This window comes from Gordonia westfalica, assembly GCF_900105725.1.
GTDB classification, from domain to species: Bacteria; Actinomycetota; Actinomycetes; order Mycobacteriales; family Mycobacteriaceae; genus Gordonia; species Gordonia westfalica.
Genome location: NZ_FNLM01000027.1, coordinates 1 through 41,774, shown reverse-complemented (window position 1 = coordinate 41,774; position 41,774 = coordinate 1). Strand labels below are relative to the sequence as shown.

Annotated in this window: 72 protein-coding genes; 4 read left to right on the top strand and 68 right to left on the bottom strand. The window is 63.0% G+C overall.

Features of this window, described 5'->3' with window-relative positions; genetic code table 11:
• From BLU62_RS04035 to BLU62_RS34835, 8 genes are all read right to left on the bottom strand, one after another.
• The coding region (locus BLU62_RS04035; protein WP_483099059.1) for a Gp37-like protein at positions 1-277 on the bottom strand (277 nt) is incomplete at its 3' end.
• On the bottom strand, positions 274-531 hold the full coding sequence (locus BLU62_RS04030) for a hypothetical protein (protein WP_074848335.1): 258 nt from the start codon (positions 529-531) through the stop codon (positions 274-276). The genes BLU62_RS04030 and BLU62_RS04035, both read right to left, overlap by 4 nt.
• Positions 528-1,448, bottom strand: coding sequence for a hypothetical protein (locus tag BLU62_RS04025; RefSeq protein WP_139179915.1), 921 nt, complete (start codon positions 1,446-1,448; stop codon positions 528-530). Before BLU62_RS04025 ends, BLU62_RS04030 begins: the two co-directional genes overlap by 4 nt.
• A gap of 6 nt (positions 1,449-1,454) precedes the next feature.
• Positions 1,455-1,799, bottom strand: coding sequence for a hypothetical protein (locus tag BLU62_RS04020; RefSeq protein WP_074848333.1), 345 nt, complete (start codon positions 1,797-1,799; stop codon positions 1,455-1,457).
• The gene (locus BLU62_RS04015) at positions 1,772-4,153 is read right to left on the bottom strand and encodes a lysozyme family protein (RefSeq protein ID WP_074848331.1); all 2,382 of its coding nucleotides are present in this window, start codon (positions 4,151-4,153) and stop codon (positions 1,772-1,774) included. Before BLU62_RS04015 ends, BLU62_RS04020 begins: the two co-directional genes overlap by 28 nt.
• Positions 4,153-5,073, bottom strand: coding sequence for a hypothetical protein (locus BLU62_RS04010; protein ID WP_159441535.1), 921 nt, complete (start codon positions 5,071-5,073; stop codon positions 4,153-4,155). The genes BLU62_RS04015 and BLU62_RS04010 overlap by 1 nt, the downstream gene beginning before the upstream one ends.
• A 139-nt stretch (positions 5,074-5,212) precedes the next feature.
• Positions 5,213-6,697: a tape measure protein gene (locus BLU62_RS04005; RefSeq protein WP_159441534.1), complete on the bottom strand. Its 1,485-nt coding sequence runs from the start codon at positions 6,695-6,697 to the stop codon at positions 5,213-5,215.
• Between the two features lie 227 nt (positions 6,698-6,924).
• The gene (locus BLU62_RS34835; protein ID WP_074848309.1) at positions 6,925-7,140 is read right to left on the bottom strand and encodes an endonuclease domain-containing protein; all 216 of its coding nucleotides are present in this window, start codon (positions 7,138-7,140) and stop codon (positions 6,925-6,927) included.
• Between the two features lie 881 nt (positions 7,141-8,021).
• Between BLU62_RS34835 and BLU62_RS03995 the strand changes: the two genes are divergently transcribed.
• The gene (locus BLU62_RS03995) at positions 8,022-8,222 is read left to right on the top strand and encodes a hypothetical protein (RefSeq protein ID WP_074847866.1); all 201 of its coding nucleotides are present in this window, start codon (positions 8,022-8,024) and stop codon (positions 8,220-8,222) included.
• 376 nt (positions 8,223-8,598) lie between these two features.
• On the opposite strand, the gene BLU62_RS03985 is transcribed toward BLU62_RS03995, so the two are convergent.
• The 59 genes from BLU62_RS03985 to BLU62_RS03710 all read right to left on the bottom strand — a co-directional run bounded on the left by BLU62_RS03985 (position 8,599) and on the right by BLU62_RS03710 (position 38,601).
• Positions 8,599-8,931: a hypothetical protein gene (locus tag BLU62_RS03985; protein ID WP_139179982.1), complete on the bottom strand. Its 333-nt coding sequence runs from the start codon at positions 8,929-8,931 to the stop codon at positions 8,599-8,601.
• Between the two features lie 259 nt (positions 8,932-9,190).
• Positions 9,191-9,784 carry a hypothetical protein gene (locus tag BLU62_RS03980; protein WP_139179902.1) on the bottom strand — a complete coding sequence of 198 codons (594 nt, stop codon included), beginning with the start codon at positions 9,782-9,784 and terminating at the stop codon, positions 9,191-9,193.
• 62 nt (positions 9,785-9,846) lie between these two features.
• On the bottom strand, positions 9,847-10,230 hold the full coding sequence (locus tag BLU62_RS32410; RefSeq protein ID WP_139179903.1) for a hypothetical protein: 384 nt from the start codon (positions 10,228-10,230) through the stop codon (positions 9,847-9,849).
• A 3-nt stretch (positions 10,231-10,233) separates the two neighbouring features.
• Positions 10,234-10,491 carry a hypothetical protein gene (locus tag BLU62_RS03975; RefSeq protein ID WP_074847893.1) on the bottom strand — a complete coding sequence of 86 codons (258 nt, stop codon included), beginning with the start codon at positions 10,489-10,491 and terminating at the stop codon, positions 10,234-10,236.
• Complete coding sequence (locus tag BLU62_RS03970; protein WP_074848204.1) at positions 10,488-10,850, bottom strand: hypothetical protein; 363 nt, start codon at positions 10,848-10,850, stop codon at positions 10,488-10,490. Before BLU62_RS03970 ends, BLU62_RS03975 begins: the two co-directional genes overlap by 4 nt.
• Positions 10,834-11,403: a hypothetical protein gene (locus BLU62_RS03965; RefSeq protein WP_139179952.1), complete on the bottom strand. Its 570-nt coding sequence runs from the start codon at positions 11,401-11,403 to the stop codon at positions 10,834-10,836. Before BLU62_RS03965 ends, BLU62_RS03970 begins: the two co-directional genes overlap by 17 nt.
• A 5-nt stretch (positions 11,404-11,408) precedes the next feature.
• Positions 11,409-12,233 carry a phage major capsid protein gene (locus BLU62_RS03960; protein ID WP_074848177.1) on the bottom strand — a complete coding sequence of 275 codons (825 nt, stop codon included), beginning with the start codon at positions 12,231-12,233 and terminating at the stop codon, positions 11,409-11,411.
• A gap of 9 nt (positions 12,234-12,242) precedes the next feature.
• Entirely contained in the window at positions 12,243-12,824 is a 582-nt protein-coding gene (locus BLU62_RS03955) for a hypothetical protein (protein WP_074847885.1), read from the bottom strand.
• Positions 12,825-12,899: 75 nt separating this feature from the next.
• The gene (locus BLU62_RS03950; protein WP_074847889.1) at positions 12,900-13,664 is read right to left on the bottom strand and encodes a hypothetical protein; all 765 of its coding nucleotides are present in this window, start codon (positions 13,662-13,664) and stop codon (positions 12,900-12,902) included.
• Complete coding sequence (locus tag BLU62_RS03945; protein ID WP_074848175.1) at positions 13,651-15,009, bottom strand: phage portal protein; 1,359 nt, start codon at positions 15,007-15,009, stop codon at positions 13,651-13,653. Before BLU62_RS03945 ends, BLU62_RS03950 begins: the two co-directional genes overlap by 14 nt.
• 12 nt (positions 15,010-15,021) lie before the next feature.
• Positions 15,022-16,437, bottom strand: coding sequence for a large terminase (locus BLU62_RS03940; protein ID WP_244278031.1), 1,416 nt, complete (start codon positions 16,435-16,437; stop codon positions 15,022-15,024).
• Positions 16,438-16,677: 240 nt separating this feature from the next.
• Positions 16,678-17,289, bottom strand: a complete 612-nt coding sequence (locus BLU62_RS03935; RefSeq protein WP_139179951.1) for a hypothetical protein — start codon at positions 17,287-17,289, stop codon at positions 16,678-16,680.
• A gap of 194 nt (positions 17,290-17,483) precedes the next feature.
• On the bottom strand, positions 17,484-17,813 hold the full coding sequence (locus tag BLU62_RS34830; protein ID WP_074848198.1) for an HNH endonuclease: 330 nt from the start codon (positions 17,811-17,813) through the stop codon (positions 17,484-17,486).
• The gene (locus BLU62_RS03925) at positions 17,813-18,412 is read right to left on the bottom strand and encodes a hypothetical protein (RefSeq protein WP_074848196.1); all 600 of its coding nucleotides are present in this window, start codon (positions 18,410-18,412) and stop codon (positions 17,813-17,815) included. Before BLU62_RS03925 ends, BLU62_RS34830 begins: the two co-directional genes overlap by 1 nt.
• The gene (locus BLU62_RS03920; protein WP_074848193.1) at positions 18,412-18,618 is read right to left on the bottom strand and encodes a hypothetical protein; all 207 of its coding nucleotides are present in this window, start codon (positions 18,616-18,618) and stop codon (positions 18,412-18,414) included. Before BLU62_RS03920 ends, BLU62_RS03925 begins: the two co-directional genes overlap by 1 nt.
• Positions 18,618-19,202, bottom strand: coding sequence for a hypothetical protein (locus BLU62_RS03915; protein WP_074848191.1), 585 nt, complete (start codon positions 19,200-19,202; stop codon positions 18,618-18,620). The genes BLU62_RS03920 and BLU62_RS03915 overlap by 1 nt, the downstream gene beginning before the upstream one ends.
• Before the next feature lie 47 nt (positions 19,203-19,249).
• Positions 19,250-19,582 (bottom strand): HNH endonuclease signature motif containing protein, encoded by a 333-nt coding sequence (locus BLU62_RS34825; protein WP_074848189.1) that lies wholly within the window; start codon positions 19,580-19,582, stop codon positions 19,250-19,252.
• Between the two features lie 301 nt (positions 19,583-19,883).
• On the bottom strand, positions 19,884-20,561 hold the full coding sequence (locus BLU62_RS03905; protein ID WP_074848325.1) for a hypothetical protein: 678 nt from the start codon (positions 20,559-20,561) through the stop codon (positions 19,884-19,886).
• Positions 20,558-20,764, bottom strand: coding sequence for a hypothetical protein (locus BLU62_RS03900; RefSeq protein ID WP_074848323.1), 207 nt, complete (start codon positions 20,762-20,764; stop codon positions 20,558-20,560). The genes BLU62_RS03905 and BLU62_RS03900 overlap by 4 nt, the downstream gene beginning before the upstream one ends.
• Positions 20,745-20,948 (bottom strand): hypothetical protein, encoded by a 204-nt coding sequence (locus tag BLU62_RS03895; RefSeq protein WP_139179981.1) that lies wholly within the window; start codon positions 20,946-20,948, stop codon positions 20,745-20,747. Before BLU62_RS03895 ends, BLU62_RS03900 begins: the two co-directional genes overlap by 20 nt.
• A gap of 556 nt (positions 20,949-21,504) precedes the next feature.
• On the bottom strand, positions 21,505-22,263 hold the full coding sequence (locus BLU62_RS33640; protein WP_244278057.1) for a hypothetical protein: 759 nt from the start codon (positions 22,261-22,263) through the stop codon (positions 21,505-21,507).
• A complete protein-coding gene (locus BLU62_RS03885) occupies positions 22,260-22,460 on the bottom strand; it encodes a hypothetical protein (protein WP_074848254.1) in 201 nt (66 codons plus the stop codon). Before BLU62_RS03885 ends, BLU62_RS33640 begins: the two co-directional genes overlap by 4 nt.
• Positions 22,457-22,633 carry a hypothetical protein gene (locus tag BLU62_RS32820; RefSeq protein ID WP_159441522.1) on the bottom strand — a complete coding sequence of 59 codons (177 nt, stop codon included), beginning with the start codon at positions 22,631-22,633 and terminating at the stop codon, positions 22,457-22,459. Before BLU62_RS32820 ends, BLU62_RS03885 begins: the two co-directional genes overlap by 4 nt.
• Complete coding sequence (locus BLU62_RS03880; RefSeq protein WP_074848251.1) at positions 22,630-22,815, bottom strand: hypothetical protein; 186 nt, start codon at positions 22,813-22,815, stop codon at positions 22,630-22,632. Before BLU62_RS03880 ends, BLU62_RS32820 begins: the two co-directional genes overlap by 4 nt.
• Positions 22,812-23,033, bottom strand: coding sequence for a hypothetical protein (locus BLU62_RS32405; RefSeq protein WP_139179930.1), 222 nt, complete (start codon positions 23,031-23,033; stop codon positions 22,812-22,814). Before BLU62_RS32405 ends, BLU62_RS03880 begins: the two co-directional genes overlap by 4 nt.
• Positions 23,034-23,139: 106 nt before the next feature.
• On the bottom strand, positions 23,140-23,361 hold the full coding sequence (locus BLU62_RS33635) for a RusA family crossover junction endodeoxyribonuclease (RefSeq protein WP_244278017.1): 222 nt from the start codon (positions 23,359-23,361) through the stop codon (positions 23,140-23,142).
• A 149-nt stretch (positions 23,362-23,510) separates the two neighbouring features.
• The gene (locus BLU62_RS03870; RefSeq protein ID WP_074848055.1) at positions 23,511-23,897 is read right to left on the bottom strand and encodes a hypothetical protein; all 387 of its coding nucleotides are present in this window, start codon (positions 23,895-23,897) and stop codon (positions 23,511-23,513) included.
• Complete coding sequence (locus BLU62_RS03865) at positions 23,894-24,763, bottom strand: hypothetical protein (protein ID WP_074848061.1); 870 nt, start codon at positions 24,761-24,763, stop codon at positions 23,894-23,896. Before BLU62_RS03865 ends, BLU62_RS03870 begins: the two co-directional genes overlap by 4 nt.
• Entirely contained in the window at positions 24,764-24,967 is a 204-nt protein-coding gene (locus BLU62_RS03860) for a hypothetical protein (RefSeq protein WP_074848037.1), read from the bottom strand.
• Positions 24,964-25,257, bottom strand: a complete 294-nt coding sequence (locus tag BLU62_RS03855) for a hypothetical protein (protein ID WP_074848039.1) — start codon at positions 25,255-25,257, stop codon at positions 24,964-24,966. The genes BLU62_RS03860 and BLU62_RS03855 overlap by 4 nt, the downstream gene beginning before the upstream one ends.
• Positions 25,257-26,012 (bottom strand): RING finger protein, encoded by a 756-nt coding sequence (locus BLU62_RS03850; RefSeq protein ID WP_139179928.1) that lies wholly within the window; start codon positions 26,010-26,012, stop codon positions 25,257-25,259. Before BLU62_RS03850 ends, BLU62_RS03855 begins: the two co-directional genes overlap by 1 nt.
• Before the next feature lie 196 nt (positions 26,013-26,208).
• Complete coding sequence (locus BLU62_RS03845) at positions 26,209-26,457, bottom strand: helix-turn-helix domain-containing protein (protein WP_074848042.1); 249 nt, start codon at positions 26,455-26,457, stop codon at positions 26,209-26,211.
• A complete protein-coding gene (locus tag BLU62_RS03840) occupies positions 26,454-26,861 on the bottom strand; it encodes a hypothetical protein (RefSeq protein WP_074848052.1) in 408 nt (135 codons plus the stop codon). The genes BLU62_RS03845 and BLU62_RS03840 overlap by 4 nt, the downstream gene beginning before the upstream one ends.
• Positions 26,858-27,583: a hypothetical protein gene (locus BLU62_RS03835; protein ID WP_074848050.1), complete on the bottom strand. Its 726-nt coding sequence runs from the start codon at positions 27,581-27,583 to the stop codon at positions 26,858-26,860. Before BLU62_RS03835 ends, BLU62_RS03840 begins: the two co-directional genes overlap by 4 nt.
• Positions 27,576-27,770 carry a hypothetical protein gene (locus tag BLU62_RS03830; protein WP_074847821.1) on the bottom strand — a complete coding sequence of 65 codons (195 nt, stop codon included), beginning with the start codon at positions 27,768-27,770 and terminating at the stop codon, positions 27,576-27,578. Before BLU62_RS03830 ends, BLU62_RS03835 begins: the two co-directional genes overlap by 8 nt.
• Positions 27,767-28,036: a hypothetical protein gene (locus BLU62_RS03825; RefSeq protein WP_074847819.1), complete on the bottom strand. Its 270-nt coding sequence runs from the start codon at positions 28,034-28,036 to the stop codon at positions 27,767-27,769. Before BLU62_RS03825 ends, BLU62_RS03830 begins: the two co-directional genes overlap by 4 nt.
• Positions 28,037-28,401: 365 nt before the next feature.
• Positions 28,402-28,836, bottom strand: coding sequence for a hypothetical protein (locus tag BLU62_RS03815; RefSeq protein WP_139179898.1), 435 nt, complete (start codon positions 28,834-28,836; stop codon positions 28,402-28,404).
• Positions 28,833-29,051 (bottom strand): hypothetical protein, encoded by a 219-nt coding sequence (locus tag BLU62_RS03810; protein WP_074847813.1) that lies wholly within the window; start codon positions 29,049-29,051, stop codon positions 28,833-28,835. Before BLU62_RS03810 ends, BLU62_RS03815 begins: the two co-directional genes overlap by 4 nt.
• Positions 29,051-29,410, bottom strand: a complete 360-nt coding sequence (locus tag BLU62_RS03805; RefSeq protein ID WP_074847811.1) for a YegP family protein — start codon at positions 29,408-29,410, stop codon at positions 29,051-29,053. The genes BLU62_RS03810 and BLU62_RS03805 overlap by 1 nt, the downstream gene beginning before the upstream one ends.
• Positions 29,407-29,709, bottom strand: coding sequence for a hypothetical protein (locus tag BLU62_RS03800; protein ID WP_074847809.1), 303 nt, complete (start codon positions 29,707-29,709; stop codon positions 29,407-29,409). Before BLU62_RS03800 ends, BLU62_RS03805 begins: the two co-directional genes overlap by 4 nt.
• A gap of 156 nt (positions 29,710-29,865) precedes the next feature.
• On the bottom strand, positions 29,866-30,213 hold the full coding sequence (locus BLU62_RS32400) for a hypothetical protein (protein ID WP_074847827.1): 348 nt from the start codon (positions 30,211-30,213) through the stop codon (positions 29,866-29,868).
• On the bottom strand, positions 30,210-31,040 hold the full coding sequence (locus BLU62_RS03790; RefSeq protein WP_074848069.1) for a hypothetical protein: 831 nt from the start codon (positions 31,038-31,040) through the stop codon (positions 30,210-30,212). Before BLU62_RS03790 ends, BLU62_RS32400 begins: the two co-directional genes overlap by 4 nt.
• The gene (locus BLU62_RS03785; RefSeq protein WP_244277997.1) at positions 31,037-31,423 is read right to left on the bottom strand and encodes a WhiB family transcriptional regulator; all 387 of its coding nucleotides are present in this window, start codon (positions 31,421-31,423) and stop codon (positions 31,037-31,039) included. Before BLU62_RS03785 ends, BLU62_RS03790 begins: the two co-directional genes overlap by 4 nt.
• 147 nt (positions 31,424-31,570) lie before the next feature.
• Entirely contained in the window at positions 31,571-32,113 is a 543-nt protein-coding gene (locus tag BLU62_RS03780) for a DNA N-6-adenine-methyltransferase (RefSeq protein ID WP_244277996.1), read from the bottom strand.
• Positions 32,110-32,703: a metallophosphoesterase family protein gene (locus BLU62_RS03775; RefSeq protein ID WP_074847833.1), complete on the bottom strand. Its 594-nt coding sequence runs from the start codon at positions 32,701-32,703 to the stop codon at positions 32,110-32,112. Before BLU62_RS03775 ends, BLU62_RS03780 begins: the two co-directional genes overlap by 4 nt.
• Positions 32,703-32,921: a hypothetical protein gene (locus BLU62_RS03770; RefSeq protein ID WP_074847835.1), complete on the bottom strand. Its 219-nt coding sequence runs from the start codon at positions 32,919-32,921 to the stop codon at positions 32,703-32,705. Before BLU62_RS03770 ends, BLU62_RS03775 begins: the two co-directional genes overlap by 1 nt.
• Complete coding sequence (locus tag BLU62_RS03765; protein WP_074847837.1) at positions 32,918-33,355, bottom strand: hypothetical protein; 438 nt, start codon at positions 33,353-33,355, stop codon at positions 32,918-32,920. Before BLU62_RS03765 ends, BLU62_RS03770 begins: the two co-directional genes overlap by 4 nt.
• 166 nt (positions 33,356-33,521) lie before the next feature.
• Positions 33,522-33,731: a hypothetical protein gene (locus BLU62_RS03760; RefSeq protein ID WP_074847839.1), complete on the bottom strand. Its 210-nt coding sequence runs from the start codon at positions 33,729-33,731 to the stop codon at positions 33,522-33,524.
• On the bottom strand, positions 33,728-34,444 hold the full coding sequence (locus tag BLU62_RS03755; RefSeq protein ID WP_074847841.1) for a DNA-methyltransferase: 717 nt from the start codon (positions 34,442-34,444) through the stop codon (positions 33,728-33,730). The genes BLU62_RS03760 and BLU62_RS03755 overlap by 4 nt, the downstream gene beginning before the upstream one ends.
• The gene (locus BLU62_RS03750) at positions 34,441-34,686 is read right to left on the bottom strand and encodes a hypothetical protein (protein ID WP_074847843.1); all 246 of its coding nucleotides are present in this window, start codon (positions 34,684-34,686) and stop codon (positions 34,441-34,443) included. Before BLU62_RS03750 ends, BLU62_RS03755 begins: the two co-directional genes overlap by 4 nt.
• The gene (locus BLU62_RS32395; protein ID WP_139179899.1) at positions 34,673-34,855 is read right to left on the bottom strand and encodes a hypothetical protein; all 183 of its coding nucleotides are present in this window, start codon (positions 34,853-34,855) and stop codon (positions 34,673-34,675) included. Before BLU62_RS32395 ends, BLU62_RS03750 begins: the two co-directional genes overlap by 14 nt.
• Positions 34,852-35,100 (bottom strand): hypothetical protein, encoded by a 249-nt coding sequence (locus BLU62_RS03745; RefSeq protein WP_074847845.1) that lies wholly within the window; start codon positions 35,098-35,100, stop codon positions 34,852-34,854. Before BLU62_RS03745 ends, BLU62_RS32395 begins: the two co-directional genes overlap by 4 nt.
• Positions 35,101-35,259: 159 nt before the next feature.
• Positions 35,260-35,481: a helix-turn-helix domain-containing protein gene (locus BLU62_RS03740; RefSeq protein WP_074847852.1), complete on the bottom strand. Its 222-nt coding sequence runs from the start codon at positions 35,479-35,481 to the stop codon at positions 35,260-35,262.
• A complete protein-coding gene (locus BLU62_RS03735) occupies positions 35,478-35,660 on the bottom strand; it encodes a hypothetical protein (RefSeq protein WP_074848319.1) in 183 nt (60 codons plus the stop codon). Before BLU62_RS03735 ends, BLU62_RS03740 begins: the two co-directional genes overlap by 4 nt.
• A gap of 43 nt (positions 35,661-35,703) precedes the next feature.
• Positions 35,704-35,931 (bottom strand): hypothetical protein, encoded by a 228-nt coding sequence (locus BLU62_RS03730; protein WP_074847847.1) that lies wholly within the window; start codon positions 35,929-35,931, stop codon positions 35,704-35,706.
• Positions 35,897-36,472, bottom strand: a complete 576-nt coding sequence (locus tag BLU62_RS34820) for a DUF7304 family protein (protein ID WP_425284532.1) — start codon at positions 36,470-36,472, stop codon at positions 35,897-35,899. The genes BLU62_RS03730 and BLU62_RS34820 overlap by 35 nt, the downstream gene beginning before the upstream one ends.
• A 3-nt stretch (positions 36,473-36,475) precedes the next feature.
• Positions 36,476-37,387: a hypothetical protein gene (locus BLU62_RS03720; RefSeq protein ID WP_244278006.1), complete on the bottom strand. Its 912-nt coding sequence runs from the start codon at positions 37,385-37,387 to the stop codon at positions 36,476-36,478.
• A gap of 801 nt (positions 37,388-38,188) precedes the next feature.
• Complete coding sequence (locus BLU62_RS34815) at positions 38,189-38,350, bottom strand: DUF7324 family protein (RefSeq protein WP_425284522.1); 162 nt, start codon at positions 38,348-38,350, stop codon at positions 38,189-38,191.
• Positions 38,347-38,601 (bottom strand): helix-turn-helix domain-containing protein, encoded by a 255-nt coding sequence (locus tag BLU62_RS03710; protein ID WP_074847921.1) that lies wholly within the window; start codon positions 38,599-38,601, stop codon positions 38,347-38,349. Before BLU62_RS03710 ends, BLU62_RS34815 begins: the two co-directional genes overlap by 4 nt.
• Before the next feature lie 269 nt (positions 38,602-38,870).
• Between BLU62_RS03710 and BLU62_RS34290 the strand changes: the two genes are divergently transcribed.
• The 3 genes from BLU62_RS34290 to BLU62_RS03700 all read left to right on the top strand — a co-directional run bounded on the left by BLU62_RS34290 (position 38,871) and on the right by BLU62_RS03700 (position 40,281).
• Entirely contained in the window at positions 38,871-38,993 is a 123-nt protein-coding gene (locus BLU62_RS34290) for a hypothetical protein (RefSeq protein WP_280141512.1), read from the top strand.
• Between the two features lie 866 nt (positions 38,994-39,859).
• Positions 39,860-40,096 (top strand): hypothetical protein, encoded by a 237-nt coding sequence (locus BLU62_RS03705; protein WP_244278056.1) that lies wholly within the window; start codon positions 39,860-39,862, stop codon positions 40,094-40,096.
• Complete coding sequence (locus BLU62_RS03700; protein ID WP_074847949.1) at positions 40,093-40,281, top strand: DUF3263 domain-containing protein; 189 nt, start codon at positions 40,093-40,095, stop codon at positions 40,279-40,281. The genes BLU62_RS03705 and BLU62_RS03700 overlap by 4 nt, the downstream gene beginning before the upstream one ends.
• A gap of 1,048 nt (positions 40,282-41,329) precedes the next feature.
• Here BLU62_RS03700 and BLU62_RS34810 read toward each other — a convergent pair.
• Entirely contained in the window at positions 41,330-41,668 is a 339-nt protein-coding gene (locus BLU62_RS34810) for a tyrosine-type recombinase/integrase (protein ID WP_074848315.1), read from the bottom strand.
• Between the last annotated feature and the right edge of the window lie 106 nt (positions 41,669-41,774).

The following is a 41,774-nucleotide window of genomic DNA, read 5'->3' as shown; positions in this document are numbered from 1 at the left end:
GGAGCGCTGTTTTCAGCACCCAGATGGAGGGTCCGGCCAACAGGAAGATGCGGGGGAACTGGAAGATGGCGGGCAGGAACGGATTCGACCAGACGTCGATCCACTTCAGGTTTTCGTAGTCGGTGAGGAATGTGACGTGCAGCATCCGCTGCCCCATCCCATCCTTCTTCACCGTCTTCTCGTCATAGCGGCCCGTGACACGGATACCGTTGTGTTCCACATCGATGTGGAAGAACTCGCCCTCACCACGCTTGATGCGGCCGATGTCGTCGTTCATCCACTGCGCCACCGGATGCTCGAATGGATCGACAGGGTGATGGAGCCGGTGTCGTTTTCCTTGTCCTCCACCGCCAGGTCAGCAACCTCCAATAGGAGGTGCTGTAGCCGTTGGTGGCCGTCGAAAATGAACACCCCCGGCTGGGTGCGTTGCATCTTCGCCAGACGGCGTTCCTCCGCCGCCGTAACCTCCCAGATCGCTTCACACTTCTCCTGAAGCGTCAGGGTGTCGTAGTCGATTACAGGTGCAGTCATGACAGTCCCGGCATCTCAAGTCCGACAGGGCGAGTCCACAGACGCGGCTGATGCAGCTCAGCCCGGGCACCACCCGCAGGGGCGTTGGTGTAGGAGATCGGCAACAAGGTGGGCGGCGTGTATGGGGGGATGTCGTGAATGATCCACTGCCCGTTCATCCGCCCGAGGAAGTTGGAGCCGGTGAACGTCATCGCATGCAGCTTGCGGCGTTCCCGGGTGATCCGCACACCCTGATCGCTCGATGTGATCTCGGGTAGGGCGACCGTCCGCGCCGCGTACGGACCTGACGGGGCGCGCTGCCCCCGCTTGCCACGCCACGACGGATCAGGCAACGTCCACTTCCCGCGCGTCAACACCCACGTCTGCCGCAACGGAGTGTCCGTCGGATTCGACACCAGAATCGTCCCCGACCCCGACGTCCCCGAACCCTCAAACACCGTCACCTCTTTGCCGGAATCCCACAACGGCATCGGCGCCCGCAACTCATACGTGATGTCATAAAACTGCTGCGTGTACGGGTCACGCTGGGTCTTCAACTCGGGAGCTTCCCGAAGCTGCATCGTCAAACGACGCTCACCCGACAGATCCGACCCCACCTCAACCTGAGTGTGCTGAAAGTTGGCATCCCACTCATCCGGCTGGGCTGCGAAATCCATACGGAAATCAGACTCAAGACGCCCGATCTCCGTCTCATCCGACAACGCATCCGACACATAGAAACCGAGGGTCATGTCGCGGGGCAGATACCGCACCCCACCGAACACGACACCCATCTCCGTGTCCTCCACCCACTGCGTTTCCACGGGAGAATCGATGAGACCTTCCACCCCACCCTCACTGAGGGTGAGGCCGGCATGCCGTTCGATGCCGTGGACAGGCCACCGCATCCCCGACGTACCGATAAGGGTGATCTGCATCCCCATCTAGCGGCCTCCGCTCATAGCCTTGTGCCGTGCCCGCTGCTGGCGGCGTTCCCGCTCGTAGTAGGCGCGTTCGTCTCGCAGGGTGACGTTCGTTGTCCCGCCGTCCATTGCGGAGATCACGGAGATGAGTTGGTCCAGCTTCTCAACGAGGACAGCCGGGGCCGCCCCGCCACGGTCGAGTGAGGCTTTCAGATCCCGCGGATCGAACGGCAGCGCAGTTTCCTTGTGCCCCAGCCCGTTGAGCATGATGTTCGCACCCTCGTGGATGACACCACCCCGCTCGTACCAGCCGGCGTTGACGTGGTGATCCTTCGCCTTCAGCGGGTCGCCGTAACGGTCACCCACATATCGGTCATAGGCTTCGCCCTGCACCGCGGATCGGGTGACGAATCCGGCAGATACTGGTCCTTCGTCGATCCCAAGAACTGGGGCAGACCGAACGCCCCCGACGACGGATTTGTGGCGGTCGGATTCCAGCTGGACTCTTTGTTGATGATCCAGTCGGTGGCCTCCCACGGAGGACCCTGACGCCACGCCTCACGCAAACCGGACCGGAACGCGTCCTTGATCGCATTCCCCGTCGGCGCACCACCAGCAGCCGTGCCGCCGAGGTCTTCGCCAGGACGAGGCTTCACCGTCCCCGGATCAGTCACACCCGGGCGGGCACCCACCGACGGAGCCGACTGGGCAGAACGCTCAAACTCCTGCTTCTTCGCCAACTCCGCCGACTCATAGCGGGCCTTCATCCCCGCCATATCCGAGTCGTACTGGGCCTTCAACTCATCCGAACGTCGCTTGTTCAGATCCTTGTCGAGCTTCTGCGCCTGCAGAGCCTTCTTATCGGCCTCGTACCGTTCCTTACGGGCAGCCTTCTCCTGGTCGTACTGCTGCTTCCGTGCGAGCTTCTCGTCCTCGTACTTCTGCTTCAACCCCAGAGCAGCCGACGGATCAGACCCCGCCTCACCCGGCTTCGGTGTCTTGCCCGTCGCAGAGTCATACTTCGACTTGGCCTCCGCCACACGGGAGTCGTACTCCTGCTTCTTCGCCAGCTCGTCGTTCTCAAACTTGTGCTTGAGATCGTTCAGCTGACGTTCGTAGGTGGCGCGATCGATCTTCTTGAGCGTGAACTGGTTCTCGAGATCTTGCTTCTTGCGGTCGTAGTCCTGCTTCCGAGTCAGCTTCGCGTTCTCATAGTCGGACTTGAGGGAGTCCTTCGCCGCGTCATACTCGGCCTTCGCCCGCTCACGCTCCTCCGGCGACACCTTCGTCCCCGAACCCGATTGCTGCTGCGAGTTCTCGTATTCAGCGAGGGCGCCCAGGATGCCGGGGGTGTCGTTGATGGAGAACACCTTGAGCATGTCCGCGATCTGCTCGGACACGAACGTGTTCGCCACGGCACCGAGGCGGCCCGAAATGCTCTTATCCCCAGTGCTACTGCCCGAGGTGCCTGAACCGCCTGTGGCGTCGTATCCGCCCGGGCCGGTCTGCACCCACGTCCCATCCGGACGCTGCACCCAACCACCCGAATCAGAACCCGGATCAGTCCACGACGGATCAACCTTGATGAACGCATGCTCAGAAAACTGCGGATCATCAGCCCCCACAGAGCCGCCCAGCATGCCGCCACCGTTCTGGCCGCCCATCTCAACGTTCGTCCCATCCGGGAGAGTGCCGGCAGTATGCCCACCCCCGGCGCCGCCGTTGTACCAGCCGAACCGCATATCCCCAGACGACCCGCGACCCAACTGGCCACCCATCTGCTGAATCTGCGCACCCATCGTGGCAGTGGTGAAACGCCCACCGAACGGGTCCAAACCGGCAGCCTTACGGGCGAACGCACTCATGGCACCAGAGCAGTCGCCCCAGTTCACGCCACCCCACACATACGGGGAGCCCGTCAGCGGGCCGGACGCACCCTCACCCTCAGCGAGGCGACGCAGAATGCCGCCGTCAGCGAACCGGCGAACACCATCAACGCCAGCAGCCTGCGCCAAACGCTTGACACCACCACCAGCGATAGCACCCAGCAACCCCGAAAGGCTGTTCGGCACATTCCCATCCGGAATGAGCTGGTAACCAAACATGTCCGCGACTGTCGCGAGAATGCTCGTCGACCTGGACCGCTTCCCCGGGGCCAGAGGAATGAACGCCTCACCACCAGTCTCAGGTTCAGCCCACTGCACCAGAGTGTTCGGGCGCGCCTTCTCGATGACCGCCTGGTTCGGCAACTTCCCATTCGCATACTGCTCGAGATCCCGAATACCGCCCTGTGCGTAGCGGCGAACCGAGCCGTCAGCATTGTTCGCCAGACCGGGACCGCGCCACACCTGGCCACTCGGGGTAGTGTCGCCGAGGTTGAGACCACGAGTCTGCACATTGATGTATGCCTGACGCTCCCGGGCGGCCCGATCTAGCTCAGTGTTGATGAGACCGAGCTTCTGCATAATCGCAGCGATCTCCATATCCACCTTGGGATTCGCGGTGGTCTGCGAGAGGGTATTCAGCTGCTCCATCGACACGGCTTTGCCCTGCAGCAACTGGTCAATAACTAGCCCAGCAGCCGGCGACACAGCGGTACGATCCAGCCCTTCAAGCGCTCCCCGGGCCTCACTATTTCGCAGATCGAACATAGCCTTGTCGAGGTCGACCTTCGGGTTCGCCCGCAGCGCATTCAGCACGGCGATGTTCTGCGTAACCATCAGAATCTTCGCCGAGCATCCGCATCATCCGCAGTGATCTTCACCTGATTGGTGTTCGGAATCCGCTCAACCGTCGCACCCAGCCGCTCCAGCAGACCCTGCGTCTCCTTGGTAACCGCCGAACTGTCGATCGTCATCGTCTTCTGGGTCGGCATGTCATTCCACTTGGCGGAGATCGCCGCCAATTGCTGGACCGCCTCAGGGGCACCCTTCAGGGCCACCGTCACTTCGACGTCATCAAGACCGAGTTTGTCTGCAGCGGCACGGATCTGCTCACCAGTCAGGCCATACTGCCGCGCCAACTGGGCGAGAGCCTCCTGGTTCTGACGATTCCGCTCCGTCATATCAGCACCCGACGCGGCAGCATCAGTTGTGGCGTCCACAATGTCCACCAGCGATTGCCGGAGCGCAGCACCATTCTTCGTTGCCGTGTCGATGCCCAGCTTCTGACTCAGGAGCGCCGCACCGAACCCCTCAGACTGGTTGATAGCCTCCTTGGTCGAGTCAGCAACCTGACGCATCACGTCGTTGTGACGGGCAATCGCCTCACCCTCAGTGCGGGCGGGGTTCAACGCATCGAGCGCCGACTTCAGCGCCCGTGTCTTCTCCGCCGCGGTCGACGTCTTGTCGCCCAGGACGCGCATTGCCTCGCCGAGTTCGGAGACGCCAGGCGCCACGCGCCCAGCCGCCTCGCGCTGGCGCATGAACTCATCACGGATCTTCGAGAGCTGGCCCGCCGCCATGATGCCGCCCTCGCCAGTGGCGGCAAGTCGGTCACCAAGCAGCTTCCACTGTCCGTCGGAGCCGTACAGAGAGCGGGCGACTTCTTCGTTGGACATCCCGAGATCGCGGATCGCCTTTTCAGCCGCCATGGCTCGCTCGGCGTTCTCATTCAGCACTTCGTTCGAGCCGGATGCCATCTTGAAGAGGCCGCCGACCTCTTTGAGCTGTTCCCACGTCGACTTGTGCTGATCGGCGGCAGTGCTCAGCGTCTTCTGGTACGCCCCAACCTGTTCCGCAGCCTTGGCCCAGGTGTCATCGTTCATGGCACCGCGGGACTCACGGAAAGCGGCACCCATCAGCCTCTGGGACTCCGCAAGCTCCTTCACCGCCTGCGACTGAGCCTTCGCCTTCTGCGTCGCATCGGCGTGAGCCTGCGCGCCCATCATCAGATATGCGGCACCAGCCATGAGCGCGATATTCAAAGGGCCGCCCAATGCCGCAGACAGTCCACCGGCCGCCCCACGTAGTGCGCTGAGTCCGCCGGAAGCGGCCATTCCCGCGTTGGCACCAAGGACGCGGATATGGGCGCCGGCCGTCGAGAGCTGCGGGTTCGCCTGCCGGATGTAGCCAAGCGAGGTCCGATAGGCGTCGGTGAAGTTGCCGATTGCCGGACGCACACCGCCGAACGCCGTTCCGACACGACTGATTCCCGTATGCATCGGGCCGAGCGCCGTCGTGACGCGCCCAGGATTGCGGCACGGTTCGGAACGCCAACCACGCCGCGAGCGCTGCGGTGACGTAACCCGGATGCGCCTCCATGAGATCGCCGACAGTCTGAAGCACCGGGGCGAGTCCTTGCAGAATCCCCGACGCCGTCTGGACCGTCGCCAGGAACACCTGCCAGCCGCCGACGCCGAGCGACGCAGACGCTTCCGCGAGTGCCGCCCCAATCGTACGCGCTGCAGGACCGAGTTCCATCAGTGAATCCCACAGCGCCGTAAAGGTTTCGGCCGCTCGATCAAGAGCTCCCGAGCCCTCGAGGGTTGCATACAGACCCTTGAGCTGCGGCACCCACTGGTCGAAGATCTTGGCGTCCGCGGCGAGCGCGAAATCCTTCATCTTCGGGGTGAGATCGTTTACTGCTTCGGTCAGGCCGACAACGCCGCCCTTGGCGCGGAGAAGGAACGGCTCCATGCCCGCAGCCGACAGGCGGCCCATCGCGGTCCGGAAGTTGGCGAGCTTCGCGGGAAGGGTCTCGCCCATCTCCTTCGCGAGGTTGCCGGTGCCCTGGTTGATCGCCGTGACGACCTGGTCGAACGAGATCTTGCCCTCTTCGCCGAGGGTGCGGACCTCGGCAGTCGTCTTGCCGATCGACTTCGCAATGAGGTCATAGATCGGCACGCCGCGCTGGGCCAGCTGCAACGCCTCCGAGCCCATCAACTTGCCCGACGCCTTGATCTGCATCATCACGAGGCCGATGTCCTGCGCCGAGGCGCCAGAGGCCGCAGAGATGTTCACCAACGCCTTCACAGCGTTGTTCATGTCGTCGCCCGCCGCCACGCCAGCACCGCCCAGCATCGCTGCTGCCGCCGCTGCATCAGCCAGCGAAGTCGAGGTGCCGGTGACGATGTCATTCAGATCGGCAAGCTGACGCTTCGTGTCACCGGCCGACAGCCCCATATTGCGGAACTGGATGTCCGCCTTCTCCAGGGTGGTGATCCGGTTGTAGCCTGCCGACAGGGCATCCTGCAGCACCTTCGATGCTGCGCCCGCCGCCTTCGACACGCCAATCCCCAGCGCCGTGCCGAGGGCGGTGGACATCGTGTGACCCATGCGACGCCCAGTGTCACCAGCGCCGCGTTCAGCACCATTGAGCGCGTTACGGATGCCAGGAGCGATACGGCTCGTCTCTGGAACGATGGAAATGTAGGCAACACCTAGCTCCGTGGCCACGCTGCCACCCCCTTTGCTTGCCGCCAGAAATGACGAACACCCCAGAGGCTCATGGCCTTAGGGGTGTTCGTTGAGTCCGTATGTATGCGCTGTTTCTAGGCCTTTCGACCGAGGTACTCGATCGCGCTTCGCAGCACGTTCGGGTCATCCTTCAGTAGGCCCAATCCGCGGTTGCACGATCCGCAGAGGAATCCGCGGACGCACTGCCCGCAGGTTCGCCACTGCTTACTCCGTGGAGGGCAGCAGCTGTGGTCATGGTCGATATGTAGCGCCCCCACGCGCTCGCCGCAGATGTCGCAGCCCCGATTCATCGCGGCCGCGTACTCCTCCGGGTGATTCCGTACTTCAGATATCGGCGCGCTTCGGGGGATTCTCTACCGCAGGTGCGGCACCACTGAGTGTCGGTGCGCTGAAGCCTCGCCCCGGTGCGCCGCTGTAGGGAGAAGTCCTGCCCGCATAGCCGACATTTCGCCGTCGTTGGGCGACGCCCGTTGTATCGAGAGTCGGTTTGCTGACAGCCCCTCGAGCAGTGCTTACGGCGCCCCGACCCCTTCGGGACACCTGCCCCGCAAACGACGCACACCCATTCCTTCGACCACGTGTCCGGCCGGAGTTCGCCGTGGCGATCAAGCTGAACCCGGTGCGAGTCGCACACCGTCTGCATGCCCCGCGTAGGGCGGTCGCATGTGGGGTGCTCGCAGATGGGGCGACATTCGTCGGAGCAGTACGCATGCTGTCCGGGACCTCGGTCGATGGGTGATCCACATGTCGGACATGGACGTCGGGTTCGGGTAGCCTTCACGGCAGCCCCTCCTTGGTGCTTCAAGCGAGTGGGTTAGGCCCCGGCTGGTGTTGGTAGCACCTCCGGGGTCGCTCCATTCTATCTCGGGTCGTCGCACTGACGGCTTATCCTGTCGAGATGAAACGTGCATGCATTGCCATCCCAGTAATCGCATTCGCCCTCGCCGCCTCTGGGTGCAGCGACCGAAGCCCCGAGGCCGGTAAGGCTCCTGCGACATCGTCGGCCTCCGCACCTGCCCCTGCAGTCGCAGGTGCGTACACGTCAGTGAGTCAACTCGCGGCCGGACTAACTTCAGCCGGCTTCCCATGCCTGGTTACTGACGCAACCTCGGGGCCGAAGGCTGAGCACGGATCGTGCCCACTAACCCCAACGGCCGAAGCTCGACTGAGTGTGTGGTTCTCAGAAGACCTCGCCTCGAAGGGAATCGCTGCATCGGTAAAGCACTCTGACATCACGGGAGACATCACTGGCGATCGCCACTACTACGTAACGGGACCAACCTGGCTGATCAGCCTCGACCAGAACGCGGTCATGGCAGGCCAGATTGCGGGACAGTTCGGCGGCGAACTAGTGAAGTCCGGTGATATCTAGCGCATCGACGCCGCGACCGCCCGAGCCTTCTCAGCCTCGCTGGGACCTTCGCCCTCGGTAGCTTCGGCAGCGTCATCCCGAGGCGGCCCATACCGGGCCGGGAAGTAGATCTCAGGCACTTCGTTAAACGTGGTCAACGCCTGCATGTATCGGAGGTCGGAAACGATCGTCGCCACCTCCGACAAGAGCATCACAGACGGATCAGACCACAGCCAAGTGTCAGGATTCCATGCCCGGAACAGCTCCATTGCGTGGTCTGTGCGAGCCCTGCGGACAATAGCCCGCAGGTCAGTCCATGAAAACCAGGGCTTCCCGAGATCCCGCAACCTGAGGCCGCGGGAAATCAGGTCGTACTCGATGGCCTCCCCGTGCTCGTCTAGGAGTCGGCGGAGGCCGAAGATTCCCCCACTGTGATGTCAGGATCTTCGAGCTGCTTCTTGATCCACTGGATGGTGCCCTCAGGGATCTTCGTCATCAGGAGCTTGTACTCGGCAGCCGACACGTACGGCTTGAGCCACCGGAGGGTGACTTCCTTCTCCTCGAAACCCTTCAGGGTTTCCTCTGCGTCGACCGGGCGCGGCAGCGTCTTCTCCGCGCTGTTGAGGCTGTTCGCCCATTCGGCGATCTTCACATCCGCTTCCCCGAACGGGGTGATCCAGTCCTGGTACTTCTTGATCTCGGCGGGGTCCATCCACTTGCGCGGCGGCATCGACACCAGTACCGGATCGCGCCCGGGATGGGGACGGCGAACTTCAACAGGTGATCGTCGGACGAGGGGGCTACTGCGTAGCCTTCGGGAACAGACATGGTTTGACCAGGAACCTTTCAACATTGGGATAGAACTTCAACCAGGAGCAGCCCCGGCCTGGCAAAAGGACGCGGCTCCTGGTCAGGGACAACATGACACCCCTTCGCCAGGCCGAGATTGTGTGCCCGGGGAGGCTAGATACCTCCCCGGGCAAGACGGGTCAGCTACCCGAAGTGGCGGCGATGCCGTCCACGTCGCCGAACTCGTCGACGTAGTCGCCGTTGGAGTTGCGGAACGCTCGGATCGTCAACTCCACGCCCGACGCGTCCTGCGACTCGTCCTTCCACTCCGCGATCTCCGAGACGCGGCCCTTCTCCACGACGTACGTCTTGAACTTCTTGCCGCACTTCGTGGCGAACACGTGGGCCGACAGCGGAAGCTGCGACGAGTTGTGGCGGACGTGGTAGCGCTGCCCCTTGCCGCCGGCAGCGGGGATGAGGGTGACGTTGTCGTCACCTGCGACGGTCCGCTTCACCGACGGCAGGTCGACGTCGAGCAGCTTGATCTTGAAGCTGGTGCCGTACTCGGTCTGCACATCGACGTAGTCGCCACCGTCGAAGTCCTTGACGGTGTTCGAGGTGCGGGTGATGCCGACCGACAGGCCGTCGACCGCCGCGGTTCCGTGGTCCTCGAACGCGGCGTTCAGGTCTTCCGGCGACTCGACCGGAGCGGTGGGAAGCGTGGTACCCAGAGGTGCCCGCCAGTAGACGCCGCCGTCGAGCGACTGCGCCACGTAAGAGTGTTCGACTGCCATTGTTTTGCCCCTTTCAGGCGAGGTGACCAGGAGCCGCGAAAGGGTTATTCAGTTAGGAGACTTTAGGTTCGGAGCACGAAGAGTGTCCCGGTGAACTGGAACCGGGAATGCTTTTCATAGTCCGGGTTGGGATAGTCGGCCAGGCTGTTCATGACCCAGTCGGTTACCCACAGGCCTGCCCATGGGCCGCCCGAGGATGCAGCCTGGAATCCGTCCGCGATGGTTCCGATCGATTGCTCAGTCCACGCCGTGTCCGGGCTGCCCTTGGGGGTTGAGCCGTACAGTTCGACAAGGATGCGAGCGCGATCCAGTGAGCGATCCCGTGGGCCGCCGATACGAGAAACCCTCCCGAATCGGGCAGGGTCTTCTGAGACGGTCGTGGAGAACTTCACTCCAGGCAGCGCCGCTCGGCAGATGGAGAGCGCCGCCAGCGTGGGTGTCGACATCAGTTATCCGAGAGCCCTGAGGATCGTGTTGTTGCGGGCATTGTCGCGTTGCGCCTTGTAGTCGGCGGTGACGACAGAGGCACGCCAACGGCCCTGGGGACGTGCCATGCCTGCCCGTGAACCCACCGCGTACGTGCCCTCGCCCATAGCGCTCGCATCGTCAGCAATGCGCTCAGCATGACCCTCGAGCTCGCTGATGATGTCGGACGTCCGACCGTATCGGACGTCCTTGAACGCCTTCTGATTCCACTCGATTCTCACGACGACTTCACCACCTTCAGAGTTACGACGTAGCAACCGCCGCCCGTGAGAGACGGAATCCTGGTGTAGTCCTTGGGTTGGCCGACAACGTCATAGACAGTTCCGTCGATGACTTCCCTGTCACGTGGTGACACCGGACCGAAATCGGGGAGGACGATGATTCCCACGTCAACGGAGTCCCGGATGTGCCCCGGGAGATCTAGTTCATCGCTTTGTGGGTCGATGAACGTCACGAACTTCCGCGGGTCCGGTTCGCCCCAGGACTCGACATCGTTGCCGTAGTCGTCGGCGCCGGTTCCGTTGAACGGCAGGTGTTCTACGTCGAAGACGGCGGGTATTCCCCTACGGTGCCTGGACAATGACTTGCCCTCCCTGCCAGCGAAACGATGCCGCCAACTTCAGGTCCGACTCGGACATCTGCAAACCCGAGTTCGGCGCTCGGACCGACCATGCAGTGGTCTGCGAGATCGGACCTGCGGAGTCGGTCAGCGACCGGGCTCCGGCCATCACTTCCTCCGGCGTCACAAGAGCGCGGATCACCATTTCGGCGACCGCATTCTTCACACGCGGCGGCACTTCTCCGCCATGCGAGTATGTGACAGTGAGGAACCGTGAAGAATCACATCCGACGGTCAACCACATCCCATTTCGGGTGTAGTCCACAGAGTTTCCCGCGTCATCGGTCACAGACGTCACCCCTGTGACTGGCAACTGGTCCAGACGGACCCGCCCACCATTCACCTTCAACCGCACCGTCGACTCGCCGGGGGTGAACTGCTGTTGGGATGCGGCACGGAACTGGTCCGATGCCGCATCCAACAGTTGATACACCGACGCGTGCTCAGGTTCGGTCAGGTCCCTTTGCGCCACGGCGATCACGTCGTCACGAACAGCAAGGGGAGGAAGAGACACCTGGATCAGCTACCCGAAGTCATTCCGAACTTGACGACGCCGTCCGGACGGACAACCTTGCCGCCGTACACGTGCAGGCCGCGCAGCCGGTCGGCGAAGCTGTTGTCGGCGCGCAGGGCCTCCACCTTATCGAGCTGCGACACGTAGGCCGCGGCCTCCGGGTGGAACGCCACGAAGCCGGGGGTGGAGTTGTTGGGCAGGTTGTTCGACGACAGCACACGGAACCCGAGGAGGGAGCCGATGGTGCCGTTGCGGAGGCCGTTGTTGTCGCCGGACACATCGAAGCTGGTGAGCTTCGAATCCGCGCCGAGGAGCAGACCTTCGAAGTCGGCGTTGCACACGAGAACTCGGCCGGAGGCGGGGGCGTTCTTCTTGTTCAGGGCCACACGAGCAGCCTTGACGAGGTCGAATGCCTTGTTCCCGGTGTCCGGAGCGGAGCCCGACAGGTTGGTGGCTCCGGCGGCGAGCATGGTGGCGATGAACTTGTCCGCGTCATCGACGAGCGCCTTTCCGGCGGCGTCGGTGTACGGGGCCAGGCTGCCCGCAGACTGGGCGGCGTCGATGTCGTCGACCTTGAAGTCGAAGTTCTTCTCCTGGTCGATCAGGAGGTCGACGCCGGTGTCGGTGATGGCGTCAGCCGACGTGGTGCGGTTGTTGGCCTTGTAGTCCTTGATCGCGGGTGCGACGACACCGGGGATGTGGACGGTGTTGCCCTTTGTCGCGACGCCTTCGTACTGGCGGTCGAGCAGAGCGGCGAACACCTTCTCGGCGTCCCACGCCTGGGTGATGTTCGCCGCCCACAGTTCGGGAATGAAATGGGTGATGGCCATGATGGCTCCTTACTTTCGGATGCCCTTGAGTTCGTCGAGCTGGCCTTTGGCGTCAGCGTCGCGAATCTGGGCTGGGGACATGTTCTTCAGGTCTGCCTGAGTGAGCTGCTGCACCTTGTTCGCCGGCGCCGCATCGGCATTGGCAACCACCGATGCCGGGGCAGCGGGCGGTACGGTCTGCTTGGGTCCGCGGAACGATTGCAGGCGGTCGAGATGGGCGCGCATCTCCTCCTCGGTGTCACCGACGAGTAGATCCGCGGGCACATCGGTGCCTTCCACGATCTTCTTGGCGAGGTTGTCGCGTTCCCGCTGCTTCGTGTTTGCAGCGAGGGCAGCTTCGGCCTTTTCGGCCCGCTCCTGCCAGGTCTGCTCGTCGCGTTCCTTCTGCGCCAGCAGTTCGTCGTACTTGCGGGCCTTGTCGGCGTTCGCCTTCCGGCCCTTCTCGTTCTCGCGAGACAGCGACTTCCACTTGTCGCGTTCAGCGATGAGATCCTCCACACTGAGCGTGGGCTCACTGTCGGTGGTCTCAACCTCGGCGGTCGGGTCGTCTTGCTGGTCAACCGTTTCGGCGGCAGCAGTTTCCTCGGGCATGTTGCTCCTGACGTTTCGTCGGATGGTGCGCCGTTGCGGCGCTCAAAATCCCCGCACTGGTGTGCGAGGGAAGCTCTAGGCGGCTTTGAAGTTCTGGTCCCGCCATGTGAGGACGGGGCCGATCTCTCCGTGGTCGCGGACCAGGAGAAGTTTCTGGTAGTCGTGGGCGGCGCGATTGTCGGCGCCGGTAAGTTCCCGCACCTGCTTGTGTGTGTCCTCGAGTAGATCCGGATCGATCACCCGGTCGCCGTTCCAATCCGACTTCACGGGAGCGACCGAACAGTCACATCCAGGGTGTATGGGCGACAGGTCACCAACGTGATAGCGCTGAGTAGAGGCGATGACACAGAGAGCACAGTTCTTGGGGCCGTTCAGCACCCGCCGGTACGCCTTGACTCCAGCAGCCTGGAGGGACGCGTCGGCCTGCCGTACCTTCGCCATCTGCATGTCCGTCGCCACCAGATGCATCAACCGTGTGGCCCCGGCCGCGACTGCCGCATCCAGCGGTGCGGATTCGGAAAGGTCGGCCCATACCTGCTCAAAAGGCCTCCGGTACAACAGTTCGGGGTCCACCCCACGGCCACGGGTAACCCCGTCTCGATCCACTGGAAGCGGAACTCCACCTGATACAGCACGGGCAATATAACTGGACGTCAGATTCGCGACTTGAAGTTGTCCCGCCGTCACCATCGGCACCAGTCGGGCAATCAGCCTCTCTGCCTGAGCATCACGGAACGCGGGAAGCCCACCCCAGATTGCGTTGGCGTAGTTCATCACCCGCGCGCGGACGTCCGCAACGGCCTGTTGGTAGCCGATCAGAAGGCGATCAGACTCGGGCATTCGCGTTGTCCACGAAACTCATCAGCTGCTCGTCAGCCAGATCTAAGGCATCCTGCTCGATCTGCTCCGGCGAGTAGCCAAGAATGTTGCGGGCAATCGACTTCCATGACTCCCCCGCACCCTTCGCCTTCACCGCGGCGTCATACTTCTCCGACAGCGACACGTGATCCGGCGGTTCCCACGACAAGGAGATCGTCTCCTCGGTCTCAAACCCCTCGATACGCAAAGCTTTCGAGATGATCGCCGACAAGCCCGTATCAACCACGTCAAGTCGGTCACGCGCCTTCAGGATCAACGCTTCCTTCATCGCAGCAGAGCCGGTAGCCGACTGATTCTGAGAACCCGGAAGCAGCGCGGGGAACGGGGTGGCCGACATCTCCGACAGCTCCCGCAAGTCATCCTTCACACCCTCCAGAAGAGGCCTAATATCGGTGGCATCGGACTCCCACAACTCGATACCAGCAGGGATGTCCCACAACGCACCAGGCGCCGGCTCGAACACCGACGCCCAATCGATGTCGTTGCCTTCGGCGTCCTTCTGTGGCAGACCTCCCGTGAGGGCGCGCTGACGCCACGCCTGCATCGCTGATGTCACACGACGCTCGAGGATTCCCGCGTTGATGCGGGTGATGGTGTCGAGATGGGGTTCGAACTCACCCATTCCGAGCGGGTTGTTCAACACCACCACCGGCGGCCCCTCGCCGGTGATGACGAACTCTGTCGCCGCATCCCACTGATCCGAACTGGCACGGTTGTTGCGGATGCGCCGCTCCACCACCTCGGCAGGGTTTACCCACACCGAACGGCTGAACAGCTGCCAGCCGATCTGACACCACACGATCGCAAAGTCTGTTTCCGCATCCGAGTCACGCCACCAACGGATCGCGGCGCGCGCCTTCCACGGCTGCAACGGGTCAGTCGCCGCGTACATCATTTCCGGTGAGTCCGCCGTGATGACGGCGTGCCCATTGTCCCCGACCCATGCAGTCATGTAGCTGGTGGCGTAATTCAGCATGTGATGGGTGGCTTCCTTAGCGACCACACCTTTGATGCGGTTATCGCGCCAGATCCTTTGCGCCGCAGCCACCACATCACTGTCGGTGTTGGAGCCAACATCAATACCGTTGGGGATCAGCCGCTCCGCCAAGGATGACGAGATCTTCGTCGCCAGGTTGACGCGCGACTGCCGCTGAAAACGCTGCCACGACGCCCGCACATTCTTACCCATCTCAGGGAGCGGGGCGTCGCCGTCAACGTAGCGACGCAGCAGACTGATTCGCGGCTGCGCAGCATCCAAACGGGCTGTGAGGACGGGGAGCCATTCGGCCGGCGTCACCGGAATCATGCACCACCCCTCTCAGTAGATGCGACGTGGCATTCCGACCGGCCTTGGCGGTCGAGCCCCTGACTTGCGTGCGTCCAGACAGGCTTTCCACGACAGCACCGACGCCATCGCGGCATCAAACTTGAGGTCAGCCCGACCATCTTGCTTCTGGAGGACATCCAAGGGTTTCCCCTCGTCGTCCACGATCTTCAGTTCCTTGCGGCCCGCGTTTCCGAGGTGCCTGACAAAGTCCTCGTGGCTGTGTTCGCCACCGAATGTGATCGACCCCGAGTCGATGGCTTCCCGATACTCGCGCAGCGTGTACGCCATCGGCTTCACTCGGGCGGTCCACCACTCCTCCACCCGGTCAGGCCATTTCGCAGCCCACGAGCCGACCGTTTCGGTCCAGTGTGGGGGGTCGGCGTACATCTTCCACACCGCATACCGGGTCATGGCGTCCTCGACGGCGGCGGTCACCTCAGCTTCGTTGACTTCCCAACCGTCGTCTTCTAGGTCGTCATCGTCGGGGCGTTCCCACAACCCCAGCAACTCCTGCAACCCGGTGTCGATGCTCGTCGCCACCAACGCGGTAGCGTCACGGAACCGGGCGCCATCGAAACCGAGAGTGATGAACCCGCCCTTAGGGATGCGCTCCCCTGAGCGGCACAAACCCGGTTTGATCTTCTTCATGTCAAACGCCTGGTCGCCCTGACGTTTCCACCGGTTCAACCACACCCGCTCGAGATACGGCCCATCGGCGCCAGGGCGATCCCACTTCGAAGCGATCTCGTCGAACTGGCCCGGACCGAACTCGCCGATCGGGCCGGTCGCCTCAGCGATCGCCCGAATCCGCTCGTCCTTATCCGACAGATCCCGTTCGGGATCGTCATCCGTGCGATACAGATAGAACAAGTCCGGACGCTGAATTTTGCCTTCAGCGATCTGCGTGGCCTCGATGTGAATCTCTTCAGCCACCGAACCCTGACCGGGTTGACCGGCAGTCCCCACATACAACGACCACGGATCATCCAGCGGACGTTTCGGCAGGTTCGCATCCATCGTCTGGTGCGCCTTCAACTGCCGCGGCAAATACAGCCGGTGCGGCTCATCGAAACAGTTCATCGTCGTACGAGCGCCGTCACGAGACCCTGGGTTGTTCGACAATGCGACCGCTTTGCCGTCAGCACGACCGTGATCATTCAGCCGCACAATCCGATCCAACGTCGAATCGAACAGGTCCGCATCAGGGCCTTCTTCGACGATGTACTTCAAAGCGCCGTAAGCAAGTTCCTCAACCTGCTCCACCGACACCGCCAACATCGGAATGTACGGCGAGTTCACCGGCCTACCCACCGGATTCCCCGAGGCATCCCACCCGTCAAACCGGGTCGGCCCCTCCGGATGAAGCTCACAGAACGCTAGGAGCGCCTGCTTCTCTGTCTTCGCCAACCCCTTGCGGACTGACAGTCCAACCCGTTTGAACCGACGACGTCCCTCCCAAGGATGACCTTTCGGGAACACCTCGAAAGCACGATGGATGAACGCCCGAAACTCCGGGTCAATCTCGTACGGCTCCCCCTGCAACGAACCCGGGCCATAGATCGCACGATCCTCGATCAGATCGCATATCTGCGGCCCCAGGGTTGGCCAGGGTTCCGGGTCTGGACCCGGAACGACCAGCAGCACGGGTCACACGGCGTAGAGACTCGAGCGCGGATCATCCTTCGGAGGATTCTTCCGCTGCGGCACCGACGTTTCCCGCCGGCGCTTGCCACGGTTCTCCACCTCGTCGACATGCTCAACCTCGGCCCGCAGACGCATCAGCGCCAGCGGATTCAACCCGAGACGGTCAGACAACTGCCGCGCCTCCGCAGCAGCCTTCAGGTCGCCCTGCTCGGCACGAACCTTCCACCGCACATATTGCGCAACCTCACGATGCGTATGGGACTCTTCCCAGATCACCGCCTGAGGCGTCGACCACAGATCCGCCCACAACGCCTTCTCTGCATCAGTGGCCTGCTCAATCTGCAACTGCAACTGGGCCACCAGCAGTTCATTCTTGTTCAGATCGCGCCGCAGCCGGCCCTTCGCGCGACCATCGTCCTCACCCTCCAACTCCACCTGGAGTGACGCGACACGATCGCGAGCAACCTCGAGCATCGCCGACGCATTCACATCCGGAAGCAGAGGCCACTCAGGCGTAGCGCCCTCACGCCCCTCAGACGGCAGAGACCGGAAGTCCTTCTTCGGGTTGTTGCGGCGAGCACGCACAGACGGGTGCTTCGGAGCAGGTCCAGGCATTGAACTACCTCCCATTTCGGGATCGGAGGCCCTAACCATTTCGGCAGGGCCAGAGCGTACGGAACCCGTACGCAGGTCTTTCAGCAGTGCCTTCCGGGGCCGGGAGGGGGTGGGGTGGGGGGTGGAGGCCCTGGGTTCGAACGGGTGTTCGATGTAGCACCGGGTGCCCGAGGTTGTCACCCCGTTTCCGCAGGTCAGAGGCCTTTTCCGGCCTTGGCCTCGCGTTGGGTCTTGGGCTTGTGGCACTCGGTGCACAGAGTTTCGAGGTTGTCGAGATGGTTGGGGCCACCTGCTGCTCGGTTGCGGGTGTGGTCGGCGTGGAGAGTGCCGTCTCCGGGGTTGCCGTGGTGGCCGCAGCGTTGGCAGGTGTACTGGTCACGGCGGAAGCAGGCTGTTTGGAGCCTGTGGGGGACGTTGCGCCCCTTGGATTGGGGCCAGGTGGTTCGGTGTTTTGGGCAGTAGGTGTGGCCGACTGTGCGGGTGGTGCAGTCTGTTCGACCGCACTTCTTGGGTGCCCTCGGCATTACCCGGCATACCTCCATGCTTTTCGGGGCATGGTTCGTTCGATTCCGTCGGGATGTTGGATGACGGTGTGGTCGTCGCGATGGTCGACCAACGACGGGTGGGTGTAGGCGGCGCGGCGGCCTTCGGCCAGCATCCACGTGGTGATGGCTTCGTCGAGCGGGAGGGTGAGTCCGTCGATGTGCTCGAGCATCTGCTTGACGAGTGGTGTTCGGATGGCAACACCAACGGTGTGCCACAGGTTCGGCAGGGTGAAGTAGTTGGCGCCAGCGTTGTCGGCTTCGGTGATGGCCAGCCGGTACACGTCCTGCGCTTGGAGTGGGTAGCTGGTGCCGCAGTAGAGGGACACCACATCGGTGGGTGTGGAGGTGAGGGCTTCGGCCAGTCGGGTGTGGAAGTCGGTGCACGGGATGGCGTCGTCCTCGAGCACCACAGTCCAGTCGCTGTTGGTCATGGATGCTGCAGCCCATGCCCTCTGCCCATTGGCTGTGAGTCCCGATGCTTGGGTGTCGAGGACTAGGTCGGCATCCAATGCTTGGGCGAGTTCGTAGGCTTGGGTCTTGCGCCGTACGTCCCCGACGACAGCGATCCGGTACAGCATCAGTCGGCTGCGATGGCCTCGGCCGTGTCCCGCAGGATGCTGGCCACCTGGTCTCGCAGCCCCTCGATGGACAGCTCGTAGTTGACGTTGTTGCCGTCGGTGTGGACTTGGGTTGCGGTCACGTCGATTGAGGCGGTGCCGAGTTCGTGGAAGATCCCATCGACCATCAGTCCGAGCTTGGCGTTCAGAACTCCGAGTGCTGCCATCAGTAGCCTGTCCCCTCGTGTTGTCCTGTGTGCAGCAGGGTTTGGGTCTTCATCCACCCGAACTTCCAGCCCTGCTGCCGGAGCTGTGTGGACTTGACGCGTTCGGAGTCGGGTTGTTGGGGCCAGCCGTCGAGCCAGGCTTCACGTCGCCACACCGCTGGGTTGGTGGTGTGGACTAAGTCTTGGGCGATGTGGTCGCCGCGGTCCTCGATCACCCTGTGCTTGCCGAGCGCTTCGAGTCGTTGCCGGCACACCTCGAGTCCTTCGAGGACACCATCGGTCTCGTAGTCGTAGAACGGGTCTCGGAGTAGGGCGATCTGGGCGAGGTCTCGTTCGGTGTCGAGGATGTCTGTCAGCTCTTTGAGATCCACATCCGCAATGAACTGGAAGTCCTCTTCGACGAACAGTGTGTAGTCGCCGGCCATCACAGTGCAGGCCAGTTGCATGGTGTGGGCGTAGCCTCTGCCATGGCCTTCGATGACTGTGCCGTACTGGGACCAATGGTTGGTGTGGTCTCGGTTGTTGCTGTCGTCGATCAACACCACATCGGTTATGCCTGTGACGTGGTCGCGGATGGATGCCATGCAGGTGTCGATGTGGGTGCGGCCTCGGTAGCCGCCAACAACGAGCCTCACTTGCGTGCAGCCCATCGTTCCTGGGCCGCCAGCCTGGCACAGGATCGGCAGTGCCTATAACCCCTGCCGTCGATCCTTACGTTCTCGCCAGCGAGCGCGTGCCCCCGTTTGCAGTACCGCTTTCGGGCGTTGACTGCGGTGCGTCCAACGCCACGCATTGTGTTGACCACCGGTGTTACCACCTCAAGGTGTTGCGGGTTGCAACACCTAGTGTTCCGACACAGATGGTCGATTACCTTCCCATCCGCGATTGGCTCAACCAGGTACTCGTACACCCAGCGATGGACATACCGTGTGTGGTTTCGCCCGAGTGCGTTGTACCCAAACATCCCATGCCCGCTTCGGGCGTGACCGGCTCCGGTCCAGACCCAGCAGTCCGCCTCCCGCTCGCCCTTTACGACCTTCGGGAAGATTCGAGTTGCGAGCACCTCGTCTGATGGGTGAGGGGTGTCGCGGTATCTGTCCGCGATGTAGTGCCGCTGGCACATCCCTCGCCATCGCGACTTTCGGTCGCATTCCGACACCGAGCAGGTAGTAGGATCAACCACGTCAGACTCCTTCATAGTCTGTCCACAGCCCGGGACGGTTGCCGCCGTCGCCGGGCCCTTCTTATGCATCGGATTATACGCTCTACTTGTGACGAAATGCGCTGTGCGCGTGTTCGTTGGAGTGGTTCCACGCCCACACCAGTTTGTACGGGGTGACAACTCTGGGGCCTGTCACATGCCGGTCAGCCCATGTGGTGTAGCAGGTTTCGTTGAACACACCCATGTCGCCGATGTCCGTGGAGCGGTCGGTCTTGTCCCACAACTGGAGCATGTCGGTCAGGAACTCGACGACAGTCTTTCGGTGGCCGCCGATCACGCCCGGATTCAGCAGAGTCAAGTCCTCGTGCTCGTTGATCCACGCTGCTTGTGAAGGATGTTTGCGGCGCATCCAACTGCATCCGACAACGGTGTGTTCGAACCCGACGAACATGGTGCCTGGCCGGCAGGCGGGTGGGGCGTTGATCAACTCCACGTCGGTGCCATCCACGCACCACACCTCGTCGAGGCTGGTGTTGGATTCAAGGTAGGACAGGGTGTTTCGCCACCGCGCGATGTAGACGTTCTCAGTGGACGCGGGAACGCGGACGACGGTGATGTTGCTCGTGGTGCCCTCATCCACCTCGTCGGCGAGGACGATGAGAGGGTGGCCTTGTAACGAGCCAGCCAGTGTGCGTATCGGGTCGAGTGTTGCGGGGAGCTTCACTCCGGGGCGTTGCGGATCGACAGTCGAGGTGAGCAGTGAAGTGATGGTGACAGTCACTGGGCTCCTCGGGTTCGGATGATGGGGTCTGCGATCAGCTTGGGGTCGACGTCGCGGAGGCGTCGGTTCTGGTCTTGTTCGGCTTTGAGGATGGCCGCTTTGCTGATGTGCAGGAGGGTGGCGATCTGGTCGTAGGTGTGGCCGTTGGTCAAGAGACGCCAGATGGCGCAGGGCTCGACCGGCTCAGGACCCGGGATGTTCACCAGTGCTCACCCATCGGCTGTCCTTGAGGGACGAGAACGGTAGGCGAATGGTGACCGTCGAGATATCCTCCACGTCCACGTTGACGTCGATGTCAGCGAGGATGATCCCGTTGATGGGTTCACCGTTGACCAGAACCTTGCGGTCCTTGGTCAGTTCGATCTGGTTCATGGTGGGGTCAGGCATCAGCTGGCTCCTCGGCCTGGGTGCGTGGTGTGTCTGGGTGTTCGGGGTCCAACCTGCACACCTTCGAGCAGTGCCGGTGCCGCACGTGGTCGCAGTGCAGGCAGCGGAACAGGATCAGGCTAGGTGAAGTCACGGTGGCTCAGGTCCTCCATCACAGCGCAGATGCCGCAACCACATTCGGCGCGGGCCTGCTGCTCATACGACAACGCGGCTGCTTTGCGCATCTGCCTGGCCTGTATCCACGTGGCTGGCATGACCACAGCCCGCACCAACTGGGCAGCAAGGAGTTCAAGCATCACAATGTCTCCAAGCCCCCGACAAGGCTGGACAAGAGCCAGTCACGGGTTGTTTTCGACCTGACGTCACTGGCATGGGGGTGTGAGGTCGGTGGCGCGGACCCGCACCGCGCATCCCCCTGGACAAAGCAGGAGGGAAGAAAAAAGCCCCGCCAGTCACGGATGACGACGGGGAACAAAGGTTTTCAGGTGGCACATCTCGCGCCTACGCGGAGCGTACCACTATTGCCTGACTTAACGCGTCAAGTCATCTCGGCATGTCATGAGGCTCGTTGCCTGCGCTGATGCTTGCCGTGGGCTGTGAGCACATCGCCCAGCAGATAGAACTTGGTCCCAGACGCGTGGTCGACACTGTCCGCCTTCAGCTTTCCCTGGTTGATCAGAGTCCGCATACGGCGGGCATTGAGCCCTTCGCCCATCTCCCCCAGCTTGTGAGCCACCGTGTCGATCGTGGACAGCGTGACGACCTGCTTGTATGCCGCAGCGACTTTCACGTCATCGACATTGATCGTGTCATCGGGGGGCAGGTCCACCATCGCTGTGATGTCGTGGGCGAACCCCTCGATCTCATCGGCCCACTCGACGCAGCCCTCGGTCATGGCGAAGGTGATGACATGCACCCGTAGCCATCTTGTGAGCACGGATAGGGCGCGGTCGTCATAGCCCACGGGGATGCGCTTCTCGTCGGCCTGTAGTGGGCCAACGAAGGCGGGCCGGTGGGTGTAGCCGACTGGCATGTAGTCCATGCCTCGCGTCTCGCAGGTGTGGCGGACGGCGGTGGTGAGAGTGTTCTCCAGCTTCGCCGCAAACTCCTGCGCACCCTCATGGGCCGGCGCCTTTGCTCGCAGCTTCTTGGGGCGGCGGAATGACGCGAGGTCCCGGCGTCCGATTACTGCTCTGCGAGTGAGGGTGTCAGCCAAGTCTTCGAGGTGTGCCTCGATCGTGACCAGCGCCTCGGTGAGGCGGCGTTGCCCGTAGCGATCCAGGAAGAGTCCGCTGGTGTCGTGGTCGTTGTTCACTGCTGGGTCTCCTTGGTTGCCGTGAGCCATGCTGTCGCGTCGAAAGGGTCATCGGGTATCTGCCAGAAGTCGGGGTCGTATCCGGCGGCGAGGGCCACCGCGAGCTTGTCCTTGTGTGGCCCGTTGTAGCTGCGGTAGTGGTGGCGGGCTCGGGATGGCTCCCGCAGTAGCGGTACCCGATTCACAATGCGGGTCACAGGGACTCCTCGATGTCGTGTTGCAGGTATCCATCACGCGATAGCCGCCAAGTCACGGTCTCGGCGACGTAGCCGCGCATGTCCCGGATTTGCTCTGTGGTGAAACCGTCGAGTTCGTTTTCGATGGCGTGTTCTACGGCGCGGAGGAGGGCTGCCGTGCATGCCGCGGTCATGACGCCACTTCCTCACGCAATGCGGAACATTCATCCAGTGCCCGGTGGTAGTCCCGGAACACCATCCACTCATTCCAGGTGTATCGGCTTCCGTCACGCCAGATAAGGCGGCGTTGAAGCTCCCACAGCTGCAACCCGTTCAGGCCGTCACGGGGAACGACGCGGTACTCGTAGCGGCTCATGGGGTCTCCTTGATCGTGCAGGGGTGGCAGTAGGGGTGGGCTTGGAATGCGGGGGTGTGGAAGCGTTCGTAGCCGACATCGAAGGTGCTGCCGCAGGGGCATTCGGCTGCGATTTGGCCTGCGTGGTTGGTGCCGGCCAACCGGGACCGCACCGCCGCAGTGTGGGCCGGGTAGTTGCGGGCATCCACATTCACCATCGACTGCACGGGGCGGCTCACGACTCCTCCTCTTGGCATTCGGGTCCACACGAGACGGGTGGAGGACAGTCGCGTTGGCACACGAAGCACCAGGCGGGTGGGGTGAGGGAGAGAGCAAGCTGGTCGGTCACTGCGCCTCCTCGATGTGTAGTTCGAGCCACAACCGGCCCCGCTCCCCCTTCTCGGCGGGATGGATGGTCGGCATCTGCTTGGTCATCAGATCCGGTGTGTCATCAGCAACCAGGCCGGCGTCCACCAATCCGTCGCAGGCGGCTTTCAATGTGGGGACAAGGTTGTCGGCGTCGCGGCGGCGAACATCACGTGGCGTGTAGTGGAGGCTGACGTCCACGTGGGCGCAGTTTTGCGGCACGCGCGCATTCCGGGCTAGGACGTACACCGCTTGACGCACAGAGGCCACCACAGCCGCCTTCTTCCGCCAATGCATGCGCTGATTCTCAGTGAGGGGTGGACGTGCGTAGGGCAACTCGACAATGACGCTCATGCTGGCCGCCCGTCGATCTGGATACCGAAGTTGCCCGCGAAGTTCGCGATCTTCCGGTCGATCTTCGCCTCATGCAGAGCGCGCTGTTCCGGATCGGCCTGCGCCCGAGATGACCACTCCTGGCGAACCTCTCGCGCCCACTGCACGATCTCACCCGGCTCCGGGGCGTCTTGATGTTTGATGGCGCGGCGCTCCACAGCCTCCAGTAGCTCAGGTAGGTCGAGTTTGTAGCGGGCGAACATGCGAGCCCACACGATCGCGATCTCCTGGGCTTCCTTCTCGGACTTCGGGCGGATCGCGGTGCGGCGGTGGACAAACGCGGTGTGCTTGAGTACTTGGCCGGCGTCTGCCACGTTCTGCGGTGTGAGGTCGATTCGGTTCATGAGAGTTTCCTCTGTGCTTCGGTGGCTGCGGCTTGGGCGGGTTGGATGACGCTGGTTTCCCAGATGTCGGTCTTGGTGGGTTCGGCGGTTCTGCCGTTGTTCTTCAGGACGTCGGAGACGAGGTGCGGGAGGAGTCCGGGGTGTCCGTCACGGTTGGCCCATCTTCGAAGTGCTTCCTCGATGACGGGGCGGTCGTAGTGGCGGAGTTTGCGGATCTCGTTGACGAGTGCTTGTTCGACTTTGGCGGGGAATCTTTGGCCGACGTGAGTGCGGATGAAGGTCAGTTCTGTCGATGAGCCTTTGGCGGGGGTTGTGCGTGTGCTCGTTTCGATCTCGCTGGGCACGTAGTCGTCGATCGGCGGTTCGTCCGGGAGGGGCACACACTCTTCCCCCGTTCCCTTTCCCCCGTTCCCTTTCCTACTTCCGGCGCCGAAACGTCCGACACTTTCGTCGGAGATTCCGTCACTGTCGCTCGGAGATTCCGCATCTACGCCTTGACCTGCACCTTTGGAGTTCGCGACGGCCCGCTCGGCTGCTTCGACCAGCCCTTCGCGTGGCTTAGCTCTTTTCTCGGTCCGCTGATGCTTGGACCACGACGGGATGGCGTAGAAGGGGCGTCCTTCGTGCCGGAAGTACACGACGCCGAAGTGGTCCGAAACGTCCGAGAGAAGTCGCGGATAATCCGACACCGGTATTTCATCGTTAGGAAAGGCGAACCCGATGACCCGAACCGGAGTGGCATCTCCGATGCCGTAGTCGTCGGCCCAGTTCCACATTGCGATGAACAGCAGGCGGGTGCGCAGGTCTGCGCCGGCGGTGTCAGCCGAGTCCCAGAAGTCGGGTTTGATCGTTCTAATTCGTGGCACCTACCGCACCTCCCCTCGTGGTGGGGTGTAGTCATGCCGGTACTTGCGACCCAACCCTTCGGGAGTGGCCCAGTGTTCGCGGCCGGTGTGGCAGTTGCGCATACGGATACCGCGGTTGCCGAGGCCGCTGGCGTCGGAGTCAGCAACCACCTCGTAGGGGATGCCGGTCTTTTTGTGGGTCCAGAACGATCCTTCGAGGCTCACTGTTGGTCCTCCGCCCCATCAGCGAACGACCGGATCGTGCGTTCAACCACACCCATCCGCTGGGCGACAACCTGTGCGCACACTGCATGGCGGGCGTCCATTTCCCACTGGTAGCGGGCTTCGGCGTGCACCACGTCGGCGGCGGCGTTCAGTCCGGAGGTGCGGTCTAGGCCGTGCGCCCGGATCAGCTTCGCCATGTCCTCGGCCTGAGGCATTGCCTGCTCCACGGAGACCGGTGCCTGGGTTGCGATGTACTCGGCTAGTAGGGATTCCAGAGAAGGAACAGACATCAGGCCACACCCCCGCCTTCGGGAGAACGGTGGTAGCCGTCAGGGTGTGGCAGATACCCCGCCGTCCAAAACCCGTAGCCGTGGTGCTTCCGGTCAGCGCCGCGACAATCAGGCTCAGTGCAATAGGTGACAGGCAGACCGTTCTCATCGAGACCGCGGCGAGCAGATCCGGGGCAGGTCAGCTCGAACTCGCCGTCGTCTCGATGTACCTCTCGGTCGTACTCGAAGGCGGCGTGGCGGCACTTCTCACGAAGGTGGAAGGTCACCGTCCCGAGGCCATACAGGTTGCGTTCGAATGTGATTACGCGCTGCCGCCTGGTTACGGGCTCTTGGCAGGACGGGCAGACGCCGGGAGTGCCATACCGCTCGAAGGTCTTGCCGCTGTGTTCAGCGATGGTGTCGATGACCACATGCTGGCAGGGCATCAGATCGCGGCAGGTGCCGCAGATGGGGTAGTGCTCGGCAATCCTCGGCCAGCCGACGTCCTTCCAGAATCCGACTGACTTCCGGTCGGTGCCGGTGGTTGGTTCTGCGTCGGTCGCTGTGTGCTCAACTACCCATACGGTGCGGCCGTCACGTGTGTCTTCGCGGACGCTGACGATTCGGCGGAGGGTGCCGGGGTGTGTTTGGGTTGCATCCCGGATTACAAGTTCACCCACCTCTGGTGCGCGGTAGGTCCACTGGACGCCCATGGCTTGGAGGCGGTTGTGCCTCCATCGTGGTCTACTCAGGTAGGTGGAGATGTAATCTGTCATTGGCTGAACTCCTTCGCAGTTCGGTCAGTGGCCGGGGTGTTCACAGCACCCTGGCCACCCCTCATTCTACCCCCGATGGTGGGGTTTTCCCGTTGTGCCACAGCAGGATTCGCGCCTTCGGGTAGCAGGGGTGGGAGTATCCGGAGTCGGGGTAGTAGCCAGTCGATGACGGCTTCGAGGGGGTTGCAGCGGCAGGTCACAACTCACCCCCGACGGTGTCTTGGCGAGCGTCATTCGCTGTATTCAGCGCGACAAAGAGTCGGTCCCAGGTTGCTACCGAGGCACCGGCGCGTCCGTTGATGACCTGCGACAGGTGCTTTTCGCTGACGCCGGCGCGACGCGCGAGATCGCCCTGCGAGACTCCGGTCTCGGCAAGTCGGGTCCTCAGTGCGACGGCGAGGTTGTCGGCGAGCGATCCTGCACGCCACTCCGGAATGTCGCTCACGACTCACCCCCGACGATGCGGGCGAGCGGCTTCCATATCTCATAGACCGGTTCGTCGTGGTGGTGTTCCGTCCACGACCACTCGGCGATTAGCTCCCGTACCCGTTGGATGGTGGCGTCTCGGTTGGCGATGCGGGACTGTAGTTGTCCGTGCCGGTATGCGGCAGCATCGAGGTCCGCCTTCGCCTGGTCGAGTTCGGCGAGCAGAGCGGGCACCAACTCGGGTGTAGCGGCAATGAACTCGGCGTCGGCGGAGGACGTGATCAGCCCTGCAACTCGCGGACCCCATACGCTCCCGGCGAAGACGCCGACAGACTCGCGTGTGGTGCCATCCCAGGGTTCTGCTTCCCACGGCCCGGGTGTGATGCCTTCGAGCAGCTTCCTTGCTTCCTCTGCGGCGCTCATCGGTCACCCCGCAGAAGCCCAGCGATATGGGCGGCAATCTCGCGACACTGCCGCCCCGGCGCAAACCCTTCGCGGCCTTCATCCCACTTCCGATAGGCCATATCCATTTCGGCGGCGTCACTTTCTCGGGTGCGCGCTGAGTCGTGGGTGCCGATTGGGCCGGGGTATAGGCGTCGGTACAGCTCGCGGGCGATCCTCTCCACCACATCGTCTGCGGTGGCCTCAGATTCGAGACGACGGGCAGCATTGCGGAGTTCGTCGGCGTTGAACGGGCCGAGAGCCGCTTCAGCACGGAATTTGACTCCCAACTTGAGTGCCCGGTCGATCAGGATGTTCGCCGCGAATCTCAGGTGCTCGGGGTTGCCGGCGTCCGGTGCGGGGAGGTCGCGGGCTTTCTCTGCTTCCGCCCGCCAGTGATCCCGATCAGCAGCGACAGTGGTGATACGCGCGTCGATCTGGTCGGACCACGACCCCGCTCCCGCGCGTAGGTGGCGGTAGATTTCAGGGTGGCGCAGTATCCGCAGGTAGGTGTCGGCTTGCTGTCTCAGTGGCGACATAGGACGCAGCTGGTCTTCGAGTTCGGCGATGCGTGCCTCCGCCTTCTCCAGGAGTCGCCGGTCCACCAGATACGTCGGACGCCCATACCCATCACGGGTCACATAGCTGTTGCCGCCGTGGATGATCGGGGGATCACCAACAGGACCGAAACCGATGTCAGACATCGAATGCCGCCTTTCTGACGAAGTCGTGGCCCAACAGCTCCCCTAGGGCCAGGCGTGTGATGTGGGCGGTGCGTTCGCGCGCCCGGTGAGAGTTGAAGCCGCAGAGGCATTCAGTGCCGTGGAAGTGGTGCACGCTCTCGACCGCGTATAGCGCCTCAGCGACCGCCTTTTCGTCTGCGTCGCTCATCTCGGCTCCTCCGCAACATCAGCAGCAGACGCCAGGGCGGATGCGAGTTCGCGGGCATCCTCAGGCGTATTGCGAGGGTCCTCGAAGTAGAGCCGCACCACCCGCTTGCCTCGGGCGGCCATCACTTCCCCGTCCAGCCACTCGGCGCGGTCGTCGTCTTCGCCGCCCGGTTCCGCCTTGGGTAGTAGGTGGTAGTGCTCAGACAGAGCAGCGATGACGTGGGCAGTGGTAGTGCTCAGACAGAGCAGCGATGACGTGGGCACCATGCTCGGCGTCGTTGATGTAGTAGTCGGGGCCGCAGGTGCAGCACACGCCACCTGCCCACTCGTACGACTGGTGTGCCGCCGCGATCTCGGCGGGTGTGGGTGTCATGGGGTATCTCCCAACTCGTCAGAGGAATAGATGAGGGGTGCGGTGCGGCAGGGCCATTCCTGGTAGCAGCCCGAGCACAGCGTCAGGTGTTCGGGATCGGTACAGTCGTCGCGTTCGGGGCAGCCGTCGAGCCGATGCAGTTCCCGGAGTGGTGCGAGGGCTTCACGGGCACCACGCAGGGCGTACCTTCCCGGGCCGACGAAGTGCGAGACGCCATGCGGTTCACACGCCCTCTGTGCTGCGTCTACGGCGGGATCGGTCATGACTCCCCCCGCAGCTTTGCAACTACCCATCGGGCGACATGGCCGACATCTTCGGGATGGACGGTGCCGTGAGGTGTGTCCCCGTAGGGCAGCCACAGCGACACCGCGTTCTGGTCCAACACCTCGATGATGGCGTCGCGTACTTGCTCGGCTGTGAACTGTTCGGCCTTCTCCACCACATCGTCTGCGGTGGCCTCAGATTCGAGACGGTCAGCGGATAAGCGATTGACGTCAGCATTGAGGGCGGCACGGTCGTTGCATACCTGGTCGAAGATGAGCCGCTTCCTTCTCAGCGCCACTTCGAGTTCGGCGATGCGTGCCTGCGCCTGCTCCAGGTCTTCGGCCGGCACCAACGTCTGCCCGTTCGACCAATCAACAGGTCCGGGTGGGAAGAAACCCGGTACAGCGGACACACCAAGGATGCGAGTCATGACACACCGCCGCCGTTCAGGCCCAGCCGATCTCGCAGTTCGTCACAGAGAGGACTGCCGTTCAGGTTGTATGTCTGCTCCGTGAGGGCGATGGTGAGTGTGCGAATCTCGTAGGCGATGGCGAACCATGCGGACTGCTCAGCCGTCATGGCCGCGTAGTTATCGGTGAAAGGGTTTCCCGGCAGGTTGCGGGATACGGGGTTGTCCTCGCTCATCAGTAGAGTGCTCCGATCTTGTCGATGTCTCCGTGGCGGTCGAGGATCACCACACGCCACGGGCAGACGAGCATCTGCCGTTCTTGCCCACGCGGGACCACGTCGTAGTTGATGCCACCAACCTTCAACCGCGCCGCGTACTGGGTGTCGATGGCGTTGAGAGCCCCCGACCTACGCCGATAGCCTTCCCCCTGAGCGAGGATCTGACCGTTGCGGGACTTACACCGCCAACGCCACTCGGGATGTCTGGCGACCACGCTCTTGGCATCGAGGTCGACCTGCAAGATCTCGTCCTCGTACACCTCGATGGTGCCGCGATACTCAGACACCTTCTCCGGGATGTTCTCGTAGACGATCACTGGACCTCCACCACCCCACCCACCAGAGCGGCCTGACGCTTGGCAGCGCGCACCGCATTCGACTTCGTGTCATACGTTTTCGGGGAGATGGCGCCGGCGCTGCCGTTGCGGGCGATCTGCGCCCACTGGTAACCCTTCCGGGTTCTCGTCACCACCACACGCACAGCAGTTCTCGCCGACGCCAAGGGCTGCACGACGTAGCCGCCATTGCCACCCGAGCCTCCGCCGACAGCCTGCACCTTGACCACCTCAACCGCCTTGAACGCCTCGCCGTCGAAAGCCTTCTTGTTGTTGCTCATTCGTTGTCTCCTTTGGTTCTCCCCACGCAGGGGATGTGTCGTGTCTTCTCTGCACCTGTTGCGGGGGAACGGAGTACGCAAAGCTCCCCCGGCCTGGCCGCGCACTCAGGGCACGGCCTCTCGATCGCCCCCCACAGGAGGTAGGACTCCGGAACCTCAGCCCACCGCATCGCACACCTCGACCCCGCCGGCATCATCGAGCAACGCCCACCGGCCCGACAGCAGGACAGCCACATCGCTGGACGGCTGCCGGAACTTCGACACCAACCAGCCCTTCGCGTACGCCTGCGCCGGATTGCGGCCGATGAAGTCATGGCAGCCGCGGCACACCAGCAGACAATTCGACAGGGCGTTGATCTGTGGGTCTTTCGATCCGCCCATGCCGCGGTTAGCTCGGTGGTGATAGTCCTGCCCTGTGCCGGTACACCAGTCGGTTTGGACTTCGCAGCGACCCATCGCCCGCACCGCAGCAGCAGCCTTCACATCCGCAGAGAAGCCCGTCATGACGCCGTCTTCCTCTGCTGCCACGCCACCGACGTCAACGCTGCCGGACAACGCCGCCCATGCCGCTCATACCGGCGCTTCATCGACGCCGGCAGCATCCCCACCCGACGCGATGCCTCCTCCGCCCCAACACCCATCGACAGCAGATACTCGAAGTCGGAGAACAGGTCTTCGGCAGTGCGGGGTTTGTCCACCACTTCCGGCTCATAGGTGGGGTCATCGATACGGTCCTCATCCCACGCCAACGGAGGCAACCAACCTTTCGCCTTCGCCCGATGCCGCGCCTTCCGATCAGTTCCGGGAACCATCTGCAACTGCGCGAACAAGGACGTCACATCCCGTGCTCGACGAACCGCAATGTTGCGGGACTGTCCGAGGAACAACTCCGAAGTGCTGCCATTCTCCGGCCAACCCAGACGGCTGATCAGATCCGTCTGCGAATACCCGTTCGCCACCAACGCCTGCAATCGGCGGGTTGTGCCCAGGGCGGGGACGCGGTCCTGTCGCACAAACTCGACACCGGTACGCGGAACAGGGATTTGGAGGATGCGGTCGGCGGTAGCTTGGCGGACCTGTTTGCTCGGACCGTATCCGCGTTGCCCGTACAGCAGATGCTGGATGGTGCTGTGCGGGACGCCGAACTCCTCTTCGAGCCGTTTGTTCCCCACTCCTGCGTCACGCAGCTTGAGGATGTGCTCGCGTACAGGCTGGGCGTCGACCAGGTCGGGAGTCCAACGTCCGTAGGCGCGTTGCCGGCGGTGGTGTTGGGCGTAGTGCATTTCGCACATGCCGCGCGCTTTGACGGGCTTCCCGCATTGGCAGGTCATGCCGCCCCCTGCTTCCACATGGCCTGACGTTCACGCGGAGTCGTACCCCCAACCACACCGTGCGGTTCACGGTTGTCCAACGCCCACTGCAAACACACCTCCCGGCGGTCACAGCCGGCGCAGATCCGTTTCGCGTCAGCGGTTTGCGTCACCCCGTAATGGGAGGGAAAGAACGCGTCCGGGTCTGAGGAGGCGCAGGGAGCGCCCTCATGCCAGGCCGGCGGTTTCGGCAGATCAGAAACATTCCGGTTGCGGTTCAACACATTCGCACCGGGGAACGTGTTCGACGACCCCAACGCCTGCTTCTTCTCGTCCAGGGTGTTGGATCTTCTGCCCTGATCCATTCGGGTGGTGGAGGGTTCGATGTGGAAGCCGTTACTCATGGGTGTATCTCCTGAGGATGTCTTGAGCGTCGTGATGGGCCAGGCAATTCGGGCATGGGATGATGTCGCCGGTGCGGTCTCCCCAGCGCATACGGACCATGTGGCCGTAGCCGAGATCGAAACCACACACCCCGCAAATAGGGCGGCTCATGACGCCTCCTCGAAGAGGGATGGTTGGTCGTCAACTGCCGTGATCGACCAGCCATGGACGAACGCGCCAGGGAGTCCGCTGTCGAGCAGTCGGCCCGCGTCATCTGTCCCGTATGCGACGAGGCAGGACGGTGCGCCGCTGTTCGCCGCGGCCTTCGATCCATCGCGGTGGTGGAAGGTGAGCCGCCCTTCGAGGAACAGCACTGCGGTCGCCCGCCGCCACACCTGCGCCTGGAATCCGGCGGTCTCGGTGCGGGCGAAGATCAGTGCGGTGCCGGTGCCGTGGTTGGCGAGCCGGTCGAGCCACCGCCACACATTGGAGTAGGGCGGGTTGCACCACACGCGCCCTTCCCACGGCAGTGTGAGTCCGTCGTCGGGTAGTCGGTAGTGGTGGCGTGCGGTCGTCCAGTTCGCTTCTGCCGGTGCGGCGCACGGGTCGAGGTCGAACGGGCCGAGGGCGTCGAGGACGTGCGGTGGTGTCAGCCACACGTCGTCCCCGGTGGTGGCGCACTGATGCGATCCCATCGCCCGCCCGCTCACGACGCCTCCTGTGCGCCGAGTTCGTCGGCCAGGGTGGTTTGCGCCGCATCATGATCCGGGACAGACATGATCGCCTTCCCCTTCTCCTGCACCTCACGAGTCAGCGGCACCAGCACCGCAATCCCGGCAGTCTTCAGATCGACATTGCGGGTGGTCATCGCCCACTCGGCGAACTCCTTCGTCACCATCCCCGCAGCCGTCACAGCCTCAGCCAGTTCGCGTTGCGCCCGCTGCGCCGGCGTCTGCTGACGGTTCCGGACCTCCTCCGACGACGCCACACCCTTCTTCGTGTCCGCCGCCAACGCTGCGACGATCGCCCTCCCCCACGCCGCGGTCTCAGCGTTCTGCATCTCCGAGTCACGGGTGAAAGATGTGGGGCCGGGGATGGGTTCCCACGCGGTACCGATACCGGGACGCTCATCATCCGGCGTGCGGTAGGCGGCGGCGGTGAACGCGAGGAAGCTCTTGCCGCCAACCTCAAGAACTTCGTATCGCACCTGCTGGAGAGAGCCGGTGGGGTGCTGGTTGCGGAACTCAACAATTCGGGTCGCGACATCGACGTAGTCGAGGGGGCCTTTGTAGTCGGGCATCAGAGGTCTGCTCCCGCCCTGGAGGGGATGACCTCGAACCCGTTGCCGTCAGCCTTGATCCAATCCCCCGGAAGGGCAGTCACACCATCCACCCGTAGCTGGAGTTGGTGGGGTTTGGGGCGGACGATCATGCCGCCACACCACACGGCGATGTCGAGCATCGTGCGGTAGCGGTCAGACCACGAACCGCTGCTGGGAAGCTGTCTCACAGAGTTCACAGCGCACCACCGAAAGATCCGAGACGGCTGCTGCGTCGGCGGAACTCGCCCTCATCCTGGACCGTGACGTGGTACCGGGTGGTGGCGCGGGATTCCAGAACCTCCCGCAGTGAAGCGGCCTGCGCGAGGGTGGCGTGCACCTGGGCGCGCGCTGCGACCTCCGAGTGCTGGGTGGTCGTGAGGTTGCGGTCGTGCTCGATGAACGCGAGCATCCTCTCCGCTTCGGCGTAGTGCTTCTGCGCCGGGGTGACTTCCGGATTGATCAGGGCGTAGGCGATGCCGTTGGGCGACATCATGCATTCGCACTTGCCGACCCCGCACGCACCCCCCGGATCGGTGCCGTGCGGGTCGATGCCGTGGCCGCACTCCGGGCACAGGACGACATCACGCCCTGTGAGCCGGAACAGTTCGTCCTGGCTAATGTCTTCGGTCATTGTTGTCTCCATGGGTCTTGTTGCCCGTAGGCAGGATTGGGGAACAGTTCTTCCGGCTCGACCGGGTCGTCCGGGAGAACATCTCCAGGTCCGGGTAGGTCGTAGGGGTATTGGGGGCCGCGCCACCGGAACCCGCCGGCAGCATGGGTGCGGTTCGACATGAACCTCACGCCGCCGCCTTCGCTCTCGCCACCAACTCGAACAGCCGCTCAGCCACCAGGCCTGCACGATCAACGGGGGCCTGGGGGTGGTCGGCGTCGGGCCAGGTGACGAACTCGGTGCGTCCGTTCACCCACGCCCAAAACAGGTGGAGGTCTGGGAGGTGTTGCACCCACATGTCGACACCGTCGATCTGGCGGTGCTCCGCGGCACTCATGACGCATCCCCGAAGTCGAGAGCCATCGTCTGATTACTGAGGCGTTTCGCAATCAGCTCGCAGTAACGCTCCTCAAGCTCGACACCGACCGCCTTACGGTTTTCGTTCGCCGCAGCAATCAACGTGGTGCCCGAACCGGCGAACGGGTCGAACACCGTTTCCGAGGCGTTCGTGAACAGGCGCACCCAGTCCTCCACCATTGGCAGCGGTTTCGCCGTCGGGTGACCGGTGTTCTGCACGACGGGGTACGTCCACACGCCAGCCTTGCCACCCCCGTTCCAGGCCGGTTTGGTGTCGGCGCGGTGTAGAAATGAAATCGCTTCCCAGCCTTGCCCGGGACGGTCGGCACTGATCTGCGGCATCGGGTTGGGCTTCACCCAGACACCGATGCGCAGCGAGCGCAACCCGACCGGCGGACCCTGGTCGAAGGCGAAAGCGTGCGCGTAATCAAGCGACGTGACCACCCAACTCGCCGAGACCCGCCCACACTCGGCGAGTACGGCCCGCAGGTCAGCGTCAGAGATCGCCGCGAACGTGACGGCCTTTATGCCATGACCAGCACCCCTGTTCGTCTTTGCCATTCCGTGTGTGCGTTCGGTGTACGGCGGATCCGTGATCACCACATCGACCGACCGATCTGCCATGTCTGCCATGACCTCTCGGCAGTCGCCGTGGTAGAGGGTGACCAGGTCGTCCTGGTAGTAGATGCTCATGGCTGGGCCTCCTGCGCTGCGAGGAACACCAGCACGTGATCGCGGGTGATCCATGGCGACGATTGCGGCTCCACCTTCAACACCCGACGCCCGTAGAAGTCGGTGAGGACCGCGCTACACCCGGCAGCCGAAACCTGCATCGAGGACATGAAGCCGTGCGTGAATGCCTCGGAAGCGAGGTCGGCTTCCACCTCCACGATGTCGCGTGCCGTCCGAAACGCCTGCATGTCAACGACGCTCACGGGTCACCTCCACCGCGCACGGCTCACACACCGTCACGTTCTTCCCCGCCCGCCCATCCGGGAACACCAGGTATTCGCGGACGTAGCCGATCAATGTGCCTACGGGGTAGTCGGTGCGGCATTTGGGGCACCAGCCGGCATAGCGGGCTTCCACTGCACCGCTGCTCACTGGTCGACCCCCTCGTCTTCGATGTCGTAGGAGCGCTGGAGGATTGAAAGCAGCGCGTACTCGACCGACTTCGAGTCCTGCTTGGCTGCGTAGTGCGCTATCTCTGCACGCAGCCAGAGGAGTTGCGCCTCCTTGCGCTGGTAGTACTTGTCGAGCTGGTTCTGGGTGTGTTGTGCGTCGGCGATCTGCTGCTGCACGATCGCGCCATACAGCTCGGACCCGAAGATGGTTTCGGCCCCGCTCACTGGTCGACCTCCTGGGTGGGCATGCAGAACCCGACCACCGTCATCAGCAACAGGACCGCGACGATCACGAACGCCACCAGTTCTTCCGGTCCGAGAGGTGGGAGGATCGCCCACACCCCAACACAAGACACGCATACGCGGGAACCCAGATCGCGGCCTTCACGACGCCGCCCTCTCACCCGGAGCCGGCTGCGGCAGCGAGTTCCGCCACCGCACACACTCTTCGTGGTCGATAAAGTACTTGCCGCCCCCCTCACGCAAGGTTCGGAACAGGATTCGCCCCTCGACATACTCGCGGCGAAGGGTCTTCTCGGAGACTCCCAGGATTTGGGCGGCCTCCTTCAGGGTGTACTGAAGGGGCTGAAGGTTTCTGTCGTTCATGACGCCTCCAAGGTTCTGGTGGGGATGGGGGTTCGCTTGAGCAGGGTGAGCAGCGCATCGATGTGCTGCCACAGTTGCGGGCGGGTGAGTTCGATGGCGTCGTCCTCACCCGGCGGAAAGATCACGAAGACGGGTTCCCCTGTGGCGGGAATGGTCGTGACGTGATGGGTACCCGTCAAGCCGTCGATGGGATGGGCGGAACCTCATGCAGCGGAAGATCACTCATGCCGCACCGCCGATGATGCGTTGCAGGACGATCCGCCCCGACGGAGTCAGATCACCGTGGGCCACCAGATCATTGAGGGCAGTGCGCAGCCGACTCGACTTGAGTGCTTCGCGTGCGGCCAACACCATCCAGTACTCCGGCGACTCCTCCGGGTCGAACGGGCGTAGCGGAGACGACTGCTCCCACGCCTTACGCGCAGCCTCCACAGCAGGATCGGTGCTCATGCCGCACCGCCGATACGGTCCAGGTGGGAATCGTCCGGCCCAGGCCACACAATCCGCGACGACCGCTCCACAACCGCTGTCGCACCATACGATTCGATGAGCTTGGCCCTAGACTTCGCGGAGGACAACGACTTGTACTCGCGCTTAGTGGACGGCCAGTGGAAGCGTCGACTCCCGAACTGCGCGATATACCCGGATCGGGGTCCCACCCCTCGGGTTCCCAGTCAGGGTTGGGGTACCCGAACTCCTCACCGGTGTCGTCGGTGTAGAAGGTCAGTGCCCCTTCGGGATAGCTCGTGATCGCAACTCGGTAGAGGTAGTAGCCGCCGCTGGGCTCACGCCAGTCCGGATCGGCCTCCTGCATTGCTCTGTACACGTCGCGTAGCTCGGCGAGCGTGAGAACCACTTCACCCCGGCCGGACGGGGACTCAACCGACAGGTACGCCAGGTCGAGGCCGCTCACCTCACCGAGCGATACGTGGACCTTCCTGTTTTCATCTGCTACTACAGGGACTGGATCTGCGTAGTGCGAGAAGGACATGAGTCAGACCGCCTCGGGGAAGGACTCGCGCGTCCAGGCCCCGCCTCTGGGCATCTGCAGCTTGGACGTGTTCCCACCACGGCGCCAGTGGTTCCAGGCCATCACGAAGTAACCAATGAGATCACGGTCGCTGACGTTGACTTTGCCTTCGCGGATACGATCGAGTCGGTCACGCAGGGCGAGAATGGGATTGCCGGACTGGAGCCCGGCGCCTGAGTAGAGTCCTTCGCTGAACTCGCGAGCCGCTTCGCCGTCGATCAGTCGGAACTGCAGCAGCACTGCAAGGGTCACGCTGGGTCGGCACTTGACGCGCCGGAGACGCTGACTGGCAAGGTCCTGAAGGATGGCCATCTCGACCGGGTGCTCGGCGGCCCAGGCGACTACCTCCGGGTTGCTGATCTTGCTTGCGACCTTCTGATCGCCGAAGAACGCCATACGCTGCCACTCCAGGTAGACCCGGATGCCGCCTGCGACGATCCTCGAATCAGTCGAACCAAGAAGCCCTTCGAGGACCAGTTGGTCGCCGGCCGTCCGGGTTGTCCCTTGATCCATCGTGCTTTGTGTGTCTGCGGGGAGCCCGCGTACAACCAGGAAAGGAATGGCCGGAAAGTTGTCGTCCATCCGGGCGAGTGCAGTCAGCCGGTGCTGCCCATCGAGGAGGACATCATCGATCGACCACTTGATGGCTTCTCCGTTGTACTTCCAGCGTCCGGAAGTCATCTCGGCCATGAGACGCACTACCTGTGACTCTTTGATCGGTCGGTTGTGTGTGTTCTTCGCGAGTACACGACGCGCCATCGCCGGGTCGACGAAGATGGTCGACGCCGACGGCTTCTGCGGTGTCACACCGACGGACGCGAGATGCTGGCTCTTACGGTGGAAGTCGCCTTCGGAAGTTTTCTGCCAGTTCGACATGGGCTATCCTTCTAGTTGTGTGATGACGCTGTTGAGTGCGTCGCGGACGCGGATCAGATCGCTGAGGTTGGACGCCTTGATCTGGTCCTTGTTCCTTTTCAGGCGGTCGTCGGCGGCGAGCCGGTTGACCGATTCGACAGCGCGCTTCAGGTTGAAAGTCGCGGAGTCGAAAGCATCTGTGATGGGCCGACGCTTCGGCGTGGCCGGTTGTGCCGGTGCGGGGGTCGGCGTGGGAGCGTTGAGTTCAGCGAGGGCGGCATCGGTGAAGCCGGGGGCGATCTCGACCGGCTCGGCCTCAACCTCGGCATCGATGTCGGGTTCCGGATCGATCCGGCGGCTGCCGATCTCGCTACGGATCGCCGCCGCGGTCGGCCTACCCCGGTGGCCTCGTTGACCTTCGCCATAACATCCACGGCTTCAGCGGGGTCAAGGCCTGTCAGCTCCCGCGCCTGCCCCTCATTGGCCGGAAGTGCCGGTGTGTCACCAATTGGTGACGTCGCCATCTCCAGGGCGGCTTCCATGCCGTCAACAACGGTCGCCGCACTCATGAGGTCATAGGCCCGCTTACGGCTAAGGTTCCACCGGCTCTGGCAGTACACCTCGAACGACGCATACTCGTGCCGATAAAGGCGATCGTCACGGATCTTCGCCAGGGCGCGGCCTATCTCGATGAACGACTCGAGACCTCGCTCGATGACAGACTCTTGCTGCTCGAGGTCATCTCTCAGTGCTGACAACTGATCGGCAGCGGCGACCGGCTCGCCGGGCAGATAGCTCGGGTAGCTCATCGGTTCACTCCCTCTACTGGTTTGGTGACCGGGGCGGCTCCCCCCGCCCCGGCCTGCGCGGGCTCCTGCGAGAGGGAGGGGCCTGCGCGCTCCCGCACCGGCAGCGGTCAGCACGGGAGTGATCTACGAAGTCGGCAACGAGTGCTCGGACAACCGACCGCGGGTGCTCGATCACGCGACCACCCGCCGTTGATTGCTATTACGTCCATTGCTAGCGGATGCGTGCTCCACGAAAAGGAGATGCAGAGGCACGTCGAGAGCCTCCGCGATGCGTTCGGCCAACTGCGGTGTGCACGTGGTCTTGTTCTCGGCGCAGAGGTGCCCAATGAAGCTCTTTGAGCATCCGGCATACCGCCCAAGCCTGGCCATCGAAAATCCGCGCTGGTTCATCAGTGCTCGGAGAGTGTCCCCGGATGTGAGTTTCATCCAACTGCCTTTCGGCCATCGTTTGTATGACGCCACTTCATCCTCCATGGTCAACGGTTGGTGTCAACTGTCGATGGATAAAACATACGACACTGGTAGACGCTTACGCAAGTAATCACAGCGTTGTAGTTCCGCAGCCAGCGGATATGATGGCGTCCAACACTGGATGAAACGGTCAACGGCAAAACGCCAATTCGGCCGTTGTGGGGTAGACGGATGGGTGAGCGAATGACTAGCGACGTTCATACTCGGACGGCAGGCTCTGAGTCGTGAGCAAATTGTGGGAGTTCGTCCAGGCCCACCTGGACAGGACGGGAGCATCCGAGGCGGCGTTCGCACGCCAGATCGGTAGCATCCCGCAGACTGTCAACTCGTGGAAGAAGCGCGGTTGAAGCAGCTCCCCGAAGTCGCCACTCTCCGTGCGATCTCAGAGATCACCGGCGCCAACTACGCGGACATCATTTCGGCCGTACTAACTGACATCGGGTACATCGAGGACGGCGAGCTGCCTACGGAGGCGATTACACCGAACGACCATCGGCAGATCGCTTTAGCAGCTCACCTACTTGTCGAGGCGGTTCCGAATATCGACGAACTTGATATCCATTCGAGGACGTCTTTACGTTCGTTGGACTGGTCGAGCAGTCCGCGGACTTCTTGGGCGCACTGGTCTCCATCAGGTAGATGACGCGACGGCGCAGGAGATTGTGGCCGAAGCCCGGAAAGCCGCGAGCAAGTATCGGCGGCTAGCACGGAGGGTGGCGGCTTCGCTCACAGGTGATGACGCGTCGGCAGATCGCCGACCGTCCGAGAGCCTGGAGGATTCCGATGCCCTACCAACTGATTCGCCCGCGTCGCCGGGAGCACCGGGCGAAGCGAGTGAAGAGCAGAAGACCACAGCCGGCGGCAAGGTCACAGCCTTGCCTTCCCGGAATCAAGTCCCCAAACCTGAGCGGCCGAGGATGCGAAGGCCGCCCGCAAGCGGAACCCACGGTTCAAACCCCAAGACCCTGACGAATCTCATTGATGTTATTCGAGGTCAGGGCCGTTTCTGTCAGAGGTGCATGTTCTATTTCGGACATGAACTGGCATCCCTGGCGGTCAGCCGCGATGACTACCCGCACATCGCGATCGACTGCACACAGCGACTCTCACCCGGAACGATGGGCTCAACGGCGAGCGCACCATCTGGATTCACCGCGGCCTCACCCAAGCGGAGAGACGGTGCACCCTCACCCACGAGCTGCTGCACCGGGAGATGCCTGACGCTGATGAGGACACGATTGAGCGTGAGACGGCTCGCCGGCTGATCACACTCCCGCAGTTGGTGGACGCCTTCCGTTGGCTTCGTCACCCGTCACTGCCTGAGCTCGCTGAGCATCTGTGGGTGGACGAGCAGACGGCGTGGACGCGGATGCAACACCTGGACCCGATCGAGGTCGCCGAGATCGAAGCGGCGACCGAGGGTGACTGGTCGTGGAGTGACGTCGCATGACGGACGAAGAGAAGGCGATGCTCGACCTGGCCGGGCGGAGATGGAACTACGCCGGCAACCTCGAGCAGAAGGTGCGAGACGAGTTCGGCATCAGCCTCACCCGGTTCTGGCAGATTGTGAACCGCCTCCTGGACACTCAGGAAGCTTTAAGCTACTCACCGCAGGTGGTGAACCGTCTGCGGTGATTACGAACCCGGAGAACCCATGAAACGCGCCATCGCCCTGGCAGCAGCAGCCTCTTCACCACCACCCTCGGCGCAGGAGTAGCCGACGCCGCACCCGCGACATCACCCCGACCATCGCCTTCCCCGGCGAACACGTCCGCTACTTCTTCTCCTCCGACACCCCACGCAACGACATCGCCTACTACGCGGCCGGCGGACGTCTCGTCGTCGCCAAAGATGTGGTGTTCCAGCCCACACTGATCAACATCGGTCCGGGCCGCGCTACCACACCCACCGGGCGTTCACCTCACCCGCCGTCAGCTCATCGGTTCGTCGATGCAGACGCGTGGATGGTCGGCGCAGTGTCAGGTGCAGTTGGATGGCCGGACTGTCGACTCGGCGTATGTGCCGGGTCGCCGATTCGCCAACGCCAACTGCTAGACGTCGGGAAGCGCGAGTAGTTTCTCGAGTTGCCCGAGGGCGGCGCGGTGAGGTCGGTGGAGGTGTGCGCGTACTGCCGGTGCGACGTAGTGGTGGTGTGCCCAAGATGGCCATTCGGGTGGCTTCCTCCACGCCGGCCTCCTGCAGGAGGGTGGCGACAGTGTGGCGGGCGGCGTGCTGATCCGGCGCGTCCTCCACCTTCCCCACTACCGCGGCTTGTACACACAGCTGCTTCCAAGCGAGGGTGTCGTCGCGGGGCTGGATGGCCGCCCCATCGTCCGGGTGAACACCAACCCCTGCGACGGGTTGCCTTCTGCTCCACAATTCGGTGAGCGCAGCAACCACGGCGGCAGCAAGGGCACCAGCCGACGCGACCCGACGTCTTCGTGGGCACCAGGCACGCCGTCCAGTGCACCGGGGTGAAGGTGAAGGTGTCGGGACGTCGAACGCTTCCGCGGATACACGTCACCTTGCGGGCGAGGGCCTTTCTTCAACTTCAACCGGGCCAACTGCCACGAGATGTCAATGACACCCACACCGAGTCGACACGATCCAGGTGAGGCCCAAAGCTTCGGCTTGGCGGGCACCGGTCAGTAGGGCCAATGACCAGCGGGCTGCGTCTGTTGCGTCACGTGACGCCACATGCAGAAGCACTGCCCGTGCCTGCTCCACAGTGAGGGAACGCGCTCCTCGGAGCGGCCTGGGGCGGTCCATACGCTCGCACGGGTTGTTGCCGATCTTCCCGTCTTTCACTGCATCCCCAACGCTTTCGCCAACACTGAGTAGGCGGCTTGGGCGGTGCGGGTGGTGTGTGCGTCGGCGACGTGGTTGACCATGCGGCGAACATCAGTGGGGGTGAGCTTCCCAGCTTCTTCGACCCGACATGCGGGATGAGTTGGTGTTTGATGGTGGACCGGTAGGTGGCGAGGGTGCGGGGTTTCAGGCGTGGCGCGGCGATCGTGTCCACCCAGTAGTCCAGCCACTGGGCGGACGGTGATCTGGCCGGCGTTGGGGAGGATGCCGTTCGCGAGGTCTTTCCGCATGGCTGCGAGTTCGGCCACGGCGTCGGCGTA

Coding starts and splice junctions, on each gene's coding strand:
- BLU62_RS03850 (WP_139179928.1), bottom strand. CDS start 26,012: ATGACAGATTACATCTCCACCTACCTGAGTAGACCACGATGGAGGCAC.
- BLU62_RS03700 (WP_074847949.1), top strand. CDS start 40,093: ATGACGGACGAAGAGAAGGCGATGCTCGACCTGGCCGGGCGGAGATGG.
- BLU62_RS32410 (WP_139179903.1), bottom strand. CDS start 10,230: ATGTCGACACCCACGCTGGCGGCGCTCTCCATCTGCCGAGCGGCGCTG.
- BLU62_RS03800 (WP_074847809.1), bottom strand. CDS start 29,709: ATGAGCAACAACAAGAAGGCTTTCGACGGCGAGGCGTTCAAGGCGGTT.
- BLU62_RS03785 (WP_244277997.1), bottom strand. CDS start 31,423: ATGAGTAACGGCTTCCACATCGAACCCTCCACCACCCGAATGGATCAG.
- BLU62_RS03760 (WP_074847839.1), bottom strand. CDS start 33,731: ATGAGTGCCGCGGAGCACCGCCAGATCGACGGTGTCGACATGTGGGTG.
- BLU62_RS34825 (WP_074848189.1), bottom strand. CDS start 19,582: ATGTTTGGGTACAACGCACTCGGGCGAAACCACACACGGTATGTCCAT.
- BLU62_RS03775 (WP_074847833.1), bottom strand. CDS start 32,703: ATGCCCGACTACAAAGGCCCCCTCGACTACGTCGATGTCGCGACCCGA.
- BLU62_RS03810 (WP_074847813.1), bottom strand. CDS start 29,051: ATGAGCGAGGACAACCCCGTATCCCGCAACCTGCCGGGAAACCCTTTC.
- BLU62_RS04025 (WP_139179915.1), bottom strand. CDS start 1,448: ATGCAGATCACCCTTATCGGTACGTCGGGGATGCGGTGGCCTGTCCAC.
- BLU62_RS03710 (WP_074847921.1), bottom strand. CDS start 38,601: ATGAAACTCACATCCGGGGACACTCTCCGAGCACTGATGAACCAGCGC.
- BLU62_RS04010 (WP_159441535.1), bottom strand. CDS start 5,073: ATGGCATCCGGCTCGAACGAAGTGCTGAATGAGAACGCCGAGCGAGCC.
- BLU62_RS34835 (WP_074848309.1), bottom strand. CDS start 7,140: ATGAATCGGGGCTGCGACATCTGCGGCGAGCGCGTGGGGGCGCTACAT.
- BLU62_RS03945 (WP_074848175.1), bottom strand. CDS start 15,009: ATGATTCCGGTGACGCCGGCCGAATGGCTCCCCGTCCTCACAGCCCGT.
- BLU62_RS04005 (WP_159441534.1), bottom strand. CDS start 6,697: ATGTCCACCGCCCTCGGCACGGCGCTGGGGATTGGCGTGTCGAAGGCG.
- BLU62_RS32820 (WP_159441522.1), bottom strand. CDS start 22,633: ATGACCGCGGCATGCACGGCAGCCCTCCTCCGCGCCGTAGAACACGCC.
- BLU62_RS03880 (WP_074848251.1), bottom strand. CDS start 22,815: ATGAGCCGCTACGAGTACCGCGTCGTTCCCCGTGACGGCCTGAACGGG.
- BLU62_RS03925 (WP_074848196.1), bottom strand. CDS start 18,412: ATGCTGTACCGGATCGCTGTCGTCGGGGACGTACGGCGCAAGACCCAA.
- BLU62_RS34830 (WP_074848198.1), bottom strand. CDS start 17,813: ATGCCGAGGGCACCCAAGAAGTGCGGTCGAACAGACTGCACCACCCGC.
- BLU62_RS03765 (WP_074847837.1), bottom strand. CDS start 33,355: ATGACCGAAGACATTAGCCAGGACGAACTGTTCCGGCTCACAGGGCGT.
- BLU62_RS03960 (WP_074848177.1), bottom strand. CDS start 12,233: ATGGCCATCACCCATTTCATTCCCGAACTGTGGGCGGCGAACATCACC.
- BLU62_RS04030 (WP_074848335.1), bottom strand. CDS start 531: ATGACTGCACCTGTAATCGACTACGACACCCTGACGCTTCAGGAGAAG.
- BLU62_RS03855 (WP_074848039.1), bottom strand. CDS start 25,257: ATGTCTGTTCCTTCTCTGGAATCCCTACTAGCCGAGTACATCGCAACC.
- BLU62_RS03895 (WP_139179981.1), bottom strand. CDS start 20,948: ATGCCTGACCCCACCATGAACCAGATCGAACTGACCAAGGACCGCAAG.
- BLU62_RS03870 (WP_074848055.1), bottom strand. CDS start 23,897: ATGAACCGAATCGACCTCACACCGCAGAACGTGGCAGACGCCGGCCAA.
- BLU62_RS03915 (WP_074848191.1), bottom strand. CDS start 19,202: ATGGCATCCATCCGCGACCACGTCACAGGCATAACCGATGTGGTGTTG.
- BLU62_RS03730 (WP_074847847.1), bottom strand. CDS start 35,931: ATGAGCACCGATCCTGCTGTGGAGGCTGCGCGTAAGGCGTGGGAGCAG.
- BLU62_RS03720 (WP_244278006.1), bottom strand. CDS start 37,387: ATGTCGAACTGGCAGAAAACTTCCGAAGGCGACTTCCACCGTAAGAGC.
- BLU62_RS03935 (WP_139179951.1), bottom strand. CDS start 17,289: ATGCCTGGACCTGCTCCGAAGCACCCGTCTGTGCGTGCTCGCCGCAAC.
- BLU62_RS03980 (WP_139179902.1), bottom strand. CDS start 9,784: ATGGCAGTCGAACACTCTTACGTGGCGCAGTCGCTCGACGGCGGCGTC.
- BLU62_RS03755 (WP_074847841.1), bottom strand. CDS start 34,444: ATGAGCATCTACTACCAGGACGACCTGGTCACCCTCTACCACGGCGAC.
- BLU62_RS03830 (WP_074847821.1), bottom strand. CDS start 27,770: ATGAGCGACGCAGACGAAAAGGCGGTCGCTGAGGCGCTATACGCGGTC.
- BLU62_RS04015 (WP_074848331.1), bottom strand. CDS start 4,153: ATGGTTACGCAGAACATCGCCGTGCTGAATGCGCTGCGGGCGAACCCG.
- BLU62_RS03955 (WP_074847885.1), bottom strand. CDS start 12,824: ATGCCCGAGGAAACTGCTGCCGCCGAAACGGTTGACCAGCAAGACGAC.
- BLU62_RS03835 (WP_074848050.1), bottom strand. CDS start 27,583: ATGTCTGACATCGGTTTCGGTCCTGTTGGTGATCCCCCGATCATCCAC.
- BLU62_RS32400 (WP_074847827.1), bottom strand. CDS start 30,213: ATGACGGGCTTCTCTGCGGATGTGAAGGCTGCTGCTGCGGTGCGGGCG.
- BLU62_RS03840 (WP_074848052.1), bottom strand. CDS start 26,861: ATGAGCGCCGCAGAGGAAGCAAGGAAGCTGCTCGAAGGCATCACACCC.
- BLU62_RS03790 (WP_074848069.1), bottom strand. CDS start 31,040: ATGACCTGCCAATGCGGGAAGCCCGTCAAAGCGCGCGGCATGTGCGAA.
- BLU62_RS03920 (WP_074848193.1), bottom strand. CDS start 18,618: ATGGCAGCACTCGGAGTTCTGAACGCCAAGCTCGGACTGATGGTCGAT.
- BLU62_RS03740 (WP_074847852.1), bottom strand. CDS start 35,481: ATGAACGACAGAAACCTTCAGCCCCTTCAGTACACCCTGAAGGAGGCC.
- BLU62_RS03950 (WP_074847889.1), bottom strand. CDS start 13,664: ATGCCCGAGTCTGATCGCCTTCTGATCGGCTACCAACAGGCCGTTGCG.
- BLU62_RS03985 (WP_139179982.1), bottom strand. CDS start 8,931: ATGCCGCCGCGCAAGTGGATGGACCCCGCCGAGATCAAGAAGTACCAG.
- BLU62_RS03815 (WP_139179898.1), bottom strand. CDS start 28,836: ATGACTCGCATCCTTGGTGTGTCCGCTGTACCGGGTTTCTTCCCACCC.
- BLU62_RS03705 (WP_244278056.1), top strand. CDS start 39,860: ATGCCTGACGCTGATGAGGACACGATTGAGCGTGAGACGGCTCGCCGG.
- BLU62_RS34820 (WP_425284532.1), bottom strand. CDS start 36,472: ATGTCCTTCTCGCACTACGCAGATCCAGTCCCTGTAGTAGCAGATGAA.
- BLU62_RS03825 (WP_074847819.1), bottom strand. CDS start 28,036: ATGGTGCCCACGTCATCGCTGCTCTGTCTGAGCACTACCACTGCCCAC.